Below are 53,725 nucleotides of genomic sequence, written 5' to 3'. Positions count from 1 at the left end.
GATCGGCGACGCCGCCGTCGTCACCGCGCCCGACACGCGGGGCGCCGACGCCCTGCGCCGGGCGGCTCGACACCTCTCGTCGGCCGAGCTGGTCGACCCCGCCAGGCTCCGCGAGGCCCTCGGCGCCACGGCCCCGCCACTCGACGTACTGGGGCCCGCCGCGCTCTTCTATCTGGACCGGGGCCGGGACACGTTCGTACCCGCGCTTCCCGAGCGGTCGGGCGCCGGCGACCGCCTCAGCCTCGCCGTCGAGCCGGCGACGGGGGACCACTCCGCGCCGACGGAAGGGCCGGCCGCGCCGCTGGCCGAGCTGCTGACCGCCGTCGGGACGGCCGACGCGGACGAGAGCGGTCTGGAGGAGATCACCTCACCCGCGTTCGTGCTGCGCGACGGCGGGGACGTGGTGGCCGCCGCCGGTTACGCGCTCTGGCCACGGTCGGTCGCCCACGTCTGCGTCCTCGTCGCCCCGGGCCTCCGCCGCCGGGGCCTGGCCCGGATCGTGGCGTCGGCGGCGGTGGCGCACGCGCTCGACACCGGTCTGCTGCCGCAGTGGCGGGCCCGGCCGTACCCCTCCCGGCGGGTGGCGGCGGCCCTCGGCTTCCGGGAGCTGGGCGCTCAGCTCAGCGTGCGGATGTAGCTCGTTCCCGGGCGCCCGCTGATGTCGATGTCGCCGGTGGCCACGAATCCCGTCCGCGTCAGCACGGCGCGCGAGGCGGGGTTGTCGAGGGTCGTCCTGGCACGCAGCGACGTCAGCCCGTAGGTCCCGGCGGCCAGCGCACACAGCCGCCGGACGGCGTCCGTCGCCAGACCCTTGCCCGCCGCCTTCTCCGCGACCCGGTATCCGAGCTCGGCCGAGCCGTCCTTCACATCGACGAGATTGAAGCGGCCGAGCACCTCGGCCGGGCCGGCGCCGTCGCCGCTCACCAGCACATGGAAGAAGAGCAGTCCGGCCGCCTGCTCGGTGAGCAGATCGCCGAGCCGCTCGGCGAAGGAGGCGAAGTACGAGTCACCCCGGTCGGGAATCGACGCGGCGAAGTAGGCCCGGTTCTCCTGCTCGAAGGCGAGCAGTGCGGGGGCGTGATCGAGGCGGAGCAGCTCAAGGTCGGCCATGTTCGGCACGCTACCCGGACGGGACCGGGTCATGGCCCGGGATTTTTCCCGGAAGAGCACGTCAAGGGCGGTGTGCCGGTCCGGCCGCCATGAACGTACGTTCGGTGTACACCGAGCGTACGGTGTCGGTTCGCCGCCCGTACGAGAAGAACCCGGCACGCCCGGCAGGGGCTGGACACGGACCACGCACGGCCAGGACGCGGTATTTCGGTGGGGCGGCGCGGCGGCCACGAGTACCGTTCCGTCGCGTGACAGCAGACCTCGATCATGAACTCGCCGACCGCGAACTCATCGACGTGGCGACCCGGCTCGTGGTGGCCCACGGCAAGGGCGACAACCACACCGTGGCCTGTGCCGCCCGTGACCGTGACGGCCGGATCGTCACCGGCCTGAACGTGTACCACTTCACCGGCGGCCCCTGCGCCGAGCTGGTCACCATCGGCGCGGCGGCGGCCGTGGGGGCGTACGACCTGGTCACCGTCGTGGCCGTCGGGAGCGACGGACGGGGTGTGCTGCCGCCGTGCGGGCGCTGCCGCCAGGTGCTGCTGGACTACTTCCCCCGGGTCGGGGTCATCGTGCCGACGGAGGAGGGTCCCCGGGCGGTGCCGGTACGGGAGCTGCTGCCGTACGCGTACGAGCTCGCCCAGAACTCCGAGGGCGCGGCGAATTCCGAGGACCCCGCATGATGCACGCCGACGAGGTACCCACCGACGAGGACCTGGTGCGCCGGCTGCTCGCCGCGCAGTTCCCGCAGTGGGCCGGGCTTCCCGTCGAGCACTTTCCGTCCGGCGGGACCGTCAACGCGGTGTACCGGCTCGGCGACGACATGGCCGTACGGCTCCCCCGTATCGAGGGCGGTGTGGCCGACCTGGCGAAGGAGCACCGGTGGCTGCCGTGGCTCGCCGCCCGCCTGCCGGTGCCCGTCCCCACCGTCCTCGGCCTGGGCGCGCCCGCCGAGGCTTATCCCTGGCCCTGGTCGGTCAACCGCTGGCTGGACGGGGTGCACCCGGAGGCCGGCCGGCTCGCCGAACCCGGGCCGCTGGCGCGGGACCTGGCCGGCTTCGTCAGGGCACTGCGCCCGCTCGACACCACGGACGCGCCGCCCGCCTACCGCAGCGGGCCGCTGGCCGAGGACGACGACCCGACCCGCGCCGCGCTCTCCGACCTCCGTGACCTGGGCGGGATCGTGGACACCGAAGCGGCGACCGCCGCGTGGGAGGCCGACCTCCGCGCACCCGACTGGGACGGGCCGCCCGTCTGGGTCCACTCCGATCTGATGCCGGGAAACCTGCTGGTGGACGGCGGACGGCTGAGCGGGGTCATCGACTTCGGCACGACGGGGGTGGGCGACCCCGCCTCCGACCTGATCCCCGCGTGGAACCTCCTTCCGGCCGGTGTACGGGACGACTACCGCGCCGCCCTGGGCACCGACGACGCGACATGGGCGCGGGGGCGCGGCCGGGCGCTGTCGATGGCGCTGATCCAACTGCCGTACTACCTGCACACGAACCCGCTGATCGCGGTCAACGCGCGCCATGTGATCGGTGAGGTCCTGGCCGACCACCGGGACCAACAGGCCCGCCACGACGGCCGGTCGTAGGCGGGCCGACCGGTCGTAGGCGTGCCGGCGGCTCAGAAGGGCAGTTCGGCGCTGTGCAGCACGTGCAGCCGGGACACCGCCCTGGTCAGCACCACGTACAGCCGGTGCGCCCCGCGCTGTTCCGCCGCCGCGATCGTGGCCGGTTCGACGGCCACCACATGGTCGTATTCGAGCCCTTTGGCGAGCGAGGCCAGCAACAGCGTGACGCGCGCGCCCAGTTCACCGGGTGACCCGGGCGTCAGACCCGCCCCGGTCAGCGCCGCACGCAGGCCCGCCATGTCGCCGTCGGCGGCGATGACGGCGACCGACCCCTCGTACGGCAGCGCCGCCCGTACCGCCTCGATCACGGCCGCGCCCATCCCCGCCGCCTCCCGCACCCTCTCGATCCGCAGGTCACCGTCGGCGCGCAGGGACGTGGCGGGCGGTACGTCCACGCCCAGCGTGGAGAGCAGCCGGTTCGTCAGCGCCACGATCGCCCCGGGGACCCGGAATCCGACGGTCAGCCCGGCCACCGGGGCGCCGGGCGCGCCCAGATGCGTGAGCTGCTCCCGCCAACCGCGGGCCGCCCAGGGGGTGGTGCCCTGCGCCAGATCGCCGAGCACGGTCAGCGACCCGAATCCCGCGCGGCGCGCGATGGCGCGGCACTGCATCGGGGAGAGGTCCTGCGCCTCGTCGACCACGATGTGGCCGTAGCTCTCCTGGCGTTCGAGCAGCCCGGCCACCTCGTCGAGGAGGAGCAGATCGGCCGCCGACCAGGGGGCCGTACGCGCGGAACGACGTCTCGGCCACTTCAGCGCCCGCAGTTCGGCCGCGTCCAGGATGCCGTCGGCCGCCGGTCCGGCCGGATCCGAGAGCAGCTCCGCCACGACCTCCTCGGGGGCGGCCTTCGGCCAGACCTCGTCCACGAACGCGGACACCGGGCGCGCGCGGGAGATCCTCTGGAGCCAGGCGTTGTTCGTGACGCCCGAGCGCCGTTCGGCCTGCCGCTGGATCAGCCGTACGGCGCGGGTGCGGACCCGCTCACGGCCGACCGCGTACGGCGGCGCCTCCTCCCGTACGTCGGCGACGATCCGCGCCAGCTCGGCGGCCGGCACCCGCCAGCGGTACGAACCGTCGGGCACCTCAAGGGAGTTGACGGGAGTGGTGACCCGCCCGTACAGCGCGCGGCGCAGCACCTCTGCCATCCGTACGTCGTGTTTGACGAGCGCGGTGGCCGCGCCGTCCTCGGCGCCGACCGGGTGGCGGGCGACCTCGTCCTCGATCGTGGACTGCCGGACACCGGTCTCGCCGAGGGAGGGGAGCACCTCGGCGATGTAGGAGAGGAAGGTGCGGTTGGGCCCGAGGATGAGCAGTCCGCCGCGCTTGATCCGGTCGGGGTGCGTGTAGAGGAGGTACGCGGCGCGGTGGAGACCGACGGCGGTCTTGCCGGTGCCGGGGGCGCCCTGGACGCAGACGGATTCGGCGAGTCCGTCGCGTACGAGATCGTCCTGCTCGGGCTGGATGGTGGCGACGATGTCGCGCATCGGGCCGACGCGGGGGCGCTCGATCTCCTCGGCGAGGATCGCGCCGGGGGCGGAACCGGCGGGGGAATGGGGGGCGGTGGCGCGGGGTCCGGCCGTCGCCCGCAGTACCTCGTCCTCCAGGCCCGTGAGGTCCTCCGACAGCCCCTTGCTCCACGGTGCCCAGCCGAACCGGCGGCGGACGGCGACGCCCTGGGGGTCGGCGGCGCGTGCCTGGTAGAACGCCCGGGAGACCGGGGCGCGCCAGTCGATCACGAGGGGCGGGGACGCCGGGTGTTCGCTGACGCGGATACGGCCGATGTGGTAGCTCTGCCCGGCGTGATCACCGGGGACCTGGTAACGGGCGCGGTCCGGGGCGCCGGCCGGCTCGGTGCGGCTCGCCTCGGAGTCCGTCTCCCCGCTCCCGAAGTCCAGCCGTCCGAAGAACAGCGGACCCTCCGGCAGTTCGGCCAACTCCTTGGCATGGCTGCGGAATTGGTAACCGAGCACTTCCGCGTCCGCCCCGGAGGCGGAGACGTCCGCTCCGGAGGCGACCCGTTCGTCGGCCCCTTCGATCATGCCCTTAAGGGCCGTACGGCAGATGTCGTGGTAGGCCCGCTCTTCGCCGAGAGCAAGGCTCAGCTCATGGTCGAGTGACGTCATTCCATCGAGAATAACGTAACCGAGTTAAATTTGATACCGAGAATCAATTGTTGAGCGGGAGCCCGTCCCGCAACTGCCCGAACCCGAGCCCCGCCGCCGCCACCGCGTCCGGGTAGACCCGGTCGGCACTCTCACCCTCGGCGATCCGCCGCCAGTTCCCCTCGGCGAGTACGCGCTGCACGGCGACGATCTGCCCGGCCGCGAGCCGCGCGACGACCGGCCCGCCGACGGCACCGCCCCCCGCCTCCGTCAGGACCTCCGTCAAGGCGTCCGCCAGGACGGCCTCCGACCTGCGCTGATAGGCGTACGCCCCCGCGACCAGCGAGGGTGTGCCGTACAGCAGACCGTGGTAAGCCAGCACCCCCGGATCGTCGTTGAGGCCGGTCACCGGGTCCCGGCGGGCCAGCCCGTCGGCGAAGTGCAGGCGCAGCGCGTCCAGCGCGGAGCCCGCCCCGCGCGCGCCGGTCACCACCCGCGCCGCCTCGTCCTCATGGTCGGCGAAGCGGTGCAGGACCAGGTCCTCCTTGGTGGGGAAGTACCGGAAGAGCGTCGGCTTCGAGACGTCGGCCGCTGCCGCGATCTCGGCCACCGACACCCTCTCGAAACCCCTCTCCAGGAAGAGGGTGATCGCCGTTTCCGACAGACGCTCGTACGTCTGCCGCTTCTTGCGCTCGCGCAGACCGTCCGCGCCGTCCACCGTCGTCTCGCCCATGGAGATGAAGGGTACGCAGCGGCCCGGAGCACCGGCCCCCGCCGGCCGCCTCGGCCGACCGCCGGTCACTTCTCGCGCTGGCGCGCCCGCCTCGCCGCGACCGGCGTCTCGGCCGGCGTGGCCAACTCCCCCTCGGCCAGGCCGTTCATCAGCCGCAGGAAGGTCTCGCGGTCGGCGTCGGAGAACCCCGCCAGTGCCCGCCGGTGCACGTCGTCGACGATCTCCTGGCTCCGTACGGCGAGATGGGCACCCTTGTCCGTGACCGCGATGATCCGCGCGCGCCGGTCCGTGCTGGACGGCTTGCGCTCGGCGAGCCCGGCCTTCTCCAGGGCGTCCACGGTGACGACCATCGTCGTCTTGTCCATGTCGCCGATCTCGGCGAGCTGGATCTGGGTGCGCTCCTCCTCCAGGGCGTGCACCAGCACGCAGTGCATACGCGCGGTGAGCCCGACCTCGGCGAGCGCGGCGGACATACGCGTACGCAGCACGTGGCTGGTGTGGTCGAGGAGGTAGGAGAGGTCCGGGGCCGAGCGGGTGGGCGTCATGGCGGTCATGTCCACCAGCGTAACAATTCGATCCGTGACGGATTATCCGGAAGACTCCCATGCAAGTCCGAGAGAGATAGTCTGCAACGGAACTATCCGCTAAGGTCTCTCCTGTCGGCCCATCGAGGCGATCCATCGACAGGAGAGACCCATGTCCGAACCAGCCACCGTCGCGGGAAAAGCCGCAGCGACAGGCACAGCGACAAGCGCAGACACAGACACAGAGACCGAGACGGAGACCGCGACAGACAGCGGCACGAGCGGCACCCCGGGCGGACCCCCACCCCCCTCCTCCCGCACCCGCGCGCTCGCCCTCGGCGTCCTCGCCTCCGGGATGCTGATGATCGTTCTCGACGGCTCGATCGTCACCGTCGCGATGCCCGCCATCCAGGACGACCTGGGCTTCACCCCGGCCGGCCTGAGCTGGGTGGTGAACGCCTACCTCATCGCCTTCGGCAGCCTGCTGCTCCTCGCGGGGCGACTGGGCGATCTGCTGGGCCGTAAGCGCGTGTTCCTCGCGGGCACCGGTGTGTTCACCGCCGCCTCGCTCCTCGCGGGAGTCGCCGGCTCCCCCGCCGTACTGATCGCGGCCCGCTTCCTGCAGGGCGTCGGCAGCGCGATGGCGGCGGCGGTCAGCCTCGGCATCCTCGTCACGCTCTTCACCGAGCCGGCGGAACGGGCCCGGGCCATCGCCGTCTTCAGTTTCACCGGCGCGGCCGGGGCGTCCATCGGCCAGGTCGCGGGCGGACTCCTCACCGACGCCCTGAGCTGGCACTGGATCTTCTTCATCAACCTGCCGATCGGGCTGGCCGCCCTCGCCCTCGCCGTCCGCGTACTGCCCGGCGACAGCGGCGTCGGCGTCCGTGCGCGGGGCCTCGCCGCCGGCGCGGACGTCATCGGCGCGCTGCTGATCACGGCCGGACTGATGCTGGGCATCTACACGGTCGTCGAGGTCGAGCGGTACGGCTGGGTGTCGGCGCACACCCTGGGGCTCGGCGCCCTCGCCGTCGCCCTCGTCGGCGCGTTCGTCGCCCGCCAGGCGAGCGCCGCGACCCCGCTCATGCCGCTGCGGATCCTCCGTTCGCGCGCCGTCGTCGGCGCCAACGCCGTGCAGATGCTGATGGTCGCCGCGCTGTTCTCGTTCCAGATCATCCTGGCGCTGCACCTCCAGCGGGTGCTCGGATACGGCGCCGGCGAGACCGGTCTCGCGATGCTGCCGGCCGCGGTCGTCATCGGCGCCGTCTCACTGGGCGTCTCCGCCCGGCTCAACGCCCGCTTCGGCGAGCGGAACGTGCTGCTCACCGGCCTTCTGCTGCTGATCACCCTCCTCGTACTGCTCACCCGCATACCCGCCGACGCCGACTACGCGACCGACGTGCTGCCCCTGATGCTCCTCGCCGCCGGCTTCGGCCTCGCCCTTCCGGCGCTGACGTCGCTCGGGATGTCCGACGCGGGCGAGGAGGACGCGGGGCTCGCCTCCGGGCTGTTCAACACGGCACAGCAGATCGGGATGGCGGTGGGCGTGGCCGTCCTCTCCACACTGGCGGCGTCGCGCAGCGAGCGCCTGCTGGCGGACGGCGCGACCGAGGCCGAGGCGCTGACCGGTGGCTACCGTCTGGCCTTCGGCGTCGGGGCCGGACTGCTGGTGGCCGCGTTCGTGGTGGCGTACACGGTGCTCGGGCCACGCCGCGGACGCGTCAGGCCTCGTACTGGGTGAGGTCGATGCTGTGGATGTTCAGCGCGAAGCCGTGCTCCGGGTCCTTCGTCTCCCGGTCGAGGACCATGTCCAGCTTGCGGAGCACGTTCTCGGACTCCTCGTTGCTGATCCGGTTCACGGCGACGACCCGCTCCAGGCCCCGGTCCTGGAGGGCGAACTCCAAGACGGCGTGGGCGGCCTCGGAGGCGTAACCCTGGCCCCAGAACTGGGCTCCGAGCCGCCAGCTGATCTCCACCTCGTGCTGCACCTCCGGCGGGGAGCCGGGTACGGAGAGACCCGCGCAGCCGATCAGTTCGCCCGAGGCGAGCAGTTCGACGGCGAAGATCCCGAACCCCTCGTCGTCCCACTCCTCCTCCCAGCGCTCGATGTCCCCGGCCGTCTCGTCGAGATCGAGGACCGAACCGTCGCCGATCCAGCGCATGACCTGCGGGTCCGAGTTGATCTCGGCCAGGGCGGCGAGGTCGTCGTCGGTCCAGCGGCGGAGGAGGAGGCGTGGCGTGCGGATCTCGGTCATGTGCCCATCCTGTCAGGGGCGGTCAGGGGTGCACGACCGCGTAGTCGACGGTGCGCCAGGCCGCGCGGAAGGCACCGTACGTCGTGCCGTCGGTGCCTCCGGTCGCCCAGATCCGTACGGTCCCGGCCTCGCTGGCCTCGGCACCCGTGCCTGCCTCGCCCGCCGCCCGGCCTGCCTCGTCCGCCGCGCCCAGCGGCTGCCAGCCCGGGTCGCCGGTCGCGGCGAAGTCCGCCCACGCCCGGATCATGCGACGCGACAGCTCGTGGTCCTCCGCCGACGGCGGGCCGCCGATGAGGAAGGCGAGTTCGGGGAGGTCGAGCGTGCCGAAGACGAAGGGGATGTCGGCGCAGTGCCAGGGGTGTACGACTCCGCCTTCCGTAACGCGGCGCCGGGCGAAGCGCGAGAGATACGTCCTGCGGCCCGCGCGGGCGTGGCGTTCGGCGAAGCGGCTGCTGTACTCGGCGAAGGACATGTCGCCGTAGATCGCCAGGTACACGTCGAGCACCGACGCGTCGGGCATCAGCGCCCGATAGGCCGCGACGAGACGGTCCGGCAGGCCGAAGTCCCTCGCGAACGTGTTGAGTTGGGCCTCCGTCGTGACCTTCTTGCTGCTGCCGACGGCGTCCAGCAGCCAGAACTCCTCGGTCGCGTGGCAGACGAGCAGGTCGACCTCCGCGCGGTCCGCCGGGTCGACGGCGAGGGGGTCGGCGGGCAGCAGGTCCCCGTCGGCGACCGGGCCGTACAGCACCGGGTCGTAGTGGCGCGCCCCCGCCGACGGGTCCTCGCGCAGATGGGCCACGACCTGGTCGGAGGCGCGGACCAGGTCGTACGGCGACGCCCCCGTCAGCCCCTCGACGGTGGCCGGGACCCCGGCGGCGTCCGCCACCAGGCGCGTGGTGACGGCGGCGAGCCGGCGCGAGTAGACGGGGCCGACCAGGCTGTGGGCGATGGCGCGGTGGAACAGCCCGCGTGCCCGCTTCGCCACGGTCAGACAGGCGACGGACGTCGCACCCGCCGACTGCCCGGCGACGGTGACGTTGGCGGGGTCCCCGCCGAAGGCCGCGATGTTGTCGCGCACCCACTCCAGGGCGGCGATCTGGTCGAGCAGCCCCCGGTTGTCGGGGTACGTCGGGTCGGGGAGATGACCGAACCCCTCGAAGCCGAGCCGGTAGTTGAGGGTGACGACGACCAGCCCGGCCTCGACCAGGGCCGTGGCGTCGAAGTCGGGCTGGGCGGAGGAACCGAACGTGTAGGCGCCGCCATGGATCCAGACGAGCACGGGCCGCCGCCCGTCCACGTCCCCGCCGGTCCACACGTTGAGGCTCAGCACGTCCTCGTCCCCGGGCGACCAGGCGGGTGTCCCCGGCAGCACGGCGGACTGCGGCGCGATCGTCCCGAAGGAGACGCACTCCCGCACGCCCCGCCACCCGTCCGCGGCCCGCGGCGCCTTGAACCGATCGCCCCCGAACGGCGGCGCGGCATAGGGAACCCCCAGCACGGCCACCACCCCGCCCCCGACCCGCCGCCCCCGTACCTGCCCGTTCCCCGTCACAAAGAGATCCACGCCCGCACTGTATGCCGCCCCCGGCGCCGGCAGTCCGGACCAACCCTCCGCAGACGCGTCAGGCCGGCGGATAGATCCTCAGCATGCCGTGGGCGTGCTTCCAGAGGCCGTCGAACATGGCCTGGAACTCCGTGAGGTAGAGAGAGCCCTGAGTCTCGTCGTCGGTCGCCGAATGGTAGAAGAGATTGCTCTGCAGCCCGAGAACGTCGAGTGCCAGAACCACCGAATCGTCATCCAAGATCATGTTGCGGGGCGCGAGGGCGTAGACCCCGAAGAGCAGCGTGACATCGTTCAGGATGTAGAGCTTGATCGTAGGTGTGACTTCAACACGTTTGATCTCCAGGCGGACTTCAGTGGTGACGTCGCTCTTCTCGCGCAGAATCATGACCTTCTGTTTCAGTGCGCTCAGATGCACCTCCACGCTCCGGCGCCAGCGCTCGAAAGGGCCCGTGTCGCTCTGGTCCACGGCCGCCGGGTAGGCGGGCTGGAAATCTCCCGATGGGACCAGAAGGCGGAGCGTGACGCTGTCGGGCCTCAGCTCGCCCCGCTCCACCGCGTCCAGCTGGCCGACCAGATGACGGCCCAGCGACTCGGTGGTGAGGGAGTAGGCGTCCAATGTCACCTCCTTCTCCAGGAACGCCCGCTTGATCACAGATTCCAGGCTGTTCACATCGGGGTCGGCCTGTCGCGCGTCCGTAAGGATCTGCCGGGTACGGACGACCGAGGCCTCGTCCGCCTCTTCGCCGGCCGCCGATCCCGCCCCGGCCCGGGTCACCTCGGACCGCGCGCCCTGCCGCGTCTTGATGAATCCTTCGCTCTCAAGCCGGGCCAGGGCGCCCTTGATCGTCTCCCTCGCCACACCGAACTCCTCGGCGAGCGCGCGCTGGGAGGGCAGTTTTTCCCCGAGCGGATAGACCTGATCCTCGATCCGCGCCCTCAACTGGTCGGCAATCTGCTGTGGTAGCGGGCCACTTACCCGTTCGGTAGGCATACCAGCACGGTACAACCGGACCACTCGGTAGGTACAGGTTCCAGCCAACTTACCTAACTGGACTGCCGATCAAGCAAGTCTCATGCCTTACTTATAGACAAGTAGTCCAGTTGCTAGTCAAGTTACTCCGGGATCGGAAGCATGATGACTGCCTCAACCCCGTATCAGCTCCACGGCACCACGGCGCACCGGCTCCAGGCTCCGGACGATCATGGCTTCCGGCGCGCCCGCACCGCGGAGTTCGTTGTACTTCCGCTCGTTCCTGGCGTAGCCCAGAAAGGCGACACCGGCGGCCTCGGCCGCAGCGACGTCCGACGCTCCGTCGCCGATCATCAGGGCGTCCGACGGTGGCAGGCCGAGTCCGTCGAGAGCGCGCGAGAGCGAGTCAGGGTGCGGTTTGAGCAGGCCCACGTCCTCGGTCCGGCCGTGGACATGGGCGGCACCGAAGTACGGGAGCAAGTTCCTTCGCGCGAGATACAGACTGGCGGCCTCAGCCGAGTTGTTGGTCGTCACCGCCAGCCGACGGTCCAGGGCGACCAACGCACGGATCAGCGGACTCGCACCCAGAGTCGGCTTCGCCGTCAGGGCGGCCCGTACCTCCTCCCCCGACAGGATGGCGTGAAGCTCCCGTGTGAGCGGGTGGCCCGGCCGCCCCTTCGCGAAGATTTTCAGCACGCGAAGCGGGTCGCGGGTGGACAGGAGATCGCTCGCCAGTTCCTCGGCAGGGATGTCGCGCAGGATCCGCTCCACCAAGCGCGTGGCGATGTCTCCCGCCGAGCGGCCGAAGAAGAGACGCGCCACCGGGCCGTCGAAATCGAGAAGCACACAGCGAGCCGGGGCCAGCAGGTCACGAATGACGGTCACGGCCGAACCCTATCCGGCGACTCCGCACGCGTATCAGCCTCTTCGGCGGACGCGCACCGCACACCTCGTCCCTGAAGGAGGGGCCATGCTGCCTCTGATCGGCTTCGCGCTGGAGCAGTTCGTTCAATGGAAGTTCGGCATGGCGGGCGCGGCGTCACTGCTCCTGCTGACCATCGGAGTCAAGGCCAGGAACTCCACCTGCGCCACCATCGGCGCGGTGGTGCTGGCCCTGCTGCTGGTGCAACCGGCCACCGGCTGATCGCGCGTCGACCCGGCGGCCGGGCCGGTCGCCGGGCTCTGAGGCGGGCCGGAAGGCGGCCGGCAGCGCGCGGTGTTCAACTCAGGTCGAGGTCGGTGGCGATGGTCGTCCAGAGCGCCTCGAACCAGACCTGCGACTGTTCGACGAACGCCTGGTCCCGATGGGGCTTCCCGGCTTCCGCCCCGAACGAGAAGAGCAGCGACTCGCTCCCCAGCGCGTCGTACAACGCCACAGGCCTGCGGTCGATCTCCGTCTCGCGCTCCGTCACCCGGTAGTACGCGAACAGCGCCTCACTGCCGTTGATGAGATACAGCTTCACCGGCGGGGTGAAGGGCAACGCCTTGAACTCCACGTCCACGTCGATGTCGTGGGCCGAGCCCAGCTCGCGCAGATGGTCCCGGAGAACGGTGCCGTGCGCGTTGCGCATCTGTAGCCAGCGCCGGTGGACGGGATCGGCCTCCTCTGGGCTGCTGATCATCCGGGGAAAAGCCAGGTTGATGTCCCGGTTGGGCATCAGCACACGCACCTTGACCGTGGCGGGCACTGACTTGCGGGTGCAGATGAGTCTGCACTGCTCGCCAAAAGCCATGTTCAGCGATTCCGCGGTGAGACAGATGGCGTCCAACCGGACGTGCTCGGCGCCGAAGGCCGCGTCGATCCGGGGGCCCAGCACCACCAACGTCGGGCGAGGGGTGCCGTCCGCCGCCTCCGCGCCAGCGACGCGGGCCGGCGCTCCTCGGGTGGGCTCGGTGAGCCGCCCCTCCTCCTGGAGGATCTTCAGGGCCCCCCGCACGACACCGCGCTGCACCTCGAACTCCTTGACCAGGGCGGCCTGCGTGGGCATGGCGTCGCCGACGGGGAGTTCACCGGAGTCAATCCGGTCGCGGAGAACCTCCGCCATTTCCTCCGGTGTCGTCCTGGCCCTGCCGCTCGGTGCGCCGCCTTCAGGGTTCACCATCCCGACGCTACAACCTCCGTGCGCCTGACGTGAGTTGTCAGAAAATGTCCGGGCACCACGGTCGGCGGGACGTGCGGAACAGCGCGTCCGTGCGGGACGCCGCGTGGGGCCTGTCCTCCGTCAGCGTGCCCAGCGCCGACAGCCGGACCGCCGACTCGTCCCCCAGGTACAGCGCCCCCAACTCCCGGACGTCCAGCGTCAGATCCGGCGATTCGGTGGTCGGGGCGCATGTGGTGCCCTCGGGGGTGGTGTCCAGGCGGAAGCAGCCCGAGGCCAGGGACGCGCGGTCGTGGACATCCAGGACCAGGGAGCCGGAGGCCGCGTACCTACGGGACTCCAGCGCCCGTACGGTGTCCAGGATCCGCACCCACAGGAAGTCCGCCTGCGTGACGATCCTGGCCGCGCGCGGGTCCGGCAGGAAGAACGGGAGCAGGTCGTCGGGGGCGCGGTAGCCGGTGCGGACCGTTTTGATCCAGTCGATCGAGCAGACGTAACCCCACAGGGCGCGCTCCGCCGCCGGCGTCACGCCGATCGCGTCGACCACCGTGGCCGTGTTCAGAGGCTGTTTGGCGTCGCCCCACGCCTCGTCCGCCCGGTACGTCAGCATCCCCTCGACCTCGCCCGACGCCGTCCGGTACACCGCGTGGAACGGCTCGATCCAGGGCCCGCGGTGCCAGGGCGCCGCGCTCGTGAAGCCCTGCCACCACTGGTCGTCGCGGCTGATCACACCGTGCCTGGCCGAGCGCAGCCGGTCGTGGAGCGCGGGGCCCAGCTTCCGTACGGTCGCGCCGTCGACCAGGTCGATCCGCCCGCCGTCGTCCGGCTGCCCGGAGCGGCGCGGGTCCAGGCCCGCGCGCGGCACGTCGATGGACCAGTCGGTGGTCCAGGCGGCCGGGCCGAAGCCGTACCGCCCGTAGATCGGGTACTCCGCCGCGATCAGCGTGGCCACGACGTCGCCGCGCTCCTTCGCCTCCGCCAGATCGTCGCCGATCATGCGGCTGAGCAGCCCGCGGCGTCGATGCGTGGACGAGACCGTGACGTTGGTGATCGCGTTGGCGGGGAGCGGCGCGCCGCCCACGGCGGTCAGTTCCTGCGCGAAGGTGCGGTACGTCGCCACGCACCGGCCGTCGTCGAAGGCGCCCCGCATCCGGCTCGCGTCCAGGGTCGGCCGGCGCTCCTCGGCCTCCTTCTCGCTCACCGAGGGCGCCCTGAGGAAGCCGGTGTTCAGGGCGCGCAGCCAGTCGGGGAGTTCGGATTCGCGGATCACTCGGACGTCGATGGCCATGATCCGTACGCTAAACAGAAGAGGGACGGAAAGTCCTCCGGTTTTTCGCGGCGCCCTCAGAACACCGTCCGGACCTCGCCGACCTCCGCGTCGCCCCCCATCAGCGGCGCCCGCCCGATCCGGGCCAGCACCGGGCTCTCCACCCCGAGCAGTCTCAGCGCCCGCGCCAGTACCGGCCCCAGCGCGCGCGGCCCGCCGTCGTCCACCTTGAACGCCAGCGCGCGGCCGTCCGCCAGCGCCACCGCCTGCACGGCCTCCGCGCCCATCTTCGAGAGCGTGCCTGGCACCTCGCGCATCAGCCAGGTGTCGGTCCTGCGCGTACCGGCCACGTACTCCGGATGCGCGCGCATCGCGTCCGCGACCCGGCGCTCGGGACTGCCGGGCTCGGCGAGTACGAAGTGGCGGAAGGCGCGGGCGAGTCCGGTGAGGCCGATGGCCATCAGCGGGGCGCCGCAGCCGTCCGTACCGATCGCCGCGACCCGCTCCCCCGACGCCTCCTCGACCACGTCGGCGACGAGCCGCTGCAACGGATGGGACGGTTCCAGATAGGTGCCGAGCTGCCAGTCGTTCTCCACACAGGCCGCCAGCATCGCCGCGTGCTTGCCCGAGCAGTTCATGGTGACGCGGTCCCTGACCCGCCCCGCCGCCAGATACCTCTCGGCCTCGACCCGGTCCAGCGGGAGATCGGCCGGGTTCAGCAGATCGTCCGCCGTCAGTCCCGACTCGGAGAGCATCCTCTGTACGAGATCGAGGTGGAACGCCTCGCCGGAGTGGCTCGCCGCCGCCAACGCCAGCCGCTCGCCGGTCAGTTGGGCCCCGGCACGCAGGACGGCGGCGGCCTGGAGGGGCTTGTTGCTGGAGCGCGGGAAGACCGGCACGTCCACGTCGCCGAGCGCGAACTCGACACCCCCGTCGGCCGCGAGCAGCACCAGCGAGCCCCGGTGCCTGCCCTCCACGAAACCGGACCGCACGACCTCCGCGAGAACCGGGGACACGGCATCGGGAGCGGCGGGGAGCGGTCCGGCGTCGGTGACCGTGGCGTCGGTGACCGTGGAGGTGGCCGCGGGCGTGTTCCCGGCTGCTGGCGTGTTCCCGGGCGCGGGCGTGCTCCCGGCCGGGGGCGTGGTCGTGGGCGTGGTCCTGCGAGTCGTCATCATCGGCCTTCCGGGCGGGGACCGCTCCGGAAGGCAGTCATGGCATTACGTGAGCAGGTCGTCTACTTGTGCTTCGCCTTCACGGTACCTGCGCGCGATCTCCGCGCTGCACTCGTCCGCCGTCCGTTGGAGAAGATGACGCCGCCGCGAAACCTGCTGCTCATGCCGGACAAGCCTGCCCATCGCCGCGTGCAGCTCCTCGTCCGTACGGGCTGCCAGGTCGGAGAGCTCCACCTCGGCGAGCGCTTCGGCGGCCAGCAGTCGGAACTCCTCGTTCCGGGGTGTGGAAAGAGTCACATGCCGCGCCGACGACCGGTGGAGCGAGGGAGTGTCCGCCAGGATCTCGGAGAGCCGGTCCACGACCGGAGTCTCGGGCGCCGCCCGGCGCGCCAGTTCGGCCCGCAGGATGTCGATACGGCCCTGGAGCAGCCGGCGCAGATAGCTGAGGTCGGCCTCGTCGCGCGTCGCGTCCCGGCGCAGGGCCCGCAACTCGGGCAGCCGCAGGGCGTTCTCACCGCCCGGCGCCCGCTGTGCCGGTGGCCGGACCGTCGCCGCACCGGCACCGGCGCCCCTGCCGGACGTCGTACCGATGATGGGTACAGGACCGGGCGACTGCCCGGCACCAGATGTGCTCATGCGCGCTTACTTCCCCTCGCTCCGCCTGCGTGCATCGTGCCACTCCTGCACGTGCACATGCAGGCGATCTGCACCCGTTCGGCCCTGGATGGGCGCACGACGGGCCCTGGATAGGTTGGTCCGTATGCGAGCAGTGGTGCAGAGAGTCGACGGCGCGAGTGTCGCCGTGGTGACGGAGTCGGGGACCGAGACGGTCGGCGAGATCGAGGGCGAGGGGCTGTGTGTGCTGGTGGGAGTCGCCCATGAGGACACGAGGGAGAAAGCGGCCCAACTGGCCCGCAAACTCTGGACGCTGCGGATTCTCGCGGACGAGAAGTCCTGCTCGGAGGCGGACGCACCCCTCCTGGTGATTTCTCAGTTCACCCTCTACGGGGACGCCCGCAAGGGCCGCCGCCCCACCTGGAACGCCGCGGCGCCGGGCGCGATCGCCGAACCGCTCGTCGACGAGGTCGTGGCGCGGCTGCGTGAACTGGGGGCGAGGGTCGAGACGGGCCGGTTCGGAGCGGACATGCGCGTCACGCTCACGAACCAGGGCCCGTTCACGGTGCAGTTGGAGATGTGAGCGGGCGCCCGCCGGGCGAGCACGTGCCGTTGCACGTGCGAGGAGGGAGACAGGAGGCCCGGGCGTCCGCTCAGGCCTCCACGACCACTTCCTGCGCGGCCGGTGTGTTCCCCGCCATCAGCGGCGCGTCCAACGGCACATTGCGCTTGACCAGGGCCAGCGCGATGGGCCCCAGCTCATGGTGGCGGGCCGAGGACGTGATGAAGCCGAGCTGCCGGCCGTCCTCGCCGTCGGCGGCGAGCCGTACGGGCGTACCGTGCCCGGGCAGCACCACCTCGCTCCCGTCCAGGTGCAGGAAGACCAGCCGGCGCGGCGGCTTCCCCAGGTTCTGCACGCGCGCGACCGTCTCCTGGCCCCGGTAGCAGCCCTTCTCCAGATGGACGGCGCTGCCGATCAGGCCCAGCTCGTGCGGGATGGTGCGGTGGTCGGTCTCGAAGTTCAGCCGGGGCCGGTGCCCCTCGACGCGCAGCGCCTCGTACGCCAGAATCCCGGCCGGCGGGCCGTTCAGCCGCGCGTACGACTCCAGGTCCGCGCGCGGCAGGAAGATGTCGCGGCCGTACGGCGTCTCCCGTACGGCGGCACCCTCCGGCGCCTCCGCGATGGACCCGGCCGGCACGTGGACCACGGCGAAGTCGTCCGTACGGTCGGCGACCTCCACGCGGTAGAAGAACTTCATCGACTCCAGATAGGCGACCAGTTCCTCGCGCGTGCCGGGCTCGACATGCGCCCAGACCGTCTCGCCGTCGTCCACGAGATACAGGGCGTGCTCGATATGGCCGTTCGCGGAGAGGATCAGCGCGTCGGTCGCCCGGCCGGCGGGCAGTTCGCTGACGTGCTGGGTGAGCAGCAGATGGAGCCAGCTCAGCCGGTCGTCGCCGGTGACGGCGACGACGCCGCGGTGCGAGAGGTCCACCAGACCCTTGCCGTCGGCGAGCGCGCGTTGTTCGCGGAACAGATCGCCGTAGTGGGCGGCGACACCTTCGTCCTGTCCTTCGGCGGCCACGGCACCGGGCAGGGAGAGGAGCGGGCTGGTCGTTGACTGTCGCTGCATACCGACAAGCGTACGACCCGGCTACGAGTCGCCGCTCGCCGCGCGGGCGGTGCAGTTGCGGCAGCTGCCGAAGATCGCGAAGTGCTTCATGTCCGTCGTGAAGCCGAACGTGTCGCGGAGCTTGTCGGTGAAGTCGGCGGCGACCGTCACGTCCGCCTCGATGACATTCGTGCAGTCGCGGCAGACCAGATGGATGTGGTGGTGCCGGTCCGCGAGGTGGTACGTCGGCGCGCCGTGCCCCAGATGCGCGTGCGAGACCAGGTCGAGCTCCTCCAGCAGCTCCAGCGTCCGGTAGACGGTGGAGATGTTCACGCCGGAGGCCGTCTTGCGTACCTCGACGAGGATGTCGTCCGGAGTCGCGTGCTCCAGGGTGTCGACGGCTTCGAGGACAAGCTGGCGCTGCGGGGTCAGGCGGTAGCCGCGCTGCCTCAGGTCACTCTTCCAGTCGGTGCTCACCACGCACCCAGTGTAGGCAGCGCGGGCCGCGCGCGGGCCGGTCCAACTATTTGAAGAACGCGATCCCGTCGTCCGGAAGATCGCCGAGGTCCTTGGCCCAGGCCGCGACCTGCTCCGGCGAGACGACCTTCTTCAGATGCGCGGACATGTACGCGCGCAGCGGCACCTCGGGCGTGGACTTCTCGCCGACCCACATCAGGTCGCTGTTGACGTACCCGTAGAGCCGCTTGCCGCCGTTGTACGGGCCGGCCGACGCCGTACGCGCGACCGCGTCCGTGACGAGATCGATCTGCGGCTTCTGGTCGGCGAGCTCCCCGTACCAGATCTCCACGACGCCCTGGTCGCGGACCATGACGACCTCGACCTTGCGGTCCTTGTCGATGCGCCAGAAGCCGGACTCGGACTCGATGGGGCGGAGCTTCTTGCCGTCGGCGTCGAGCGCCCAGGTGTGCGAGGCGTACTCGATGAAGTCCCGGCCGTCGTGGCTGAAGGAGACTTCCTGGCCGAAGTTGGCCTTCTCCTCACCGGGGAAGTCGAAGACGCCCACGCCCTCCCAGTCACCGAGGAGGAAGGCGAGCGGAACAAGGTCCGGGTTGAGGTCGGACGGGATCTCGATCATGAGCAGCTCAGGCGATCTGTAGGAATTCGGGTGGAGGAGGAGCGGGGTGGTGAGGGGGGAGCGCCGGGCGGCCGGGGGCCGGCCTCGGTCAGTGCTGCCCCTGGTACAGCTTCTTCACGACCAGCACGGCGAAAGCGAGGACGCCCACCACGATCAGGGCCAGCAGGGCGGAGAAGAAGTCCTCAAGCACGGGGTGCTCCTCGAAGGGCGTCGGGGCGTGGTGGGCGGGTCCCCAGCCTAATGGGTGGGAACCGGCCTCTCCGTGCGAGGTGCGCGGGGGGCGGCGGGGGGTGGACCGGCGGGACGGGGCCGGGGCCCGGCGTACGACCGCGCATTACAGTTCGGGCCATGGCGAAGAAGCTCGTGATCAAGGTAACCGCAGGCGCCGACGCCCCGGAGCGCTGCTCGCAGGCCTTCACCGTGGCGGCGGTCGCGGTGGCCAGTGGTGTGGAGGTCTCCCTCTGGCTGACCGGCGAGTCCGCGTGGTTCGCGCTGCCGGGACGTGCCGCCACGTTCGAGCTGCCGCACGCCGCGCCGCTCCCGGAGCTGATCGAGTCGATCCGGTCGGCGGGCCGGATCACGCTGTGCACGCAGTGCGCGGCGCGGCGGGACATCGGGGAGAAGGACGTGCTGGAGGGCGTACGGATCGCGGGCGCGCAGGTGTTCGTCAGCGAGGCGATGGCGGACGACGTACAGGCGCTCGTCTACTGACGTGCGGGGGGGGCGGGGCTTCCGTACGGTCCGTTCACCGGGACGCGCCGGGTGCGACGGGACGCGCGGCACCCCGCTAGGACCGACGGGGGCGCGCCGGACGCGCCGGGGTGCGACGGGATCGCCGTGCCCCGGCGAGGACCGACCGGGACGCGCCGCGACGCGCCGGGCGCGACCGGTACGACGGAGTGCGCCGTACACCCCGCTCGGACCCACAGGGCCGTATCACGGTCGAGGAGGCACGTAAGCGCTCCGTCCGCGACGGCGACGACGCTGCTGCTCGCGGTGGTCGCGCAGCGGGATGGGCCGACCGGGGCACGGGGGGGCGGGGACGGGGGCCGGGGGGCCGTTCACTTCGGTGGCTGCGGCGGCTTCTTCTTGCCGTCGAGCTCGTCCCACCACTCGTCCGACTTCGGATCGCCCGACGGCTCGTCCGGCGGCTCGTCCCACCAGCGGTCGTCGGGTCCGCGCCTGTTCGCGACGATCGCCGCGACCGGCGGGATGGCCATGGCGACCACGCACATGCCGATCGCGGCCGGCACCGACCACAGGCGTACGAACGCCCAGGCGGAGACGAACAGGGCGATGCACACGCCCATCAGCACGAAGTAGCTGCGACGGCGCCGCGAATACATACATTGAGCTTACGACGGCACGAAGGACCGCGCCCCGTCTGTGGAAGCGTCCAACTCCCGTGGGGCGCGGCCCTTCGGCCGCTCGTGTCGCGCCCGGACCGTGATCCGGCTCAGACGGCGATGGCCACCTCGGCCAGTCCGCCGGTCCGCGCGACGACCGTACGGTCCGCCGTGGCACCCGGCACGAGGGCCCGCACGGTCCACGTGCCCTCGGCCGCGTAGAAGCGGAACTGTCCGGTCGCCGAGGTCGGTACCTCCGCGGTGAATTCTCCGGTCGAGTCCAGCAGGCGTACGTAGCCGGTGACGGGCTCGCCGTCACGGGTCACGGAACCCTGGATGGTGGTCTCACCGGGCTTGATCGTCGAGGGGTCCGGGCCGCCGGCCTTCGCTCCGCACATAGGGATCTGTCCTCCGAGTCAGGCAGCTGGTCTCGCGGGATGGTCCGGGCGTCCCCGACCGGCGTGCCGGTCGGGGCTCCGGGCGTCGGGGCAGGGCAGGTTTACTTGGCCGCGCCGAGCTCGATCGGCACGCCGACGAGGGAGCCGTACTCGGTCCAGGAACCGTCGTAGTTCTTGACGTTCTCCTGGCCGAGCAGCTCGTGCAGCACGAACCAGGTGAGCGCGGAGCGCTCACCGATGCGGCAGTAGGCGATGGTGTCCTTCGCCAGGTCGACCTGCTCCTCCTCGTAGAGGGCCTTGAGCTCGTCGTCCGACTTGAAGGTGCCGTCGTCGTTGGCGTTCTTCGACCAGGGGATGTTGCGGGCGCTCGGCACGTGGCCGGGGCGCTGCGACTGCTCCTGCGGGAGGTGCGCCGGGGCGAGCAGCTTGCCGCTGAACTCGTCGGGCGAGCGCACGTCGACCAGGTTCAGGCTGCCGATCGCGGCGACGACGTCGTCACGGAAGGCGCGGATGGACGTGTCCTGCGGCTTGGCCTTGTACTGCGTGGCCGCGCGCTCGGGCACCGCGTCGACCAGGTCGCGCGAGTCCAGCTCCCACTTCTTGCGTCCGCCGTCGAGGAGCTTGACGCCCTCGTGGCCGTAGAGCTTGAAGTACCAGTAGGCGTACGACGCGAACCAGTTGTTGTTGCCGCCGTAGAGGATCACGAGGTCGTCGTTGCCGATGCCCTTCGCGGACAGGAGCTTCTCGAAGCCCTCCTGATCAACGAAGTCGCGGCGCACCGGGTCCTGGAGGTCCTGCTTCCAGTCGATGCGCACGGCGTTACGGATGTGGTTCTTCTCGTACGCCGAGGTGTCCTCGTCGACCTCGACGATGACGACCTTCGGGTCGTCGATGTGGGCCTCGACCCAGTCGGCGTCTACCAGGACGTCGCTGCGGCTCATGTGTTCTCCTCCGGGGCAGTGTGCGGCGGGTGGTGCGGGCGGCGGCGCCTTCCGGGCACGGGGGCGCGGCGGGCTGCGTACGGCACGGGGTGGCCCTGACATGGTCGAAGGGCCGGGGAGAGAAGGCGGGCTGGACGTGTCCCGCTCAGGCGGTGCGACAGAGCATGGCGGCGACGCGGCACAGGTCGACTGCCCGCCGCTTCGTGAGGTTCGCCTGTCCCCGCTGCTGGAGACCGCTGATGAAGCACTGCATGCGTCCGATCGTAGGGACGGATACGGTGCGGTGTCACCGACGTGTCGGATGATGAGACGCGATCGTCCAACACCCGGGACGACTCGCCTCCGCCGCCTGCGGTGACCCGCCCCCCAGGCCCCTCGAACGCCCGACGCATCTGCGTGATGGACATCCCCGTCTCACGATACGGCGCGTCAGGCGCCCGGGTTGGCGCACCCGTCGACCCGGCGCGCCACGCGGCGGGTCCGGGCCGTGGGCCCGGCAGGGGAACGCGTCAGCGCGTAACCGGCAAGCGGGAGTGCGCCCGCGGGCCAGCCGACCGGCAGGTCAGCGCGCCGACAGGCGAGCCCAGCAGCTCGCGAGCGGCCAGCAAGCGGTCGGGCAGGTTGCCGTGCCCGGCAGGAGAGCGCGGCAGCCCGTGAGCGTGCGCGGCGGGCAAGCCCGTCGGTCTGCCAGCCGACCCGCTGGCCAACGGGCCCGGCCCGCGCGGTCGACAGCACGGCGCGCCGGTACGGCAACCCAGAAACCCCGTCCGCCGCAAGCTCACCAACGCGTCAGGCGGCCGACACACCCGGCAGGGCAGCGCGTGAACGCGTAACCGGCAAGCCCGCCAGCCGGGCGGCACGGCGGCACGCCGATGCGGCAAGCCACAAACCCGTCCGCCGCAGGTTCGCCAACACGTCCTGCGGCGGCCGTACCCCGCAGAGCAGCGCGTCAGCGCGAAACCGGCAAGCCCGCCAGCTCATGAGCGCGCCCCGCAGATGAGCCCGTACGGCAGCCGAGCCCGCCAGCCGGGCGGCACGGCGGCACGCCAGCGCGGCGAGCCACAAACCCGTCCGCCGCAAGTTCGCCAACGCGTCGGGCGTACCCGGCAAGGCACCGCGTCAGCGCGTAACGCCAAGGTCGTCAGCTCATGAGCGCGCCCCGCAAATGAGCTTGTACGGCAGCCGAGCCCGCCAGCCGGGCGGCGCGGCGCGCCGGTGCGCCGAGCCACAAACCCTATCCGCCGCAGGTTCGCCAACACGTCAGGCAGCGGGCGTACCCGGCGGGTCTGCGCGGCCAGCAGAGGAGCGCGTCAGCGCGTAACCGGCATGCCCGGCAGCTCGTGAGCGTCCCCCGCAGGTGAGCCCGTACGGCAGTCGAGTCCGCCAGCCGACGGCGCGGCGGCGCGCCCCGCCGTAGGCCCGTCGACGCGTCGGGCGGGCGGCGTAGCCGGCCCGTCAGCCGCCGACGCGGCGAACCCAGCAACTCGTGAGTGCGCGGCCCCGCAGGACTGCCGGGCCCGGGTCCGGCAGTCCGCCGCAGTCGGCCAACGCCCACGCCCCGGACGCGGGTGCGTCAGTTCGTGAGGTCGACGTCCGTGCCCGTGCCCGAGAAGCGGAGGCCGTCCTTTGTCGACGTCGCCTTGTCCAGCGTGATCGTCGACGGCAGGCCGTCGATCTTCAGGTCGTAGTCCACGACGTCCCTCAGCTTGTCGTCCACACCCGGCACCGGCAGCTTGGGGAGGTCCTCGGCGCGCAGGCGGACCGTGTCGCCGTTCTCCAGCGAGACCGTGCTGTAGGTCGTGAAGTCTTCCTTCAGCAGGCCCTTGAGGGCGTTCGGTACGTCGATGCCCGCGCCCTCCGCCAGCTCGTCCAGCGGTCCCGAGACCTTGACCTGGCCCTTCGCCGCGCGCTCGGGCCCCGCGTAGCCGACCGTCGCGCCCTTCGGCGCGGACTTGGTGAGGTCCTCGTACGAGATCAGCGCCGAGCCCTCCGCGCTGCCCGCGATCGCCGACGAGAAGCTGCTGTTCACCCGTACGTCCCGCAGCTCGGCCCTCACCTCGGTCACCTCGACCTCACGGCCCTCGGCCGTGGCGGTTATCCCGCCGACGCTGACCTCGATCTCGTCCAGCGAGTTGCCCAGGACCTGGGTGAGGAAGGGGAAGCCCTTGATCGACACGTCGGGCTCGCTGCCGAGTCCCTGGCTGCTCTTGATCTTGCTCGCCGCCTCGGTCTCCGCGAAGTACACGGCGGCCCGGTCGGCGGCGACGAACAGCCCGCCGAGGATCACGACGACGATCAACAGAATTCGCAGTGCGCGCATTGCTCGGTGTCCCCCACCCTGGTCGTACCGGCCCCCATGACGACCGTGAGCCTAGTAGCAGCGCCGATCGCTCCGGACATGCGGATCCCGGATGAACTCGGACGATCCGGGTCGATCCCGGACGATCTCGAACGCGGTCGATGCGCCGACCGCACCTGGCTCGACGTCCGCGGCGGTGGTTCGGTTCCCGGGGGCGGCTCCCCGCGCCCGTCGGACGGACCGCCCGCGCGGCCCGTCCGGCAACGGCCCGGGATCAGGCCAGCGCCCGTCCGAGCAGGTAGATCGCGGGCACGGCCATCGTCAGCGGCAGCGCGACCCCGGCCGTCATGTGGACGAAGCGCGACGGGTAGTCGTAGCTCGCCACCCGCAGCCCGATCAGCGCGCAGACACCGGCCCCGAGACCGAGGAGCGCGCCCTGGCCGCCGATGTCGGTCATTCCGCCCACCGCGACCCCGGCCCCGGCGGCGGCCGCGAGCGCGACCACGATCGAGACGGGGCCCGGCAGCGGGAGCGCGCGGGCGACGGTCGCGGCGGCGACGGCGATCGCGCCGACCGTCACGGCGTCCGCGGTGACCGCGAGATTCCCGGTGGCGATGATGGCGAGCGAGGCGGAGGCGACGGTGGCCATCAGGCCCTGCATCCGTTCGTCGGCCCCCGCGTAGCTGCGCAGTTGGAGCACGACCGTGAGCAGCACCCACGCGCCGAGGGTGCCGAGGATCGCCGCGAGCGTGTGCTCCTCGTCGACGCCGAGCACCGCGACGTCGGCGACGAGCGCGCCGGCGAAGGCGAGCGCGATGCCCTGGCGGGCGGGCCACATGCCGTTCAGCCGGAACCACCCGGCGGCGGTGACGGCCTGGAGGATGACGAGCGGGACGGCCAGCGCGTACGGGCCGACGGCCGCGCCGCCCGCCAGCAGCAGGCCGAGCAGGGCGGTCAGCCCGGCGGGCTGGATGCCGGGCGGGATGATCGGTGAGCGGCCCTCGGCGCGGGCGCGCTGGGCATCGGTGATGCGCGCGTTGCCCATGGTGATGGGCGCGCCGTAGCTGTCGGCGGGGGCGGCCGGGGCGCCGGGACCCGTGGCGGGGACGGCGCGCGCGGGCGCGGGCTCCGGGGCGGCGGCCTGGAACGGCGCCTGGACCGGCTGCTGGTACGGCGGGTGACCGTCGGCCGGCACCTCCGGCGGCAGCGGGTGCGCGCCGGACTGCTGCGGCAGATAGGCCGTCTCGGCGGCGGCCTGGTGCCCCTGGTTCGACGGGTGGGGCGACGGATGGGGCGACGGATGGGGCTGCTGGTACTGGACCTGCGGCTGGTACTGCGTGTCCCAGGTCTGGCCCTCCCAGGTCTGCGCGCCCTGCCCGCCGCCGGGCTCCTGGTACGCCGGTTCCGGGTACGAGGGCTCCGGAAAGGACGGCGCCGGGTACGACGGTTCCTGGTACGGCGCCTGATGGGGGTCGTACGGCTGGGCCGGTCCCGGTACGCCGTACTGCTGCTGCCCGTACTGCTCGGAGTCGTAACTCCGGCCGTGCCCCTGCCGTCCGTGCCCCTGCTGCCCCTGGCCCTGCCGGCCCTGCTGCCCGTGCCCGCGATACTGGTCGTGCTGGTCGTCGCTCATGCTCTGCTGTTCACCCTCCTGCGAACGGCGGGAGCACTTCGACCGTGCCGCCCTCGGCAAGCCGTACGGTCTCATGCCCGCGGGTCCCGACGGGGTCACCGTCGACGAGGAACGAACACCTCTGGAGTACGCGGACCAGCTCACCCGGGTGTTTCTCCCGGGCCACGTCGAGCGCCTGAGCCAGATTGTCCGCCGCGTAAGGCTCTTCGGCGACGCCCGCCGCCGCCTTGGCCGCGGCCCAGTAACGGATGGTTCCCGCTGCCATGGCGCACTCCTCCCGCTAATTTCTCGGCAATATTCCCGTAGGAATCCGTTGGATTCCGCCGGCTCCCCATGATGGCCGATCCCCAGCCCCGCCACGGCATCCAGGCTTCCCGGGGCCGCCGCGGAGCAGGCGGGCGGATCGATGACTCGCTGTTCGCACCCTCTGACAGCGAGCGCCCGTGGGTTATTCTCCTCCGGAGAGGATCCGGGCAATGTAGCCCCCGGGTCCTTTTGCGCTTTCCGACCCCCGGGCGCGGGCCGGACCAGCGGTGCCACATACGCCCCCACCCCCTCACAGGTGTGGGAGGTGCCCCCTTGCAGGGACCGAGGAGGAACCGACGTAATGGGCGAACCAACGATGCAGACATGTGAATACTGTCCGACCCAGGCAGGTGGACGGCGATGAGTTCTCTGCTGCTGCTCACGAACGCCCTCCAGCCGTCGACGGAGGTGCTGCCGGCCCTTGGGCTCCTTCTGCACCACGTACGGGTGGCGCCGGCCGAAGGGCCGGCCCTCGTCGACACCCCGGGCGCCGACGTCATACTGATCGACGGGCGGCGTGACCTCCCCCAGGTCCGCTCGCTCTGCCAGTTGCTGCGCTCCACCGGGCCCGGCTGCCCGCTGGTCCTCGTGGTGACCGAGGGCGGGCTCACCGCCGTCACCGCCGACTGGGGCTTCGACGACGTCCTGCTCGACACCGCGGGACCGGCCGAGGTCGAGGCGCGGCTGCGGCTGGCCACCGGGCGTCAGCAGATCTCGACCGACGACTCACCGATGGAGATCCGCAACGGTGACCTCTCGGTGGACGAGGCGACCTACAGCGCGAAGCTGAAGGGGCGGGTCCTGGACCTGACCTTCAAGGAGTTCGAGCTGATCAAGTATCTGGCGCAGCACCCGGGCCGGGTGTTCACCCGCGCCCAGCTGCTCCAAGAGGTCTGGGGCTACGACTACTTCGGCGGTACGAGGACGGTCGACGTCCACGTACGGCGACTGCGCGCGAAGCTCGGCCCCGAGCACGAGTCGCTGATCGGGACGGTCCGCAACGTCGGCTACCGCTTCGTCACCCCGGAGAAGGTCGAGCGGGCGGCGGAGGAGGCGAAGGCCAAGGCCATCGCGGAGGCCGCGGCCAAGGTCAAGGCGGTGCGGGCACCGTCCGACGCCCCGTCCGACCCGGCCCGCAAAGGCTCCGGCGAGGGCTCCCGCGAGGCCGCCAGGAGCACGCGCGGAACCGGGGACGAGGACACCACGCACTCGGCCGACACGTCCGAGGTACGCGAAGGGGCCGTCCGGCCTGCCGGGAGGTAGGTCACCCCGCGTAGACTGCCGCGCGTGGCCAAGGTGACGCGGGACGACGTGGCACGACTGGCGGGAACTTCGACCGCGGTCGTCAGTTACGTCATCAACAACGGACCGAGGCCGGTCGCCCCGGCCACGCGCGAGCGTGTACTCGCCGCGATCAAGGAGCTGGGCTACCGGCCCGACCGGGTCGCGCAGGCGATGGCGTCGCGGCGCACCGACCTCATAGGGGTCGTCGTGCCCGACGCGCGCCAGCCGTTCTTCGCGGAGATGGCGCACGCGGTCGAACAGGCCGCCGCCGAGCGCGGAAAGATGGTGCTCGTCGGCAACTCCGACTACCGCAACGAGCGCGAGGTCCACTATCTGCGGGCCTTCCTCGGTATGCGGGTGTCCGGGCTGATCCTGGTCAGCCAGGGCCCGAGCGAGCGCGCGGCGGCGGAGATAGAGGCGTGGGACGCCCGCGTCGTCCTGCTGCACGAACGGCCCGAGGGCATCGACGACGTCGCGGTCGTCACCGACGACATCGGCGGCGCCCAGCTGGCGACCCGTCATCTGCTGGAGCACGGCTATCCGTACGTGGCGTGCCTGGGCGGCGTCGAGTCGACACCGGTCGTCGGCGACCCGGTGACCGACCACGTCGAAGGCTGGCGCCGGGCGATGCGGGAGGCCGGTCTTCCGACGGAGGGCCGGCTCTTCAAGGCGCTCTACAACCGCTACGACGCGTACAACGTGGCCCTGACACTGCTGGCCGGCCCGGACCGGCCCCCGGCGATCTTCTGCTCCACCGACGACCAGGCGATCGGCGTCCTGCGCGCGGCCCGCGAACTGCGGATCGACGTCCCGGGCGAACTGGCGGTGGCGGGCTTCGACGACGTCAAGGAGGCGGCCCTCACGGACCCCCCTCTGACCACGGTCTCTTCCGACCGCCCGGCGATGGCCCGCGCGGCGGTGGACCTGGTACTGGACGACGGCCTCCGGGTGGCGGGCTCCCGCAGGGAACGGGTGAAGCAGTTCCCGTCGGCACTGATCGTCAGACGCTCGTGCGGGTGTTTCTGAGCGCGCCGGCGGGCCGACAGGCCTGTGGTCACTCGGGTGTGAACTCGTACCGCAACTCGTAGAGGTGGCCCGCCTTCGCCATCACCGTGACCTCGACGGGGTGCTCGTCGGCGTCGTAGACCACTCGCAGTGTCCGCAACACCGGCAGATCGCCGGGCAGTCGGAGTGCTTCGTACTGCTCCTGTGTCGGTATGCGGGCAGAGACATGGTCGACGCTGAGCCGGGGCCCGTGGCCGAGTTCGGTAAGCAGGGTGGGCGTTCCGCCCTTGATGCGGCGCTGTTCGGCCAGCGGGGTGCCGCGGGCGATGTGCGGCGGGTAGTAGGAATGGACCAGTTCCACCGGGTCGCCGTCGAGCGTGAGTACCTGGTTCCGCAGGATCGCACTGCCCTCGGCGGGCAGGCGAAGGGCCGCCGCGACGTCTGCCGGCGGCGTCACCTCCGTAACGGCGAGAAGCGTGCTCCGGGCGTGGCCGCCGCGTTTCGCGATCTCCCCGAGCCAGGGGTAGGGATCGCCGGTGGCGGCCGGGGCCAGGGACGAGGCGGGGCGCACGGTCGACTGCCGGTGCTCCCGTACGGTCACGGAGGCGCCCGCGCGCCCGACGACCAGCCGCTCGTTCTTGAGGAGTAGCAGTGCTTTCTGCACGGTCGCGTTCGAGGCGCCGAACCGCTCCTTGAGCCGTACGGTCGAGGGCAGGCTTGCGCCGGGGGCGAGATCGCCGGACATGATCTCGTCACGTAGATCGGCGGCGATCCGCTCGTGAAGCGAGCGCCGGTCGTACCCGTTTTCGTCGCTGAGCGGCACAGTCGTCATCCGATCCCGGTCTCGATCTCGTAGCGCAGCCGCTGGCGGTGCGCGGGCATGGTCATGATGTCGGCCTGGATAGGCCGGTCCGCGCTGTCGAAGGTGACCCGGACCAGCCGCAGCACCGGCTCGCCCGGCTCGGTACGCAGGGCCGCGCGCTCTTCCACGTCGGGCATCCGCGCGGACACATCCTCCCGGACGCGTGCGCCGGTATGTCCCAGCCGGGCAAGGAGGGTGACGGCACCGCCGGGGATCTTGGCGGTCCCAGCGAGAGGCGTGCCGCGCGCGATGGACACGGGGTAGTACGTGTCGGTCAGCTCGCAGGGAACGTCCTCCAGGAACATCACCCGCTTCCGCATGACGACGGCCTCGCCCGGTGCGACCCCGAGCAGTTCGGCCACCTCGCCGGCCGCGGCGACCTCACCGGCATCCACGATGCGCTGCCCACCCCGCCGCCCCTGGGCTGCCAACTCGGCGCTCCAGGCGTCGGGGTGGCCCTCGCGCTGTGGAGTCAGATACGGCATCGAGGTACTGACCCACGCACCGGTGCTCATGACGTCCTCCTGTGATCCTGACGGGGACCCCGACCTTGCCGCTTTACACAGTAAGCGACTCACCGCGGCCCCAGCCTCAACTCAACCTTGCCGCTTTTCGTGAATAGCGATACGCGCTACGAGCGTCACACAAGGCGCTGGCCGGGTGGGGACTGTCCACGCTGGAGGACTCGGCAGTCCTGGTGCTGTCGGAGTTGGTCACCAACGCGGTGCTGCACGCTCGCGTACCGGCAGGACGGGAGATCGAGACGCGCTTTCTGCCGACAGGTTTCCCGGTCCCCGATGGGCTGCGGATCGAGGTGCATGATGCGTCCGCCTTGCGGCCGTACCGGCGAAAAGACGATCCGGACGCGTGCGACGGGCGGGGTCTGCCCATCGTGGACGCGCTGGCCGACGCGTGGGGCGTCTCCGAGCGGGACGGCGTCGGGAAACTGGTGTGGGCACTGTGGCGCTCCCCCGAGACCGAGGGACGGCAGCAACGGTTGTGACGGAAGCGACCGACATCACATCCCGGTAGATCACTCCCGCCGACTTTATATGGGACATACACGGTTCTGTCGGGCTTCTCAGGGCGTCTTCAGACGGCTCTCATCTTGCGGGCGGACTCTCGGTGGCATGACCGAGAACTACCGTCGCAGCGGCGACGACGACGCGAACCGGCAGGACTACGACAGCGGCCAGGCGTACCCGCCGCCGCCTGCGTACGATCCCAGTGGGCAGGGGGTCCATCACGCGGGGTACGGGTATCCGCAGCACGGGCACTGGGGGTGGGGGGCTCCAGCCCCCGTGCAGGGGCCCACGCATGCCCGGCGTGCCAAGCGGCCCGTCGCGTTGCTCGCCGCCGTCGCGTTCGTCGCGGCCGTCGTCGGTGGGGGGACCGCCGCGCTGACCGAGTCGCTGACCGACAACCCGTCGAACGCCGCCACCGGCACCGTCAGCGGTACGACCGTGTCGCAGAGCAGCAAGGGCACGGTCGCGGGCGTCGCCGCCGCCGTCTCGCCCGCCATCGTGGAGATCCAGGCCTCGTCCGGCTCCGGGCAGTCCACCGGCTCCGGTGTGGTCATCACGGGTGACGGCGAGATAGTGACCAACAACCACGTCGTCGCGGGCGCGCAGACCGTGAAGGTGCAGCTCAGCACCGGCAGGACGTACACCGCGGACGTCGTGGGCACCAGCCCGGACAAGGACCTCGCGCTGATCGAACTCCAGGGCGCGAGCGGGCTCAAGACGGCGGCGCTCGGCGACTCCGACAACGTGAAGGTCGGCGACGAGGTCGTGGCGATCGGTTCGCCCGAGGGGCTGACCGGCACCGTGACCAGCGGGATCGTCTCCGCGCTCGACCGGGACGTCACCGTGTCGAAGGAGCAGGACCAGCAGCAACAGCAGGGCGGCGACCGGTGGCCGTTCGAGTTCGGCGGTCAGCAGTTCAACGGCGACACCGGCTCCTCCAAGACCACGTACAAGGCGATCCAGACCGACGCGTCGCTCAACCCGGGCAACTCCGGTGGCGCGCTGATCAATATGAACGGCGAGATCATCGGCATCAACTCGGCCATGTTCTCGGCCGGCGGTGCGAACGGCGGCGACAGCTCGACGGCCGGCAGCGTCGGACTCGGCTTCTCCATCCCGGTGAACACCGTCAAGGCCGACCTGAGCGCGCTGCGCGCCGGGTAACAGCGACCGCGACGCACCTGACGTGCGAGGCTGAAACGCGCAAGAGACCGGAGCCCCGGAAGCCGTGAGAGAAAGAGCGACGACATGAGCCCCGCCGAAGGCGATCCGCACCGCGTCCTGATCGTCGACGACGAGCCCGCCGTCCGCGAGGCGCTCCAGCGCAGTCTCGCCTTCGACGGGTACGGGACCGAGGTCGCCGTCGACGGTGTCGACGCCCTGGCCAAGGCCGCCGCCTACCAGCCCGACCTGATCGTGCTCGACATCCAGATGCCGCGCATGGACGGGCTGACGGCGGCCCGCCGACTGCGCGCCACCGGATCGACCGTGCCGATCCTGATGCTCACCGCGCGCGACACCGTCGGCGACCGCGTCACCGGGCTCGACGCCGGCGCGGACGACTATCTGGTGAAGCCCTTCGAGCTGGACGAGCTGTTCGCCCGGATCCGCGCGCTGCTGCGTCGCAGTTCGTACGCGGGTTCGGCGGGCGGCGAGCTGCCGCAGGACGACGTCCTCGCCTTCGCCGATCTGCGGATGGACCTGGCGACCCGCGAGGTCACACGCGGGACGCGCCGGGTGGAGCTGACCCGTACCGAGTTCACCCTCCTTGAGATGTTCCTGGCCCACCCGCGTCAGGTGCTCACGCGCGAGCAGATCCTGAAGGCCGTCTGGGGCTTCGACTTCGAGCCCAGCTCCAACTCCCTCGACGTGTACGTGATGTATCTGCGCCGCAAGACGGAGAGCGGCGGCGAGCCGCGCCTGGTCCACACGGTGCGCGGGGTGGGGTACGCGCTGCGCGCGGAGGGCGGGCCCGGCGGGCCGAGCGGGCACGGCGGCGCCGAGTGACCTCGCTCGCCCGGCGGTTGCGTACGCTGCCCCTCCGCTCCCGCCTCGCGATGCTCGTCGCCACGGCGGTCGCCGTGGCCGTCGCGGCGGCGGCCGTCGCCTGCTGGCTGCTGACCCGCGCCCAGCTGGAGGCGGAGCTGGACAACTCGCTCCGTAACACCTCGGCGCCCGTCAGTCTGGTGCAGAACGCGCTGTCCCGGTGCGGGACGACCGCGGAGCCCTCCCCGCACAGCTCCGGCTTCGCCTACATCCAGATCGTGAGCGACGAGGGCGCCCGGTGCGTGGACGCCTCCTCGCAGCCGGTGAAGGTCCAGCACGCGGACATCGCCGTGGCCGACGGCAGACAGCAGAGCGCGCTGCACGACTCCACCACCGACGAGGGCGCCGCCGTACGGGTCCACACCCAGCTGGTTCTCGTCTCCCGGACCGGTGAGCAGGTCGCCGTATCCATCTCCCGCCCCCTCGCCGAGATCGACTCCTCGCTGAACCGGCTCGCGCTGCTGCTGACCGCCGTCGCCGGCGCCGGGGTCATCGGGGCGGGCGTCGCCGGGCTCTGGGTCGCCAGGACCGGTCTGCGGCCGGTCGACGGACTGACCCGCGCGGTCGAGCATGTCGCCAGGACCGAGGACCTGAGCCTGCGCATCCCCGCCGAGGGGGAGGACGAGATCGCCCGTCTCTCCCGCTCCTTCAACTCCATGACGGCCGCGCTCGCCTCCTCGCGCGACCGCCAGGCGCAGCTCATCGCCGACGCGGGGCACGAGCTGCGTACGCCGCTGACCTCGCTGCGTACGAACGTCGAGCTGCTCGCCCGCAGCGACGAGACCGGCCGCGCGATCCCCCCGGAGGACCGTACGGCGCTGATGGCGTCGGTGAAGGCGCAGATGACCGAGCTGGCCGCGCTGATCGGCGACCTCCAGGAGCTGTCCAGGCCGGACGCCGCCCATCCGGGCCCCCTCCAGGTCGTCGCGCTGCACACGATCGTGGAGAGCGCGCTGGAACGTGCCCGGCTGCGCGGGCCGGACCTGCGGATAGAGGTGGAGCTGCGGCCCTGGTACGTACGGGCCGAGCCGGCCGCGCTGGAGCGGGCACTGATCAACGTCCTCGACAACGCGGTGAAGTTCAGCCCGCCGGGCGGGGCCATCGAGGTCGCGCTGAGCGCGCGGGGCGAGCTGACGGTACGGGACCACGGACCCGGCATCCCGGCGGAGGAACTGCCCCACGTCTTCGAACGCTTCTGGCGCTCCCCGTCGGCCCGGGCGCTGCCCGGGTCGGGCCTCGGCCTGTCGATCGTGGCCCGTACGGTGCAGCAGACGGGTGGCGAGATCGCCCTGCGCCCCGCGGCGGGCGGCGGGACGGTGGCGGCAATCCGTATCCCGGGCGCCGCGACGCCTCCGCCGAGCCGCCCGGGCGAGTGAGGACGGCTCAACGGCCCCTGGGGGAAGGGGCGTTGAGCCGTCGGCGGTGGGCCGGGCCGCGGCGGGCGACCCGGACGCCTCGCGGTCAGCGCGTCTCGCGCAGCCAGTCCCGGTAGTGGGTGTTCATCAGTTCCGCGTCCGACCTGGGGACGAGCACGTCGCCCTCGATGGCCCCGAACATCCCGGCCTGCTCGTCGACGACGACGTTCCGGGTGTCGCCCCGTGCCTCCAGGGTGATCCTGCCGAGCTCGTCGAGCGTGAAGCGGTCCGGTCCTCCGAAGTTCTTGACCCCGTCCAGCGGCTCGCCCACGGCGACCTCGAAGACGGCGGAGGCGACGTCCGCGGCGGCGATCGGCTGGATCGGGGTCGTGGGCAGCCGGACGGTCGTGTCGTCGGAGGTCCAGTCCATGACCGAGTCCATGAACTCGAAGAACTGTGTGACGCGGACGATCGAGTACGGCGTCGGCCCCTGCCGGAGCAGCTCCTCCTGAAGAGCCTTGGCGCGGTAGTAGTCCAGCTGCGGCACCTCGTCCACGCCGACGATGGAGACGACGATCTGGTGCCCGACACCGGCCTTCTGGCCCGCGGCGAGCAGATTGCCCATGGAGGTCCGGAAGAAGTCGAGCGACTTCTCGTCGAAGGTCGGCGAGTTGGCCACGTTGACCACGACCCGCGCACCCTCCAGCGCCTCGTCCAGCCCCTTGCCCGTCAGCAGGTCGAGACCGGTCGACAGCCCCACGGGGAGGGCCTCGTGTCCCGCGTCGGTCAGCTTCCGGACCAGCTGCGAGCCGATCCGTCCGGTCCCGCCGATCACCGTGAACTTCATCTCCGCCACCTTTCCCGGCACGCCGGCGGGCGCGCGGTCGCGCTCGCAGGACGCACCCCAAACTCGGATACTTCTTGTCCGGGATATTAGTCGGATATCCTTTGTCCGAGTCAAGCGGAGGGAGGCGCGAGCGTATGAAGTTGTCAGGTGGGGTCGAATGGGCGCTGCACTGCTGCGTGGTTCTGACCACGGGGACGGAGCCGGTGCCGGCGGCCCGGCTCGCCGAGCTGCACGACGTGTCCGGCAGCTATCTCGCCAAGCAGTTGCAGGCGCTCTCCCGCGCCGGACTCGTCACATCGGTCCAGGGCAAGGCGGGGGGCTACGTCCTGACCAGGGCCCCGGAGCTGATCACGGTCCTCGATGTGGTCACGGCCGTCGACGGCGAGCGGCCCGCGTTCGTCTGCACGGAGATCCGGCAGCGCGGCCCGCTCGCCTCGCCGCCGGAGGCCTGTACGAAACCGTGTGCCATCTCACGTGCGATGGCGGGCGCCGACGCCGCCTGGCGTGCGGCCCTCCAGGCGATATCCGTGGCGGACCTCGCCGCAGGCGTCGAGGAGGACTACGGCCCCGAGGCCCTCGGGGGCATACGTGACTGGCTGACCGGGCCGACCGGGCCGGGCGACGTCACCGCGTCGCCTCCCGCGCGGTGACCGCGCGCCGGCCCGGCCCTTGGTGGACCGTCCTGTTCGACGAGCCCCGTCGTGAACCCTGGTACGTACGCCAGACGTACGTATGTCAGCCGTACCTGCGTCAGACGTACCTACGTCAGACGTACATTCCTCAGCCGTATCCGCGTCAGCCGTTGTGGCGGATCAGCGAGTCCACCAGCCCGCCCCTGGTCTCGGGGTAGTCCATCGGCACGATGCCCAGACCGCGCCAGCCCGCCGCCTCCGAACTGTCCATCAGCGTGTGGACCCTCGGGTTCAGCCGGTCGGAGTTCCAGCGGATGGGCAGCAGCGCGGCCGTGCTGACGTAGTTGATGAACTGCTTGCCCGGCTGCTGTACGGCCTTGCGGAAGTGCGCCTCGATCTTGGGGTACTTGGCGCCCGGCTCCGCCATGTAGTCGTCCTGGATGTCGAAGAGCCCGCCGTCCCCGTACCGCACGCCCGGCATCCCGCCGAGGTCCGAGAGCAGGACCACCTTGCCGCGCGCCTCGCCGAGCGCGGGCAAGTTGCTGTCGAGGCGGAAGAGGGAACGCCAGCCCTTCCCGTCCAGATAGGTGTCGAAGATCCGCCGGAACTCGGCGTCGTTCACCGTCGAGTACTCCTGCTTGAGGCGCATCAGGACGGTCTCCGAGGGGTGCGCCCGGAGGAAGTCCCGGCAGGCGTTCAGCACGTCGTCGAAGTTGAGATTCTGGTAATAGGCGGCGTGGTGGATCGGGAAGGCGTTCTCGAACGCCCGGCAGCGTATGTCCAGGAAGCGCACGCCGCTGTTCAACTGCTCGGCGATGCTGGTGCCTTGGCAGGCGACGTACGCACCGCCGACGCGCGCGCCGGAGTTGTGCGTACCGGGGAGGGTGAGGCGCTGTACGGGGGTGGAGTCGCCGATGCCCGAGAGCCAGTCGGAGGGGGAGAGCGCGCGCCGGGCCTTGGCGCGGGCCGCGCCCCGGGCGGCCGTCCCGGTCGCCGTCGAGGGGGCCGCTGCCGCCGTCGCGGAGCCCGTACCGACGAGCGCGGTGGCGGAGAGCGCCACGGCTCCGGCGAGGATTCCTCGACGGGCAAGTCCAGTGCTGGTGGGGGGTGTTGATCCGCTGTCTGTGACCATGCGGCGAATTATGGCGTGACCACGTCACCTCTGGACAGGGTCTCCGGGTGCCGCGGAAGCCTCCCGGCCGAATGTCAGTGGTCGCGCCTAGGGTGCGTCGCATGGGAGTCAGACAACTCGAACAGTTACTGCGCGAGGACCCGGACGACCTCGCCGCCCGGCGCGCCCACCGCGAGGTCCTGGTCGACAGGGCCGTCGCACGTCCGCACGCCTTTCCCTCCAAGGCCGCCGTCACCTGGTCGGCCGAGGCGCCCGCGCATGTGGCCGATGCCCTCCGGGCCCGCTTCGTGACGGCGGTACGGCTCCGGCCGGGCGCGGACGCCGAGGACGCGGACCAGGAGTACGAGCGCGACGAGCCCGACACCGACCAGAACGACATGCCGCTCCCGCCTCCCCTCCACGAGGCGGGCGCTCTCCCGGACATCGACTTTGGCGGAATCCGCGAGCTGGACCTCTCGTACTTCCGCGTCGGCGACCCCGGCGCCGTGGGCCTCGCGGAGACTTCCTCCACCGGCCGGATCGACACGCTCGACCTGCGTTACTGCGGCATCGGCGACGAGGGCATCGCGGCCCTGGTCGCCTCCGGGAAGTTCGGCGACATCCGGCGGCTGCACCTCCAGCACAACCGGCTCACCGGCGAGGGTGTGCGCGCGCTCGCGCCTCTCCACGGGCTCCGGGAACTCGACCTCCGGTACAACCGCATCGGCGCGGACGGCGCGGCGGCGCTGGCCGAGGCGCCGTTCGCCGGCTCCCTCACGCGTCTGCTGATCCATCGCGAGGACGTCACCGACGCCGGTGTGCGGACGCTGGCCTCCGCCTCCCGGCTCCCCTCCGCACTGCGCGGTTTCTGGAGAAGCGTGTGAGCGCGGGTCCCGGTCCGCCCTCCGACGACGAGGTGGCCCGCCACCGCGCCGAGGCCGACGCGACCGACGCCGAGGCCGCCACGACGATCGACGGGCTCGGCGTCTCCCCCACCCGACGGCCCGCCAGAGAGCGGCGCGCCTCGCCGAAGCGGACGACGACCGACGAGTGAAGGGGTCCGCCGGGGCGGGGCGGGGCTACTCCGGCACCGGCGAGGCGATCACCGCGAAGACTCCGCCCTGGGGGTCGGCGAGGACGGCCATCCGGCCGGCCGGTGTGTCGAAGGCGGGGTCGAGGACAGCGGCGCCCGCGCGGACGGCCGCGGCCTGGACCTCGTCCACGTCGTCCACGTTGAAGTACGGCCGCCAGTGCGGGGGCACGCCGGGCTGAAGTCTCTCCGGGTCCATGATCCCGCCGACCTCGCGCCCGTCCACCTTGAACTCGACGTACCCCTCGGCGCCCGGGGCCTCGGAACGGGCCGTGGTGAGGGGCAGGACGGAGGAGTAGAACGCGGAGGCGGCCGGGATGTCGGCGGTGGTCAGCTCGTTCCAGACGAGCGCGCCGTGCTCGTTGACGATGCCCGCGCCGTCGAAGCTCCCCGCCTGCCACAGACCGACGACGGCGCCCGTCGGGTCCGCGATCACGGACATCCGGCCGAGGTCCATGACGTCCATCGCGCCCATCATGACCGTGCCGCCGGAGTCGCTCACGGACCTGAGGGTGGCGTCGATGTCGTCGGTGGCCAGGTAGGTGGTCCAGGCCACCGGCGGCATCGGGTCGGGGACGGTGCCGTCCGGGTTCATCGCCTTCATGATCCCGGCGACCGGCTTGCCCTTGAGGGTGCAGACCGCGTACCCGCCGGTCTCGGGCGGACCGACCTCGCCGCGCCAGCCGAGCAGGTCGCTGTAGAAGTCGATCGCCGCCTGCTGGTCGGGGACCATCAGATCGATCCAGCACGGAGTGCCGGGCTTGTAGGGGCGGTTCATCTCGGGCACGGGGGCCTCCGTCGGTGACGCGGGGAAAGGACGAGCCGCTCCCTACCCGCCCCATAAGCCGCGAACCGGATTGTACGGGTGAATCCACCCCGTCACCCTCGAAACTGCGCTCCCTATCTTCCCGTAAACCACCCTCATAAGGAAGGATGGGGTAGCGTACATACGCATGGAGAGCAGTGACCGCGAGCTGTACTCGGTCGGCGAGGTCGCCGAGCGGTTGGGGCTACATGTGCGGACCGTGCGGAACTATGTGCGGGACGGGCGGCTGAAAGCCGTACGGATCGGCAAGCAGTACCGCATCAGCCGGGCCGACTTCGAGGCGCTGACCAGCCTCCCGGAGGCCGAGGAGCCCTCGGACGCCAGCCCGTCACGCGCGCGGTACGTCGAGGTGTCGAGCATTGTGCAGATCGACTCGGTCGGTCCGCGCGCGGCGGACCGGCTGAGCACCCTCGTCACGGCGAGCGTGCAGTCGGTGCGGGCCGTGCGCGACACCTCGGACCCCCTCCGTATCCAAGTGGTCTACGACAAGGAGCGGGCCCGCATGAAGATCGTGATCCTCGGCGGCGCCGCCGACACGGCGGAGCTGCTGCGCATCCTCGACAGCGTCCTCGGGCCGGAGAACGACCTGCTGGGCACCGACCGACAGGAGACGGACCATGCCTGATCTGCTCGTGGAACACCACGGCATACCCGTCCTCGTCTGCGACGCCGACGGCGCGGCTATAGCGACCGAGCAGGACGCGCTCGACCATCTGGTCGGCGCCGCCTTCACCAGCGCCGCCGAACTGATCGCCGTTCCGGCCGAGCGGTTCGACGCGCGCTTCTACGACCTCAGCAGCGGCCTCGCCGGCGCGATCCTCCAGAAGTTCTCCACCTACCGGCTCAGGCTGGCCGTGGTCGGGGACATCTCGCACCATCTGCGCGCCAGCTCGGCGCTGCCCGATCTCGTACGGGAGGCGAACCGGGGCCGGGACATCTGGTTCGTCGCCGACCTGGACGAACTCGCGGCGAGGCTCGCCGCCTAGGGCGCCTGGCGGAAGACCCAAATGCTCAGGAGCGGTTCAGCACCGCTCCGCCCGCGTACCGGGCGGATGTTCCCAACTCCTCCTCGATCCTGATGAGTTGGTTGTACTTCGCCGTACGGTCGGACCGGGACAGCGAGCCGGTCTTGATCTGGCCGCAGCCCGTCGCCACCGCCAGGTCCGCGATCGTGGTGTCCTCCGTCTCGCCGGACCGGTGCGACATGACGACCGTCCAGCCGGCGCGGTGCGCGGTGGCGACCGTGGCGAGGGCCTCGGTCAGGGTGCCGATCTGGTTGACCTTGACCAGGACGGAGTTGCCGACACCGGTGCGGATGCCCTCGCGCAGCAGAGTCTCGTCGGTGCAGAACACGTCGTCGCCGGTGAGCTGGCACCGGTCGCCGATAAGCGCGGTCAGCTCCCGCCAGCCCTCCAGGTCGTCCTCGGCCATCGGGTCCTCGATGGAGACGACCGGGTACGCGTCGACCAGCCCGGCCAGGTATTCGGCGTGTTCGGCGGGCGTACGGCGGACGCCCTCGCCCGCGTACACATACACGCCTTCGTGGAAGAACTCCGACGAGGCCGGGTCCATGACCAGGCCGATGTCGGTGCCGGGCCGGTAACCGGCGCGCCCGACGGCCGCCATGACGAAGTCGAGCGCTTCCTCGGCGGTACGGAGCGCGGGCGCGAAACCGCCCTCGTCGCCGACGCCGGTGGAGTGTCCGGCGGCCAGCAGATCGCGACGGAGCGTATGGAAGACCTCGGAGCCCATCCGGACGGCTTCCGCGAAGGTCTCCGCCCCGATCGGGGCGATCATGAACTCCTGGAAGTCCAGCGGGTTGTCGGCGTGCGCGCCGCCGTTGACGATGTTCATCATCGGCAGCGGGAGAAGGCGGGCGTCCGCGCCGCCGAGGTAGCGGTAGAGCGGCTGGCGGTGGGCCGCCGCCGCGGCCTTCGCGGTGGCGAGGGAGACGCCGAGGAGCGCGTTGGCGCCGAGCCGGGACTTGTCGGCCGTACCGTCGAGCGCGACGAGCGCGGCGTCGAGTCCCGCCTGGTCGTCGGCGTCGCGCCCGACGACCGCGGACGCGATGTCGTCGTTGACGTGGGCGACCGCGCGGTCGACGCCCCTGCCGTGCCAGCGCCGGGGGTCCCCGTCACGCAGCTCCACGGCCTCCCGTGCGCCGGTGGAGGCGCCGGAGGGGACGGCGGCCCGGCCGAGGGATCCGTCGGCGAGGAGGACATCGGCCTCGACGGTGGGGTTGCCCCGGCTGTCGAGGACCCGGCGGGCGATGACGGACCGGATGGTGGTGGGCTCAACTGCCTTGGAAATCATGGGAGTTCCTTTGCGCTGACGCACGCCGCGGCTCTGCTGCGACAACGCTGGCGCCTGCCGCGACAGCGTCGACTCTACAGCAATGCTGCACAGTTTCGCTGTTCAGTTCTGCTGTTCAGTTGTGCTGTCCAGTTCCCTTGCGCAGGTCAGGGGCACATCCACGCCCGCCGACCACCGGTTAAAGTTCCCTATGCCCACCCCGGAACCCGCCACCGTCGCCACCGAACTGCGTAACGCGATGGGCAAGCTCACGCGGCGCGTGAAGCACGAGGACCGGATCCCGCTCAGCCAGGTGTCCGTGCTCGGCACCCTCGATCGCGACGGGGCCATGACCACCAGCGATCTGGCGGCCGACCAGCGCGTACGCCCCCAGTCCATGGCCCGCGCGGTCGGGCTGCTCATGGACCAGGGGCTCGTCGTACGCCGCGCGCATCCCACCGACGGCCGCAAGTCGCTGGTCGAGCTCTCGCCCGCCGGACAGGCCGCTCTGGAGGCGGAGCGTGGTCGCAGGGCGGGCTGGCTCGCGCAGGCCATCGAGCTGGAACTCACCGGCGAGGAGCGCGAGGTACTGGCGCGCAGCGCCGCCCTGATGGAGCGGCTCGCCGCGCGCTAGGGCGCGACGCCGGGATCAGCGGATCGGACGGGCTCGGACGGGACCGGGCCAGGACGCTTCGGGACGGCGAAGGGCGGCGGGACGAAAATCCGTCCCGCCGCCCTCGGACACGCTCTGCCGGTAGGCCCGTTGTACCGGTGGACCCGCTCTGCCGGTGACTACTTGATGACCGTGATCCGGTCCGTGGCCGGCGGCGCCAGCGGCGCCTCGGCCGTGGAGTGCGCCGCCAGGTAGGCGTTGAACAGGTCCAGGTCGGCCGGGCCGACCAGCTTGTTCGTGCCCTGGCCCAGCGCCGCGAAGCCGTCGCCGCCGCCCGCGAGGAACTCGTTCATCGCGACGCGGTACGTCTTCGCCGGGTCGAGCGCCTCACCGTTCAGCTTCACCGAGTCGGTGACGATCCGGGCGGCGCCCGCCTTGGTCATGTCCAGGGTGTAGGTGAAGCCCTTGGAGACCTGGAGGATCTTGTTGGACGCCTCGTTGGAGCCGCTGACCTGCTGCTGGAGAGCGGTGACGATCTGCGCGCCGGTGAGGTCGACGACGTTCATCATGTTGGTGAACGGCTGGACGGTGAACGCCTCGCCGTACGTCACCACACCGTCGCCCTCGCCGCCCGAAGCCGCGTAGACGAGGTCGGCGCGGATACCGCCCGGGTTCATGAACGCCAGCTGCGCGCCGCCCTTGTCGGCGGGAGCCAGGCCTTCGAGCTGCGCGTCGGCGATGACGTTGCCGAGCGGCTGCTCCGGCGTACCGGCGCCGCGGCCGTTGATGTCGGCGGAGATGAAGCCCTGCGGGGCGCTCGCGATCGGGGCCGCCGTCTTGTTCCAGCGGGCGATCAGGTCGGTCATGTCCTTGGCCTTGGCCTGCTCACGGCTGACCACGTGGTTGGCCGACTGCACCTTCGTACGGACGATGTCCTTGGTCCGCAGGTCGTAGGTGAGCGTGGTGTCGGTGTAGACCTTGCCGAACGACGACGCGGAGGTGACCATGCGGTCGTTGCCCGCCGGGTCCGGCACGGTGCACGCGTACGCCTGGTGCGTGTGGCCCGTGACGAGCGCGTCGACCTTGGGCGTGATGCCCTTGGCGATGTCCACGATCGGACCCGAGATGCCGTCGCCGGGACCCGGGCTGTCGCAGTCGTAGTTGTACGAGGTGGAGGCCGGGGCCCCGCCCTCGTGGACCAGCGCGACGATGGACTTGACGCCCTGGCGGTCGAGCTCCTTGGCGTACTTGTTGACGGTCTCGATCTCGTCGTGGAACTTCAGGCCCTTGACGCCCTCGGCGGTGACGATGTTCGGCGTGCCCTCCAGGGTCACTCCGATGAAGCCGATCTTGACGCCGTTCTTCTTCCAGACCGTGTACGGCTTGAGGACGGGCTTTCCGGTCTTCTCGTACGTGGCGTTGGCCGCCAGGTAGGGGAAGTCGGCGCCCTTGAACTTCTTGCCCTTCTCGTAGCAGCCGTCCGTCGGGTGGCAGCCGCCCTCCTGAAGGCGGGTCAGCTCCGCGGAGCCCTCGTCGAACTCGTGGTTGCCCACGGCCGTGACGTCGAGGTCCATCTTGTTGAGCGCCTCGACGGTGGGCTCGTCGTGGAAGAGCCCGGACAGCAGCGGGCTCGCGCCGACCATGTCGCCGGCGGCGGCGGTGACCGAGTACGGGTGGCCCTTGCGGGCGGTCCGCAGCGAGCTGGCCAGGTACTCGACACCACCGGCGGGAACGGCCTTGACCGTGCCGTCGGCCTGGATCTCGTTGACGTTGCCGGAGGAGCCGGCCGGCGGCTCCAGGTTGCCGTGCAGATCGTTGAAGGACAGCAACTGGACGTCCACGGTGCGGGGCTCGGGGTGCCCGTGCCCGTTCCCGTGTCCGTGGCCGTCGCCCCACCCGTGCGCCCCGGCGGCGGGCGCGGCGGCGGCGAGTGCGCCGAACGTGGCGAGTCCGGCCACGGCGGCCAGCACCCGCCGGGCCGCGCGGTTTTTCTGCGGTGTCGCTGACATCGGTCCCCTTGTTGCTTCCGCTTGTAAGTTCCGTGTGAGGGATGGGAGGTGCGAGCGGCAGCTTAAAGTCCACGCGCGTAGAGGAACAGGGGTGTTCGGGTTACGACCTGGTTGCCAGTGGCCGTCGGCGGGCGGTCGGGAGGTGCCGGCGACCGGGCGTGAATCCGGGAGCCCCGCCCGGGGGCGCCGTACCCTCGACGCATGACTGAAACGGCAGCCCCCGACCCGGGCCGGCAGATCGACACCCTTGACGAGATCACTCCCGAGCAGGCACGGGACGTCCTCGAACTGCTCGACGCGGCAGCCCGTTCCGACGGGGTGCAGGCCGTGTCCGAGCAGGGGCGGTTGCAGCTGCGCGGGGGGCCGAGGGCCGGCGTGCGGCATTTTCTGCTGACCGTCGGCGGCGAGCTGCTGGGGTACGCCCAGCTGGAGGACACCGATCCCGTGGAGGCGCCGGCCGCCGAGCTGGTCGTGCATCCCTCGCACCGGGGGCGCGGGCACGGGCGGGCGCTCGGGGCCGCGTTGCTGGCCGCTTCGGGGAAGCGGCTGCGGGTGTGGGCGCACGGCGGCAAGTCGGCCGCCCGGCATCTGGCGCAGGTGCTGGGGCTCTCCATGTTCCGTGAACTGCGCCAGCTGCGGCGGCCGTTGGAGCCTCTGGACATCCCCGAGCCCGTACTGCCGGACGGGATCACCGTCCGTACCTTCGTACCCGGCCAGGACGACGAGGCCTGGCTCGCGGTCAACGCCGCCGCCTTCGCCCACCATCCCGAGCAGGGCGGGCTCACCCAGCGGGACCTCGACGACCGGGTCGCCGAGCCGTGGTTCGACCCGAAGGGTTTCTTCCTGGCCGAGCGCGACGGGCGGCTGGTCGGCTTCCACTGGACCAAGGTGCACGCCGACGAACAGCTCGGCGAGGTGTACGTCGTCGGCATCAGCCCCGACGCGCAGGGCGGCGGTCTCGGCAAGGCCCTCACCGCGATCGGGCTGCGGCATCTGGCCGCGCGGGGCCTACCGACCGCGATGCTCTACGTCGACGCCGACAACACGGCCGCCGTGACGGTCTACGAGCGCCTCGGCTTCATGACGCACGAGGTCGACCTCATGTACCGCACGGAGTCCTAGGGGCTCACCGGCTCACGGCCTTACCGGCTTACGGCTTTACCGGCTCACCGGCCGGGAGACAAGTACGCGGAGGGGCGGTGCGGTTGACACCGCCCCTTCTCCGTTCCATGCTTTCACTACTTCCCTAGTGAAAGGGTGCTTGCGGGTGATCGAATTCCGCATCGACCGGCGCAGCGGTGTCGCCACGTACCTCCAGATCGTCCAGCAGACCAAACAGGCCCTGCGGCTCGGCCTGCTCGAACCCGGCGACAGGCTCCCCACGGCACGCGAGGTCGTGGAGGCCACCGCCATCAACCCCAACACCGTCCTCAAGGCCTACCGCGAGCTCGAACGCGAGGGTCTCGCCGAGGGCCGCCGGGGGCTCGGCACCTTCGTACGCGGCACCCTCGGCGGCGACTCCGCCGACCACCGCGCGCTGCGGGCCGAGTTGCGCGCCGAACTCGCCGCGTGGACCGAACGGGCCCGCGCGGGCGGGCTGGAGAAGGACGACCTGACCGCACTCTTCACCTCCGTCGTCGACGAACGCTTCGAAGGCCCGGACACAGACCCACGGAAACAGGGGGACCTCTCATGACAGCCGCGGCGATCGAGGCGACCGGTCTCGGCAAGCGCTATCGCGGGAAGGGCCGTTGGGCTCTCCACGACTGTTCGTTCCGGGTGCCGGCCGGCCGTGTCTGCGCCCTCGTCGGCCCCAACGGCGCCGGCAAGTCGACCCTTCTCGCCCAGGCCGCCGGGCTGGCCCCGGTCACCGGGGGAGACATCCGTGTCCTCGGCGAGTCCCCGGCCGGCGCCCGTGACCGCATCGCGTACGTCGCCCAGGACAAGCCCCTGTACGGGCAGTTGACGATCGGCGAGACCCTGCGCATGGGGCGGGAGCTGAATCCCGGGCGCTGGGACGCCGGGACCGCCGAGCGGATCGTGGCCGAGGGCCGGCTCGACCCCGGCGTACGCGTCCGTACGCTCTCCGGCGGCCAGCGCACCCGCGTCGCGCTCGCGCTCGCCCTCGGCAAACGCCCCGAACTCATGCTGCTCGACGAGCCGATGGCCGACCTCGACCCGCTCGCCCGCCATCAGCTGATGGGCACGCTCATGGCCGAGGCGGCGGAGCACGGGACCACGGTCGTGATCTCCTCCCACATCCTCACCGAGCTCGAAGGAACCTGCGACTACCTGCTGCTTCTCGACGAGGGCCGGATACGCCTCGGCGGCGAGACCGAGGATCTGCTCACCGCGCACCGGCTGTTCAACGGCCCCGTACGCGATCTGGCACCGCACACGGTCGTGGACTCGCGCACCACCGGACGCCAGCTCACCGCGCTGATCCGCACCGAAGGCCCGGTCGACCCCGGCTGGGAGACCCTGCCCCTCTCCCTGGAGGAACTGTTGCTCGCCCATCTGCGCTCCCCGGGCGCGCCCGTCCTGCTCACCCCGAGCGCCGAGCGGAACGACCGCGCCGCCACCACCTCCGCCCCGGCGGTGACGGCATGAGCACGCTCCTCGAAGAACGGCCGGAGGCACCGCGGGCGGCCTCCGCGCGACCGGGTACGCGCGGCCCCCTGTGGCTGGTGGTGCGCCAGCACCGCACCACCCTGCTGATCGGCGCGGCCGTCATGGTCGCGGGCGCGCTGGCCCTGATCGCCTACCGGATCTGGGCCGGGAACCTGGCCGACGACTTCGCGGCGACGGGCTGCGACGTCACCGGCACGGACCGCCGCCCGGACTGCTTCACACCCGCGAGCGACTTCAGCGACCGGATGTACGGCTTCGACCGCGCGGTGAACTACGGAAGCTACGCCCTCCAGTTCCTGCCCGGCCTGCTCGCCGCGTTCGTCGCCGGGCCCATGGTCGCGCGGGAGCTGGAGTCGGGGACGTACCGGCTGGCCTGGACACAGTCGGTCAGCCCGGCCCGCTGGCTCGCCTCGAAGCTGTCCCCGCTCGCGGTGGCCGTGCTGGTGCTCGTCCCGCCGCTGACGGCGGTCCGCGCCTGGGTCGCCGCGTCGGTCCCCGACAACAGTCCGTACCCCCGGACGCCCTGGCACGAGCCCACCACCTTCGTCTCGCTGGGCACCGCGCCGGTGGCGTACGCCCTGCTCGGGATCGCGGCCGGCGCGCTGGTGGGCCTGCTGATCGCGCGTACCCTCCCCGCGATGTCGGCCGCACTGCTGGCGGTCGGCGGGGCGTTCCTGGCCATGAACCAGGTACGCGCCCACCTGTGGCCGAGCGCGACCGCCACCAGCCCGCTCGACGGGTATCCGCGGCCCGGCGGAACCTGGTGGTGGCTGGACGAAGGACTGCGCGGGGCCGACGGGGACCGGCTTCCCGACATGGCGTGCAGCGGCCCGTACGAGGTGCAGTTGCGGTGCCTCGCGGAGCACGGCGCCGCCGCCCGGTACATCGACCTCCACCCCGCCTCGCACTTCTGGCCCCTCCAGCTGGTCGAGTCGGGCATCGTGCTCGCCTTGGCGGCGGCGTGCGCCTTCGCCGCGTTCAAGGTGCTGGGCCGGCGGCACGGCTGACCGTCCGGCGGGGCGCCGGAGCGCTGGGCCCGCGCACCCGACGGCGGTTACCGGCCGGGGACCGGGTCCCGCCCGCCCACGGGGGGAGGGCGGGACTCCGTGCGTTCACCCCGGCCGTTCACCCGTTCCCACCTCGTACGACCGTGTTCCGCCCCCGTGGAGCCCCGCCCCGCTTCCCTGCACGTCATGTCGCCGTTACCGGCCATTCAGACGCGCTTGCGACCCTCACGGAATGCAGCCCGCTGTGCCCCCCACTCCGAACGGCAGGTTCTACCTCGCCCCCGCCGGTTCCGACGCGCCCGTCGTGCCCTCCGCGCGGAACAATGGAGGCATGAGCCAGCAGCCTGCCGAGATCCCGGTCCACCCGCAACCGTCCGTGGGGTCCATCGCCTCGCACCGGCACCCCATGGTCGGCGCGGCCACGTCCGACCTGGAGCCGGACCTCGACGGCGACCTCGACTCCTACGACCGGGACGGCCACGGCGAGGGCGGAGAACTGCCCCAGGGACGCTTCCTCGACCGCGAGCGCAGCTGGCTCGCCTTCAACGAACGCGTGCTGGAGCTGGCCGAGGACCCGGCCACCCCGCTACTCGAACGGGCGAATTACCTCGCGATCTTCGCGTCCAACCTGGACGAGTTCTTCATGGTCCGCGTCGCCGGCCTGAAACGGCGCATCGCGACCGGCGTCGCCACCCGATCGGCCTCAGGGCTCCAGCCCCGTGAGGTGCTGGACCTGATCTGGACCCGGTCGCGGGAGATCATGGCCCGCCACGCCGCCTGCTTCCAGCAGGACGTCTCCCCCGCGCTGGCCGAGGAGGGCATCCATCTGATCCGCTGGGGCGATCTCACGGAGAAGGAGCAGGCGCGCCTGTTCACCCTGTTCCGGCAGCAGATCTTCCCGGTCCTGACGCCCCTGGCCGTGGACCCGGCCCACCCCTTCCCGTACATCTCGGGTCTCTCCCTCAACCTCGCGGTCGTCGTCCGCAACCCCGTCAGCGGCCACCGGCACTTCGCCCGTGTCAAGGTGCCGCCGCTGCTGACGCGCTTCCTGGAGGCGTCCCCGCAGCGGTACGTGCCGCTGGAGGACGTCATCGCGGCACACCTGGAGGAGCTGTTCCCCGGGATGGAGGTGCTGGCGCACCACATGTTCCGGGTCACCCGCAACGAGGACCTGGAGGTGGAGGAGGACGACGCGGAGAACCTCCTCCAGGCGCTGGAGAAGGAGCTCATGCGGCGCCGCTTCGGCCCGCCGGTGCGCCTGGAGGTCGAGGAGTCGATCGACCCGTACGTGCTCGACCTGCTGGTCCGTGAGCTGAAGGTCCGCGACGCCGAGGTGTACCCGCTGCCGGGGCCGCTGGATCTGACCGGGCTGTTCGGGATAGCGGCGCTCGACCGGCCGGAGCTGAAGTTCCCCAAGTTCATCGCGGGCACCCACCGCGACCTCGCGGAGGTGGAGTCGGCGTCGGCGCCGGACATCTTCGCGGCGCTGCGCGAGCGCGACGTCCTGCTGCACCACCCGTACGACTCGTTCTCCACCTCCGTCCAGGCGTTCCTGGAGCAGGCGGCGGGCGACCCCGACGTGCTGGCGATCAAGCAGACGCTCTACCGGACGTCCGGCGACTCTCCGATAGTGGACGCGCTGATCGACGCCGCCGAGTCCGGCAAGCAGGTCCTGGTCCTCGTCGAGATCAAGGCCCGCTTCGACGAGCAGGCGAACATCAAGTGGGCGCGCAAGCTCGAAGAGGCCGGCTGCCATGTGGTGTACGGGCTGGTCGGGCTGAAGACGCACTGCAAGCTCTCCCTCGTGGTCCGGCAGGAGGGCGAGACCCTGCGCCGCTACAGCCACGTCGGCACCGGCAACTACCACCCGAAGACGGCACGGCTCTACGAGGACTTCGGCCTGCTCACGGCCGACCCCCACGTCGGCGCCGACCTCTCCGACCTCTTCAACCGGCTGTCGGGCTACTCGCGGCGCGAGACCTACCGCCGGCTGCTGGTCGCCCCCAAGTCGCTGCGCGACGGGCTGATCACCCGGATCAACAAGGAAGCGGCACACCACCGTTCGGGGCGGCCCGCCTACGTACGCATCAAGGTCAACTCGATGGTCGACGAAGCGATCATCGACGCCTGCTACCGCGCGGCGCAGGCGGGCGTACCCGTCGACATCTGGGTGCGGGGCATCTGCGCCCTGCGCCCCGGCGTGCACGGCCTGTCGGAGAACATCCGGGTGCGCTCCGTCCTCGGACGCTTCCTCGAACACTCCCGGGTCTTCGCCTTCGGCAACGGCGGCGAGCCCGAAGTCTGGTTCGGCAGCGCCGACATGATGCACCGCAACCTCGACCGTCGTATCGAGGCTCTGGTACGGGTCACCGACCCCGCGCACCGCGCGTCCCTCACCCGGCTCCTGGAGACCGGCATGGCGGACGACACCGCCTCCTGGCATCTGGGGGCCGACGGGAACTGGACCCGGCACTCCGTCGACGCGGACGGTCAGCCGCTCAGGCACGTACAGGAAATGCTCATTGACGCCCGGAGGCGCCGGCGTGCAGCACCATGAAGCAGACACCGTCGGCTCGGTCGGGACGGCCCGGCCCGCCGGACCCGTCCCCGGGAACGAGGCCTTCGAGGCCACCGCGGGGCAGGTCCTCGCCGGGTATCTGAACACCCGGTGCGGGGACTTCCTGCGCAGCCTGCGGCTGTACGGGGAATGCGGCTCGGACACGGCCGCGGCCGAGGAGGCGGCGTCCGCGCTGCGCTGCTCGGCACGGCGGATCGGGGGCAGCCTGCACACGTTCCGGGTGCTGCTGGACCCGGTGTGGGCGGACCAGCTCCGTACGGAACTGGGCTGGCTCTCCGGCACCCTCGCGCAGGAGTACGCGTGCACGGCACGGCTGCACCGGCTGGTGTCCGCGCTGGGACGGCTGTCGGGAGCGGGAGCGGCGGCGGTCCCGGGCGCCCGCAGCAACGGCGGGAGCGGCAAGGCCGGTACGGGCACGGGTCCGGACGGCGCGGCCGGCTCGGGCGCCTCCCCGGCTCCGGGAGTCCTGACCGTCGGTGCCTCGCGCGCCGGGGCGCTGCTGGAGCGGCAGTTGACGCTGGCGCGGACGCGGGCGCACTCGGCGGCGCTCCAGGCGCTGGGCTCGTCCCGCTTCCACGCGGTGGCCGACGCCGTCGCCGTACTGGCCTCGGAGGTCCCGCTGGCACCGGTCGCCGGGGCGTCGGCGCCGGAGATCCTCGCGGCGCCGCAGAGCGCGGCCGAACGAAGACTCCTCGACGCGGTGTCCGTGCTGCCCCTGGCCCGCGCCGCGCAGCCGTACAACGCGGAGGCCCTCATCCACGGCCTCTCCACGCCCGCGGACGGCGAGGCGCAGGACGCGCCGTGGCACCAGGTACGGCTGCTGCTCAGACTGCACCGGTACGCGCAGGAGGTCCGCCCCGTGGGCGGCGCCCCCGACCCGGTGCTCGCCGAGGCGGGGCGCGCGCTCGACCGGCACCGTGACGCGGCGGAGGCCGCCGCCGCCGCCGCGAACGCGGCCCGGACACCGCGGATCGCCCCCGCGACGGCGTACGCGCTCGGCGTGCTGCACGCGGACCAGCGCCACGAGGTGGAGGCGGCGCGCTACGAGTTCCTCCAGATCTGGCAGCGGAGGGCGGTGACCGCCCCATGACCGACACCGCCGACGGCGGTGGCGCCGGCCGCGGTACGCGTACGCCGAGGACGGGACCGGTCCTGGCGGCGGGCTGTGTGCTGTGGCGGAAGTCGCCGTACCGCGCCGACGGTACGGAGATCTGTCTGGTCCACCGCCCGAAGTACGACGACTGGTCGCATCCGAAGGGCAAGCTGAAGCACGCCGAGGACGCGCTCGCCGGGGCGATGCGCGAGGTCCTGGAGGAGACGGGGCACCACTGCGCCCCGGGCGCCCGGCTCGGCACGGTCAGCTATCTGGCCAACGGCCGTCCCAAGCAGGTCATCTACTGGGCGGCCGAGGCGACGGACGGTGCCTTCGCGGCGAACGACGAGGTGGACCGTATTCTCTGGCTCCCTCCGCCGACGGCGCGCGACCGCCTGACCCAGCCGCGCGACCGTCTGCTGGTCGACGCGCTGCTGGAGGCGCTGCCCGCGAGGAGCGGGCGGGAGGCCTGAGTCGCTTTTGCCGAACACCGCGACCTCGCCCAACCTCTGTCCGCCGCGCTCCCAGAGCTCGATCGACCGGTGAGTGTCGATTCGCTCCCGGACCACGCCGCCGGCGTGCCGTCGAGCAGCCCGAACCCCGTCAGCCTGCCCTGACGCACATTCAGCGGCGAGACGTCCCCGCCCCTCAGCGCCGACTCCCGACGTCCTCGACCGAGGTCGGGCCGAGCTGTCTGGCGCTGGCGTACTCCGGCATCGACATGGGCCTGTCGAAGAGGAAGAAGGACTGGTTCGTCCCCACCGTGAACTCCATGAACGCACCCGTCGTGGCATCGAAGCCGTAGTACGTGTCGCACATCGAGCCGGCCGAGTACGTGCCGTCCATGCCCGGCAGCGGCACCGCCACCTTGCCGTTGGTGTCGGAGTCCACCTTCTCCGTCGGCGTGAGCATCTGGCAGCGCGCGACGGGCATGCCCTTCATGACGAAGTACCCGTACTCGCCCTTGGCGTTCTGGATGTAGACGTAGCTGAGCTTGCCCTTCTTGCCCCAGGTCCTGACCCACTGGTTGATGGCCTCGCGGGTCGGCGAGTACTCCATCCTCCCGGCGGGCTGCTTCGCCACGAGCTGGTCGTAGCTCTTCTGCTTGGCCTTGGTCTCCTTGCTCTGGCTGGAGTCGTCCTGGCAGGCGGCCAGGGTGAGCAGCAGGGTGAGCGCCGCCGCCGAGGCCACGGAGACACGAGTGATCGTCCTCATGCTGTACTGCCCCTTTCCCGAGAAGCGCGGTGATCAGTTGGCGCACGCCGTCCTGTCGGCGTCCGCGTGCAGGCGGTACGGCAGATCCCGGTCGAGGAAGGGGGCGCGGTGCTCCTGGGCGGCCTTCGAGTTGTACTCGTTGATCGACTCGGTCCGGCTCGACCTCAGGGCGGTGATCGACTGGTCGATCTGGCCCCTGCGGGCGGCCGACGCCGAACCCCGCTCCTCCTGGAGCGCCCGGATCGACCCCTCGGCGTTCTGCGCGGCCTCGCACAGATCGAAGAAATCCTGGTACGTCGACTGCCGGAAGGTGCCCGACGCGACGGTGTTCTCCCGCACCTCGGACGCGCCCCGGAACGGGGCCGTGATCCACCCGGCGCCCCCGAAGACGAAGGTGCCGAAGACCCCCAGAACCGCCAGACCGACGACACAGCTGACGGCCCACACCCGGAGCCGTACTTCCTCGTGCCTGACTCCCATCGCTTCCCCCTCTCCCTTGCCTTTCCCGGCCGGACAGCCTCGTCGGACGCGAGTCCGCCGCTGGTACTCCGAGTCTGGCCACGCCTCGACCGGGGGCCCATAGGAGGGAGTTGGAAAGTGGATGCGATGCCGCCGCACAAGCGGCGCGCTGCGTGTCGGGCCGGGCCGGGGGTCGTACGGGAATGGGCACGGACCGCCCTACGCGAGTGCCGCCCACGGCGCGCGCGGCGCCTCAGCGGGGATCGGCTCCGCAAGACGGCCGAACCAGCCACTCGGCCCGCGCCCGGGCCTCCGCGTCGAGCGTGCCGTCCGCGAGCAGCCCCTCGACCGGCCGGCGCGGGGCCGCCGCGTCCGTACGACTGCCGTCGAATGTGACGAGCGCCGGCGTACGCACCCCGGCCGCCCGCGCAACCGGAATCACCGCCGCCTCCTTCACCAGGTCGGCGACGAATTCCTCCGTACGAGCTACCCGTGACACAAGGTCGGAGCCCAGGCGGTATGCCCGGTTCGCGGCCCCCGAGGTGATCGGGCGCACATTCTCGGCCGCCACGCCGTGTCGGGCCGCGATCAGGACCGGAGCCGCACCAGGCTGTCCGTCACGGTTCACCTGCCGTTCATTCCCATCCGTCAGCGGCTTCACCTGATCTGCCTAATTTCAGCCTTACACGGTGACCGGCACACCGCCGGACCCACCATCTCGACGCACGCCGCCGTAGAAGTGCGAACATCCGCACACAGGCGGCTTCTGGAAGGAACACCCGAAGTGAAGCTTCAGCGCAAGAACCGGCTGCGCGCCACCGCGCTCGGTGCCCTCGCCGTCTCCGGCGCCCTGGTTCTCTCGGCGTGCGGCTCGGACGACAATACGAAGGACTCCGACGGCGGCGAGAAGACCGCAGCCGCGTCGACCATCAAGTGTGACGACGCCAAGGGCCAGGTCCTTGCCGCCGGATCGAGTGCCCAGAAGAACGCGATGGACCTCTGGGTCAAGAACTTCCAGCAGGCCTGCTCGGGCGTCGAGATCAACTACCAGCCGATCGGTTCCGGCGGCGGTATCACCAAGTTCACCCAGGGCCAGGTCGCCTTCGCGGGCTCCGACTCCGCCCTGAAGCCGGAGGAAGTCACCGCCTCCGAGGAGATCTGCAAGGGCGGCAAGGGCATCAACCTCCCGATGGTCGGCGGCCCCGTCGCCATCGGTTACAACGTGCCCGGCGTCGACAGCCTCGTCCTCGACGGCCCGACCCTCGCCAAGATCTTCGACTCGAAGATCAAGAAGTGGGACGACAAGGCGATCGCGGACCTCAACCCCGACGCCAAGCTCCCGAGCACCGCGATCCAGGCGTTCCACCGCTCGGACGAGTCGGGCACGACGCAGAACCTGAACAAGTACCTCAAGGCCGCGGCTCCGTCCGACTGGAAGTACGACGACAGCTCGAAGTCGTGGGAGGCCAAGGGCGGCCAGGCCGCCAGCGGTTCCTCCGGCGTCGCCTCCAGCGTCAAGGACACCGAGGGCGCCATCGGCTACTTCGAGCTCTCCTACGCGACCGCGAGCAACCTGACCACGGTCAAGGTGGACACGGGCGCCGGTGCGCCGGTCGAGGCCACCACGGAGAACGCCTCCAAGGCGATCGCCGCCGCCAAGGTCAAGGGCACGGGCAACGACCTGGCCCTGGAGCTCGACTACGCCACCAAGGCCGAGGGTGCCTACCCGATCATCCTGGTGACGTACGAGATCGCCTGCGACAAGGGCAACAAGGCCGAGACCCTGCCCAGCGTCAAGGCGTTCCTCAACTACACCGTCAGCGAAGAGGGCCAGAAGGTCCTGAGCGAGGCCGGCTACGCCCCGCTCCCGACCGAGATCGCGGCCAAGGTCCGCGAGATCGTCCCCACCCTGTCCTGACCCCCGGACGTGGGGGGGGGGGGGGGGGGCCGGGGGGGGGGGGGGGGGGGGGCGGGGGGGGGGGCGCCGGGCGCCCCGCCCCGCGGCGCCCCACGCGCGGAGCCCGCCGCCTCAAATAAAGCACACCCCCCCGCCACACCCCCCC

General features: G+C 71.4%; 59 protein-coding genes (1 of these 59 cut by a window edge). 27 read left to right on the top strand and 32 right to left on the bottom strand.

Annotation, left to right across the window (positions count from 1 at the left end; all coding sequences use genetic code 11):
• A protein-coding gene (locus ACFWU9_RS02075; protein WP_384313955.1) for a GNAT family N-acetyltransferase crosses the window boundary here: on the top strand, positions 1 to 637 show its 3' portion. The gene continues 161 nt to the left of window position 1, outside the view; the window shows 637 of its 798 coding nt (coding positions 162-798); its start codon lies off the left edge, out of view; it ends in the stop codon at positions 635 to 637.
• Here ACFWU9_RS02075 and ACFWU9_RS02070 read toward each other — a convergent pair.
• Positions 616 to 1,110 (bottom strand): GNAT family N-acetyltransferase, encoded by a 495-nt coding sequence (locus ACFWU9_RS02070; protein ID WP_384313953.1) that lies wholly within the window; start codon positions 1,108 to 1,110, stop codon positions 616 to 618. The genes ACFWU9_RS02075 and ACFWU9_RS02070 overlap by 22 nt on opposite strands.
• Positions 1,111 to 1,358: 248 nt before the next feature.
• Here ACFWU9_RS02070 and ACFWU9_RS02065 point away from each other — a divergent pair, with 248 nt between their 5' ends.
• Both ACFWU9_RS02065 and ACFWU9_RS02060 read left to right on the top strand, forming a co-directional pair.
• Complete coding sequence (locus ACFWU9_RS02065; RefSeq protein ID WP_384313951.1) at positions 1,359 to 1,796, top strand: cytidine deaminase family protein; 438 nt, start codon at positions 1,359 to 1,361, stop codon at positions 1,794 to 1,796.
• Complete coding sequence (locus ACFWU9_RS02060) at positions 1,796 to 2,710, top strand: aminoglycoside phosphotransferase family protein (protein WP_384314391.1); 915 nt, start codon at positions 1,796 to 1,798, stop codon at positions 2,708 to 2,710. Before ACFWU9_RS02065 ends, ACFWU9_RS02060 begins: the two co-directional genes overlap by 1 nt.
• Positions 2,711 to 2,742: 32 nt before the next feature.
• On the opposite strand, the gene ACFWU9_RS02055 is transcribed toward ACFWU9_RS02060, so the two are convergent.
• From ACFWU9_RS02055 to ACFWU9_RS02045, 3 genes are all read right to left on the bottom strand, one after another.
• A complete protein-coding gene (locus ACFWU9_RS02055; protein WP_384313949.1) occupies positions 2,743 to 4,872 on the bottom strand; it encodes a HelD family protein in 2,130 nt (709 codons plus the stop codon).
• A 43-nt stretch (positions 4,873 to 4,915) separates the two neighbouring features.
• A complete protein-coding gene (locus ACFWU9_RS02050) occupies positions 4,916 to 5,584 on the bottom strand; it encodes a TetR/AcrR family transcriptional regulator (protein ID WP_384313947.1) in 669 nt (222 codons plus the stop codon).
• 65 nt (positions 5,585 to 5,649) lie between these two features.
• The gene (locus ACFWU9_RS02045) at positions 5,650 to 6,138 is read right to left on the bottom strand and encodes a MarR family winged helix-turn-helix transcriptional regulator (RefSeq protein WP_384313945.1); all 489 of its coding nucleotides are present in this window, start codon (positions 6,136 to 6,138) and stop codon (positions 5,650 to 5,652) included.
• A 325-nt stretch (positions 6,139 to 6,463) separates the two neighbouring features.
• Between ACFWU9_RS02045 and ACFWU9_RS02040 the strand changes: the two genes are divergently transcribed.
• The gene (locus tag ACFWU9_RS02040) at positions 6,464 to 7,846 is read left to right on the top strand and encodes an MFS transporter (RefSeq protein WP_384314388.1); all 1,383 of its coding nucleotides are present in this window, start codon (positions 6,464 to 6,466) and stop codon (positions 7,844 to 7,846) included.
• On the opposite strand, the gene ACFWU9_RS02035 is transcribed toward ACFWU9_RS02040, so the two are convergent.
• From ACFWU9_RS02035 to ACFWU9_RS02020, 4 genes are all read right to left on the bottom strand, one after another.
• Entirely contained in the window at positions 7,827 to 8,360 is a 534-nt protein-coding gene (locus ACFWU9_RS02035; protein WP_384313943.1) for a GNAT family N-acetyltransferase, read from the bottom strand. The two genes, ACFWU9_RS02040 and ACFWU9_RS02035, sit on opposite strands and share 20 nt — an antisense overlap.
• A gap of 22 nt (positions 8,361 to 8,382) precedes the next feature.
• Entirely contained in the window at positions 8,383 to 9,924 is a 1,542-nt protein-coding gene (locus tag ACFWU9_RS02030; RefSeq protein WP_384313941.1) for a carboxylesterase/lipase family protein, read from the bottom strand.
• A 58-nt stretch (positions 9,925 to 9,982) separates the two neighbouring features.
• Positions 9,983 to 10,915, bottom strand: coding sequence for a GntR family transcriptional regulator (locus ACFWU9_RS02025; protein WP_384313939.1), 933 nt, complete (start codon positions 10,913 to 10,915; stop codon positions 9,983 to 9,985).
• A gap of 153 nt (positions 10,916 to 11,068) precedes the next feature.
• Positions 11,069 to 11,779: an HAD family hydrolase gene (locus ACFWU9_RS02020; RefSeq protein ID WP_384313937.1), complete on the bottom strand. Its 711-nt coding sequence runs from the start codon at positions 11,777 to 11,779 to the stop codon at positions 11,069 to 11,071.
• An 85-nt stretch (positions 11,780 to 11,864) separates the two neighbouring features.
• Here ACFWU9_RS02020 and ACFWU9_RS02015 point away from each other — a divergent pair, with 85 nt between their 5' ends.
• Positions 11,865 to 12,038, top strand: a complete 174-nt coding sequence (locus ACFWU9_RS02015; protein WP_384313935.1) for a hypothetical protein — start codon at positions 11,865 to 11,867, stop codon at positions 12,036 to 12,038.
• Between the two features lie 76 nt (positions 12,039 to 12,114).
• Here the strand turns inward: ACFWU9_RS02015 and ACFWU9_RS02010 are convergent, their stop codons facing one another.
• From ACFWU9_RS02010 to ACFWU9_RS01995, 4 genes are all read right to left on the bottom strand, one after another.
• A complete protein-coding gene (locus tag ACFWU9_RS02010) occupies positions 12,115 to 12,939 on the bottom strand; it encodes a GntR family transcriptional regulator (RefSeq protein ID WP_384313933.1) in 825 nt (274 codons plus the stop codon).
• 94 nt (positions 12,940 to 13,033) lie between these two features.
• Complete coding sequence (locus ACFWU9_RS02005; protein WP_384313931.1) at positions 13,034 to 14,281, bottom strand: GNAT family N-acetyltransferase; 1,248 nt, start codon at positions 14,279 to 14,281, stop codon at positions 13,034 to 13,036.
• A gap of 56 nt (positions 14,282 to 14,337) precedes the next feature.
• On the bottom strand, positions 14,338 to 15,435 hold the full coding sequence (locus ACFWU9_RS02000; protein ID WP_384313929.1) for an asparaginase: 1,098 nt from the start codon (positions 15,433 to 15,435) through the stop codon (positions 14,338 to 14,340).
• A 45-nt stretch (positions 15,436 to 15,480) separates the two neighbouring features.
• Complete coding sequence (locus ACFWU9_RS01995; protein WP_384313927.1) at positions 15,481 to 16,071, bottom strand: ABC transporter substrate-binding protein; 591 nt, start codon at positions 16,069 to 16,071, stop codon at positions 15,481 to 15,483.
• Positions 16,072 to 16,195: 124 nt separating this feature from the next.
• On the opposite strand from ACFWU9_RS01995, the gene dtd reads away from it, so the two are divergent.
• Positions 16,196 to 16,633 (top strand): D-aminoacyl-tRNA deacylase, encoded by a 438-nt coding sequence (gene dtd, locus ACFWU9_RS01990; protein ID WP_384313925.1) that lies wholly within the window; start codon positions 16,196 to 16,198, stop codon positions 16,631 to 16,633.
• Between the two features lie 70 nt (positions 16,634 to 16,703).
• Here the strand turns inward: dtd and ACFWU9_RS01985 are convergent, their stop codons facing one another.
• The 3 genes from ACFWU9_RS01985 to ACFWU9_RS01975 are packed head-to-tail and all read right to left on the bottom strand — an operon-like array spanning position 16,704 to position 18,759.
• Positions 16,704 to 17,684, bottom strand: a complete 981-nt coding sequence (locus tag ACFWU9_RS01985) for a YgfZ/GcvT domain-containing protein (protein WP_384313923.1) — start codon at positions 17,682 to 17,684, stop codon at positions 16,704 to 16,706.
• A 21-nt stretch (positions 17,685 to 17,705) separates the two neighbouring features.
• Positions 17,706 to 18,143, bottom strand: a complete 438-nt coding sequence (locus tag ACFWU9_RS01980) for a Fur family transcriptional regulator (protein WP_384313921.1) — start codon at positions 18,141 to 18,143, stop codon at positions 17,706 to 17,708.
• A gap of 43 nt (positions 18,144 to 18,186) precedes the next feature.
• Positions 18,187 to 18,759, bottom strand: a complete 573-nt coding sequence (locus ACFWU9_RS01975; RefSeq protein ID WP_384313919.1) for an FABP family protein — start codon at positions 18,757 to 18,759, stop codon at positions 18,187 to 18,189.
• A gap of 348 nt (positions 18,760 to 19,107) precedes the next feature.
• On the opposite strand from ACFWU9_RS01975, the gene ACFWU9_RS01970 reads away from it, so the two are divergent.
• Entirely contained in the window at positions 19,108 to 19,470 is a 363-nt protein-coding gene (locus tag ACFWU9_RS01970) for a DsrE family protein (protein ID WP_384313917.1), read from the top strand.
• Between the two features lie 350 nt (positions 19,471 to 19,820).
• Here the strand turns inward: ACFWU9_RS01970 and ACFWU9_RS01965 are convergent, their stop codons facing one another.
• From ACFWU9_RS01965 to ACFWU9_RS01935, 7 genes are all read right to left on the bottom strand, one after another.
• Positions 19,821 to 20,105, bottom strand: a complete 285-nt coding sequence (locus ACFWU9_RS01965; protein WP_384313915.1) for a DUF3099 domain-containing protein — start codon at positions 20,103 to 20,105, stop codon at positions 19,821 to 19,823.
• A gap of 110 nt (positions 20,106 to 20,215) precedes the next feature.
• A complete protein-coding gene (locus tag ACFWU9_RS01960) occupies positions 20,216 to 20,503 on the bottom strand; it encodes a DUF1416 domain-containing protein (RefSeq protein ID WP_384313913.1) in 288 nt (95 codons plus the stop codon).
• 101 nt (positions 20,504 to 20,604) lie between these two features.
• Positions 20,605 to 21,444: a sulfurtransferase gene (locus ACFWU9_RS01955; protein WP_384313911.1), complete on the bottom strand. Its 840-nt coding sequence runs from the start codon at positions 21,442 to 21,444 to the stop codon at positions 20,605 to 20,607.
• A gap of 145 nt (positions 21,445 to 21,589) precedes the next feature.
• Positions 21,590 to 21,697: a putative leader peptide gene (locus tag ACFWU9_RS01950; RefSeq protein ID WP_023540667.1), complete on the bottom strand. Its 108-nt coding sequence runs from the start codon at positions 21,695 to 21,697 to the stop codon at positions 21,590 to 21,592.
• A gap of 1,320 nt (positions 21,698 to 23,017) precedes the next feature.
• Positions 23,018 to 23,764: a DUF2993 domain-containing protein gene (locus tag ACFWU9_RS01945; RefSeq protein WP_384313909.1), complete on the bottom strand. Its 747-nt coding sequence runs from the start codon at positions 23,762 to 23,764 to the stop codon at positions 23,018 to 23,020.
• A 253-nt stretch (positions 23,765 to 24,017) separates the two neighbouring features.
• On the bottom strand, positions 24,018 to 25,376 hold the full coding sequence (locus tag ACFWU9_RS01940) for a hypothetical protein (protein WP_384313907.1): 1,359 nt from the start codon (positions 25,374 to 25,376) through the stop codon (positions 24,018 to 24,020).
• A gap of 10 nt (positions 25,377 to 25,386) precedes the next feature.
• Positions 25,387 to 25,641 carry a MoaD/ThiS family protein gene (locus ACFWU9_RS01935; RefSeq protein WP_189110565.1) on the bottom strand — a complete coding sequence of 85 codons (255 nt, stop codon included), beginning with the start codon at positions 25,639 to 25,641 and terminating at the stop codon, positions 25,387 to 25,389.
• 401 nt (positions 25,642 to 26,042) lie between these two features.
• Here ACFWU9_RS01935 and ACFWU9_RS01930 point away from each other — a divergent pair, with 401 nt between their 5' ends.
• A complete protein-coding gene (locus ACFWU9_RS01930) occupies positions 26,043 to 26,945 on the top strand; it encodes a response regulator transcription factor (RefSeq protein WP_384313905.1) in 903 nt (300 codons plus the stop codon).
• Positions 26,946 to 26,969: 24 nt separating this feature from the next.
• On the top strand, positions 26,970 to 27,992 hold the full coding sequence (locus ACFWU9_RS01925) for a LacI family DNA-binding transcriptional regulator (RefSeq protein WP_384313903.1): 1,023 nt from the start codon (positions 26,970 to 26,972) through the stop codon (positions 27,990 to 27,992).
• 28 nt (positions 27,993 to 28,020) lie between these two features.
• On the opposite strand, the gene ACFWU9_RS01920 is transcribed toward ACFWU9_RS01925, so the two are convergent.
• On the bottom strand, positions 28,021 to 28,803 hold the full coding sequence (locus tag ACFWU9_RS01920) for a GntR family transcriptional regulator (RefSeq protein ID WP_384313901.1): 783 nt from the start codon (positions 28,801 to 28,803) through the stop codon (positions 28,021 to 28,023).
• Positions 28,800 to 29,348, bottom strand: a complete 549-nt coding sequence (locus ACFWU9_RS01915; RefSeq protein WP_384313899.1) for a GntR family transcriptional regulator — start codon at positions 29,346 to 29,348, stop codon at positions 28,800 to 28,802. Before ACFWU9_RS01915 ends, ACFWU9_RS01920 begins: the two co-directional genes overlap by 4 nt.
• A 137-nt stretch (positions 29,349 to 29,485) precedes the next feature.
• On the opposite strand from ACFWU9_RS01915, the gene ACFWU9_RS01910 reads away from it, so the two are divergent.
• The 4 genes from ACFWU9_RS01910 (at position 29,486) to ACFWU9_RS01895 (ending at position 33,280) form a co-directional block, all read left to right on the top strand.
• Positions 29,486 to 29,836 (top strand): ATP-binding protein, encoded by a 351-nt coding sequence (locus ACFWU9_RS01910; RefSeq protein ID WP_384314385.1) that lies wholly within the window; start codon positions 29,486 to 29,488, stop codon positions 29,834 to 29,836.
• A 127-nt stretch (positions 29,837 to 29,963) separates the two neighbouring features.
• On the top strand, positions 29,964 to 31,022 hold the full coding sequence (locus ACFWU9_RS01905) for a S1C family serine protease (protein ID WP_384313897.1): 1,059 nt from the start codon (positions 29,964 to 29,966) through the stop codon (positions 31,020 to 31,022).
• 84 nt (positions 31,023 to 31,106) lie between these two features.
• The gene (locus ACFWU9_RS01900; protein ID WP_384313895.1) at positions 31,107 to 31,865 is read left to right on the top strand and encodes a response regulator transcription factor; all 759 of its coding nucleotides are present in this window, start codon (positions 31,107 to 31,109) and stop codon (positions 31,863 to 31,865) included.
• Positions 31,862 to 33,280 (top strand): sensor histidine kinase, encoded by a 1,419-nt coding sequence (locus tag ACFWU9_RS01895; RefSeq protein ID WP_384313892.1) that lies wholly within the window; start codon positions 31,862 to 31,864, stop codon positions 33,278 to 33,280. The genes ACFWU9_RS01900 and ACFWU9_RS01895 overlap by 4 nt, the downstream gene beginning before the upstream one ends.
• An 85-nt stretch (positions 33,281 to 33,365) precedes the next feature.
• Here the strand turns inward: ACFWU9_RS01895 and ACFWU9_RS01890 are convergent, their stop codons facing one another.
• Complete coding sequence (locus tag ACFWU9_RS01890; protein ID WP_384313890.1) at positions 33,366 to 34,106, bottom strand: SDR family oxidoreductase; 741 nt, start codon at positions 34,104 to 34,106, stop codon at positions 33,366 to 33,368.
• A 134-nt stretch (positions 34,107 to 34,240) separates the two neighbouring features.
• Between ACFWU9_RS01890 and ACFWU9_RS01885 the strand changes: the two genes are divergently transcribed.
• Positions 34,241 to 34,756: an RrF2 family transcriptional regulator gene (locus ACFWU9_RS01885; RefSeq protein WP_384313888.1), complete on the top strand. Its 516-nt coding sequence runs from the start codon at positions 34,241 to 34,243 to the stop codon at positions 34,754 to 34,756.
• Between the two features lie 145 nt (positions 34,757 to 34,901).
• Here the strand turns inward: ACFWU9_RS01885 and ACFWU9_RS01880 are convergent, their stop codons facing one another.
• On the bottom strand, positions 34,902 to 35,870 hold the full coding sequence (locus tag ACFWU9_RS01880) for a phosphatidylinositol-specific phospholipase C (RefSeq protein WP_384313886.1): 969 nt from the start codon (positions 35,868 to 35,870) through the stop codon (positions 34,902 to 34,904).
• Positions 35,871 to 35,971: 101 nt separating this feature from the next.
• Here ACFWU9_RS01880 and ACFWU9_RS01875 point away from each other — a divergent pair, with 101 nt between their 5' ends.
• Together ACFWU9_RS01875 and ACFWU9_RS01870 are read left to right on the top strand one after the other, a co-directional pair.
• Positions 35,972 to 36,733, top strand: a complete 762-nt coding sequence (locus ACFWU9_RS01875; RefSeq protein ID WP_384313884.1) for a hypothetical protein — start codon at positions 35,972 to 35,974, stop codon at positions 36,731 to 36,733.
• The gene (locus ACFWU9_RS01870) at positions 36,730 to 36,903 is read left to right on the top strand and encodes a hypothetical protein (protein WP_384313882.1); all 174 of its coding nucleotides are present in this window, start codon (positions 36,730 to 36,732) and stop codon (positions 36,901 to 36,903) included. The genes ACFWU9_RS01875 and ACFWU9_RS01870 overlap by 4 nt, the downstream gene beginning before the upstream one ends.
• Positions 36,904 to 36,928: 25 nt before the next feature.
• Here the strand turns inward: ACFWU9_RS01870 and ACFWU9_RS01865 are convergent, their stop codons facing one another.
• Positions 36,929 to 37,717 carry a VOC family protein gene (locus tag ACFWU9_RS01865; protein WP_384314383.1) on the bottom strand — a complete coding sequence of 263 codons (789 nt, stop codon included), beginning with the start codon at positions 37,715 to 37,717 and terminating at the stop codon, positions 36,929 to 36,931.
• Positions 37,718 to 37,892: 175 nt separating this feature from the next.
• On the opposite strand from ACFWU9_RS01865, the gene ACFWU9_RS01860 reads away from it, so the two are divergent.
• Positions 37,893 to 38,390, top strand: a complete 498-nt coding sequence (locus ACFWU9_RS01860) for a helix-turn-helix domain-containing protein (RefSeq protein ID WP_384313880.1) — start codon at positions 37,893 to 37,895, stop codon at positions 38,388 to 38,390.
• Entirely contained in the window at positions 38,383 to 38,751 is a 369-nt protein-coding gene (locus tag ACFWU9_RS01855) for a DUF4180 domain-containing protein (RefSeq protein ID WP_384313878.1), read from the top strand. Before ACFWU9_RS01860 ends, ACFWU9_RS01855 begins: the two co-directional genes overlap by 8 nt.
• A 25-nt stretch (positions 38,752 to 38,776) precedes the next feature.
• On the opposite strand, the gene eno is transcribed toward ACFWU9_RS01855, so the two are convergent.
• Positions 38,777 to 40,078, bottom strand: a complete 1,302-nt coding sequence (gene eno / locus ACFWU9_RS01850; RefSeq protein ID WP_384313876.1) for a phosphopyruvate hydratase — start codon at positions 40,076 to 40,078, stop codon at positions 38,777 to 38,779.
• Between the two features lie 190 nt (positions 40,079 to 40,268).
• Here eno and ACFWU9_RS01845 point away from each other — a divergent pair, with 190 nt between their 5' ends.
• Positions 40,269 to 40,691: a MarR family winged helix-turn-helix transcriptional regulator gene (locus ACFWU9_RS01845; protein ID WP_384313874.1), complete on the top strand. Its 423-nt coding sequence runs from the start codon at positions 40,269 to 40,271 to the stop codon at positions 40,689 to 40,691.
• 158 nt (positions 40,692 to 40,849) lie between these two features.
• Here the strand turns inward: ACFWU9_RS01845 and ACFWU9_RS01840 are convergent, their stop codons facing one another.
• Positions 40,850 to 42,679: a bifunctional metallophosphatase/5'-nucleotidase gene (locus ACFWU9_RS01840; protein ID WP_384313872.1), complete on the bottom strand. Its 1,830-nt coding sequence runs from the start codon at positions 42,677 to 42,679 to the stop codon at positions 40,850 to 40,852.
• A gap of 201 nt (positions 42,680 to 42,880) precedes the next feature.
• Here ACFWU9_RS01840 and mshD point away from each other — a divergent pair, with 201 nt between their 5' ends.
• From mshD to ACFWU9_RS01805, 7 genes are all read left to right on the top strand, one after another.
• Complete coding sequence (gene mshD / locus ACFWU9_RS01835) at positions 42,881 to 43,801, top strand: mycothiol synthase (protein WP_384313870.1); 921 nt, start codon at positions 42,881 to 42,883, stop codon at positions 43,799 to 43,801.
• Positions 43,802 to 43,946: 145 nt separating this feature from the next.
• On the top strand, positions 43,947 to 44,375 hold the full coding sequence (locus ACFWU9_RS01830; RefSeq protein WP_384313868.1) for a GntR family transcriptional regulator: 429 nt from the start codon (positions 43,947 to 43,949) through the stop codon (positions 44,373 to 44,375).
• Positions 44,372 to 45,289: an ABC transporter ATP-binding protein gene (locus ACFWU9_RS01825; RefSeq protein WP_384313866.1), complete on the top strand. Its 918-nt coding sequence runs from the start codon at positions 44,372 to 44,374 to the stop codon at positions 45,287 to 45,289. The genes ACFWU9_RS01830 and ACFWU9_RS01825 overlap by 4 nt, the downstream gene beginning before the upstream one ends.
• Positions 45,286 to 46,317 (top strand): hypothetical protein, encoded by a 1,032-nt coding sequence (locus ACFWU9_RS01820; protein ID WP_384313864.1) that lies wholly within the window; start codon positions 45,286 to 45,288, stop codon positions 46,315 to 46,317. Before ACFWU9_RS01825 ends, ACFWU9_RS01820 begins: the two co-directional genes overlap by 4 nt.
• 331 nt (positions 46,318 to 46,648) lie before the next feature.
• A complete protein-coding gene (locus ACFWU9_RS01815; protein ID WP_384313862.1) occupies positions 46,649 to 48,874 on the top strand; it encodes an RNA degradosome polyphosphate kinase in 2,226 nt (741 codons plus the stop codon).
• Positions 48,861 to 49,985: a CHAD domain-containing protein gene (locus ACFWU9_RS01810; RefSeq protein WP_384313860.1), complete on the top strand. Its 1,125-nt coding sequence runs from the start codon at positions 48,861 to 48,863 to the stop codon at positions 49,983 to 49,985. Before ACFWU9_RS01815 ends, ACFWU9_RS01810 begins: the two co-directional genes overlap by 14 nt.
• The gene (locus tag ACFWU9_RS01805) at positions 49,982 to 50,461 is read left to right on the top strand and encodes an NUDIX hydrolase (RefSeq protein WP_384313858.1); all 480 of its coding nucleotides are present in this window, start codon (positions 49,982 to 49,984) and stop codon (positions 50,459 to 50,461) included. The genes ACFWU9_RS01810 and ACFWU9_RS01805 overlap by 4 nt, the downstream gene beginning before the upstream one ends.
• A 175-nt stretch (positions 50,462 to 50,636) precedes the next feature.
• On the opposite strand, the gene ACFWU9_RS01800 is transcribed toward ACFWU9_RS01805, so the two are convergent.
• From ACFWU9_RS01800 to ACFWU9_RS01790, 3 genes are all read right to left on the bottom strand, one after another.
• On the bottom strand, positions 50,637 to 51,203 hold the full coding sequence (locus ACFWU9_RS01800; RefSeq protein WP_384313856.1) for a hypothetical protein: 567 nt from the start codon (positions 51,201 to 51,203) through the stop codon (positions 50,637 to 50,639).
• Positions 51,204 to 51,236: 33 nt separating this feature from the next.
• Positions 51,237 to 51,683, bottom strand: coding sequence for a hypothetical protein (locus ACFWU9_RS01795; RefSeq protein ID WP_384313854.1), 447 nt, complete (start codon positions 51,681 to 51,683; stop codon positions 51,237 to 51,239).
• Between the two features lie 232 nt (positions 51,684 to 51,915).
• On the bottom strand, positions 51,916 to 52,218 hold the full coding sequence (locus ACFWU9_RS01790; protein WP_384314381.1) for a phosphotransferase: 303 nt from the start codon (positions 52,216 to 52,218) through the stop codon (positions 51,916 to 51,918).
• Positions 52,219 to 52,446: 228 nt separating this feature from the next.
• On the opposite strand from ACFWU9_RS01790, the gene pstS reads away from it, so the two are divergent.
• A complete protein-coding gene (gene pstS / locus ACFWU9_RS01785; protein WP_384313852.1) occupies positions 52,447 to 53,580 on the top strand; it encodes a phosphate ABC transporter substrate-binding protein PstS in 1,134 nt (377 codons plus the stop codon).
• Positions 53,581 to 53,725: the final 145 nt, after the last annotated feature.

It is taken from the genome of Streptomyces sp. NPDC058653, from assembly GCF_042716895.1.
GTDB lineage: Bacteria > Actinomycetota > Actinomycetes > Streptomycetales > Streptomycetaceae > Streptomyces.
Note: the sequence above shows the minus strand (reverse complement) of the source record. Positions and strands in the feature narration are given on the sequence as shown.

Coding starts and splice junctions, on each gene's coding strand:
- ACFWU9_RS01795 (WP_384313854.1), bottom strand. CDS start 51,683: ATGGGAGTCAGGCACGAGGAAGTACGGCTCCGGGTGTGGGCCGTCAGC.
- ACFWU9_RS01820 (WP_384313864.1), top strand. CDS start 45,286: ATGAGCACGCTCCTCGAAGAACGGCCGGAGGCACCGCGGGCGGCCTCC.
- dtd (WP_384313925.1), top strand. CDS start 16,196: ATGCGAGCAGTGGTGCAGAGAGTCGACGGCGCGAGTGTCGCCGTGGTG.
- ACFWU9_RS01975 (WP_384313919.1), bottom strand. CDS start 18,759: ATGATCGAGATCCCGTCCGACCTCAACCCGGACCTTGTTCCGCTCGCC.
- ACFWU9_RS01940 (WP_384313907.1), bottom strand. CDS start 25,376: ATGAGCGACGACCAGCACGACCAGTATCGCGGGCACGGGCAGCAGGGC.
- ACFWU9_RS01920 (WP_384313901.1), bottom strand. CDS start 28,803: ATGACGACTGTGCCGCTCAGCGACGAAAACGGGTACGACCGGCGCTCG.
- ACFWU9_RS01860 (WP_384313880.1), top strand. CDS start 37,893: ATGGAGAGCAGTGACCGCGAGCTGTACTCGGTCGGCGAGGTCGCCGAG.
- ACFWU9_RS01805 (WP_384313858.1), top strand. CDS start 49,982: ATGACCGACACCGCCGACGGCGGTGGCGCCGGCCGCGGTACGCGTACG.
- ACFWU9_RS02025 (WP_384313939.1), bottom strand. CDS start 10,915: ATGCCTACCGAACGGGTAAGTGGCCCGCTACCACAGCAGATTGCCGAC.
- ACFWU9_RS01845 (WP_384313874.1), top strand. CDS start 40,269: ATGCCCACCCCGGAACCCGCCACCGTCGCCACCGAACTGCGTAACGCG.
- ACFWU9_RS01855 (WP_384313878.1), top strand. CDS start 38,383: ATGCCTGATCTGCTCGTGGAACACCACGGCATACCCGTCCTCGTCTGC.
- ACFWU9_RS02015 (WP_384313935.1), top strand. CDS start 11,865: ATGCTGCCTCTGATCGGCTTCGCGCTGGAGCAGTTCGTTCAATGGAAG.
- ACFWU9_RS01865 (WP_384314383.1), bottom strand. CDS start 37,717: ATGAACCGCCCCTACAAGCCCGGCACTCCGTGCTGGATCGATCTGATG.
- ACFWU9_RS01955 (WP_384313911.1), bottom strand. CDS start 21,444: ATGAGCCGCAGCGACGTCCTGGTAGACGCCGACTGGGTCGAGGCCCAC.
- ACFWU9_RS01950 (WP_023540667.1), bottom strand. CDS start 21,697: ATGCAGTGCTTCATCAGCGGTCTCCAGCAGCGGGGACAGGCGAACCTC.
- ACFWU9_RS01825 (WP_384313866.1), top strand. CDS start 44,372: ATGACAGCCGCGGCGATCGAGGCGACCGGTCTCGGCAAGCGCTATCGC.
- ACFWU9_RS02045 (WP_384313945.1), bottom strand. CDS start 6,138: ATGACCGCCATGACGCCCACCCGCTCGGCCCCGGACCTCTCCTACCTC.
- ACFWU9_RS02055 (WP_384313949.1), bottom strand. CDS start 4,872: ATGACGTCACTCGACCATGAGCTGAGCCTTGCTCTCGGCGAAGAGCGG.
- ACFWU9_RS02010 (WP_384313933.1), bottom strand. CDS start 12,939: ATGGCGGAGGTTCTCCGCGACCGGATTGACTCCGGTGAACTCCCCGTC.
- ACFWU9_RS02070 (WP_384313953.1), bottom strand. CDS start 1,110: ATGGCCGACCTTGAGCTGCTCCGCCTCGATCACGCCCCCGCACTGCTC.
- ACFWU9_RS02005 (WP_384313931.1), bottom strand. CDS start 14,281: ATGGCCATCGACGTCCGAGTGATCCGCGAATCCGAACTCCCCGACTGG.
- ACFWU9_RS01880 (WP_384313886.1), bottom strand. CDS start 35,870: ATGGTCACAGACAGCGGATCAACACCCCCCACCAGCACTGGACTTGCC.
- ACFWU9_RS02050 (WP_384313947.1), bottom strand. CDS start 5,584: ATGGGCGAGACGACGGTGGACGGCGCGGACGGTCTGCGCGAGCGCAAG.
- ACFWU9_RS02040 (WP_384314388.1), top strand. CDS start 6,464: ATGCTGATGATCGTTCTCGACGGCTCGATCGTCACCGTCGCGATGCCC.
- ACFWU9_RS02060 (WP_384314391.1), top strand. CDS start 1,796: ATGCACGCCGACGAGGTACCCACCGACGAGGACCTGGTGCGCCGGCTG.
- ACFWU9_RS01985 (WP_384313923.1), bottom strand. CDS start 17,684: ATGCAGCGACAGTCAACGACCAGCCCGCTCCTCTCCCTGCCCGGTGCC.
- ACFWU9_RS01970 (WP_384313917.1), top strand. CDS start 19,108: ATGGCGAAGAAGCTCGTGATCAAGGTAACCGCAGGCGCCGACGCCCCG.
- ACFWU9_RS01800 (WP_384313856.1), bottom strand. CDS start 51,203: ATGAGGACGATCACTCGTGTCTCCGTGGCCTCGGCGGCGGCGCTCACC.
- ACFWU9_RS01965 (WP_384313915.1), bottom strand. CDS start 20,105: ATGTATTCGCGGCGCCGTCGCAGCTACTTCGTGCTGATGGGCGTGTGC.
- ACFWU9_RS01840 (WP_384313872.1), bottom strand. CDS start 42,679: ATGTCAGCGACACCGCAGAAAAACCGCGCGGCCCGGCGGGTGCTGGCC.
- eno (WP_384313876.1), bottom strand. CDS start 40,078: ATGATTTCCAAGGCAGTTGAGCCCACCACCATCCGGTCCGTCATCGCC.
- ACFWU9_RS01945 (WP_384313909.1), bottom strand. CDS start 23,764: ATGCGCGCACTGCGAATTCTGTTGATCGTCGTCGTGATCCTCGGCGGG.
- mshD (WP_384313870.1), top strand. CDS start 42,881: ATGACTGAAACGGCAGCCCCCGACCCGGGCCGGCAGATCGACACCCTT.
- ACFWU9_RS01915 (WP_384313899.1), bottom strand. CDS start 29,348: ATGAGCACCGGTGCGTGGGTCAGTACCTCGATGCCGTATCTGACTCCA.
- ACFWU9_RS02035 (WP_384313943.1), bottom strand. CDS start 8,360: ATGACCGAGATCCGCACGCCACGCCTCCTCCTCCGCCGCTGGACCGAC.
- ACFWU9_RS01900 (WP_384313895.1), top strand. CDS start 31,107: ATGAGCCCCGCCGAAGGCGATCCGCACCGCGTCCTGATCGTCGACGAC.
- ACFWU9_RS01960 (WP_384313913.1), bottom strand. CDS start 20,503: ATGTGCGGAGCGAAGGCCGGCGGCCCGGACCCCTCGACGATCAAGCCC.
- ACFWU9_RS01885 (WP_384313888.1), top strand. CDS start 34,241: ATGAAGTTGTCAGGTGGGGTCGAATGGGCGCTGCACTGCTGCGTGGTT.
- ACFWU9_RS01905 (WP_384313897.1), top strand. CDS start 29,964: ATGACCGAGAACTACCGTCGCAGCGGCGACGACGACGCGAACCGGCAG.
- ACFWU9_RS01930 (WP_384313905.1), top strand. CDS start 26,043: ATGAGTTCTCTGCTGCTGCTCACGAACGCCCTCCAGCCGTCGACGGAG.
- ACFWU9_RS01875 (WP_384313884.1), top strand. CDS start 35,972: ATGGGAGTCAGACAACTCGAACAGTTACTGCGCGAGGACCCGGACGAC.
- ACFWU9_RS01815 (WP_384313862.1), top strand. CDS start 46,649: ATGAGCCAGCAGCCTGCCGAGATCCCGGTCCACCCGCAACCGTCCGTG.
- ACFWU9_RS01890 (WP_384313890.1), bottom strand. CDS start 34,106: ATGAAGTTCACGGTGATCGGCGGGACCGGACGGATCGGCTCGCAGCTG.
- ACFWU9_RS01995 (WP_384313927.1), bottom strand. CDS start 16,071: ATGAGCACATCTGGTGCCGGGCAGTCGCCCGGTCCTGTACCCATCATC.
- ACFWU9_RS02000 (WP_384313929.1), bottom strand. CDS start 15,435: ATGACGACTCGCAGGACCACGCCCACGACCACGCCCCCGGCCGGGAGC.
- ACFWU9_RS01935 (WP_189110565.1), bottom strand. CDS start 25,641: ATGGCAGCGGGAACCATCCGTTACTGGGCCGCGGCCAAGGCGGCGGCG.